At 40.6% G+C, this 57,671-nt stretch carries 45 protein-coding genes (1 of these 45 running past the window's edge); 37 read left to right on the top strand and 8 right to left on the bottom strand.

What is annotated here, in order from left to right; genetic code table 11:
* The 3 genes from ACYQ2C_RS13690 to moaC form a co-directional block, all read right to left on the bottom strand.
* Nucleotides 1–89, bottom strand: the 5' portion of a protein-coding gene (locus ACYQ2C_RS13690; RefSeq protein ID WP_460052704.1) for a molybdenum cofactor biosynthesis protein MoaE. The gene continues 364 nt to the left of window position 1, outside the view; 89 of the gene's 453 nt are visible here — the first part of the coding sequence; its start codon is at nucleotides 87–89; the stop codon falls past the left edge of the window.
* Between the two features lie 87 nt (nucleotides 90–176).
* Nucleotides 177–440 (bottom strand): molybdopterin converting factor subunit 1, encoded by a 264-nt coding sequence (moaD, locus tag ACYQ2C_RS13685; RefSeq protein WP_460052706.1) that lies wholly within the window; start codon nucleotides 438–440, stop codon nucleotides 177–179.
* 11 nt (nucleotides 441–451) lie between these two features.
* Nucleotides 452–931 (bottom strand): cyclic pyranopterin monophosphate synthase MoaC, encoded by a 480-nt coding sequence (gene moaC / locus ACYQ2C_RS13680; protein WP_460103516.1) that lies wholly within the window; start codon nucleotides 929–931, stop codon nucleotides 452–454.
* Nucleotides 932–1,418: 487 nt separating this feature from the next.
* On the opposite strand from moaC, the gene ACYQ2C_RS13675 reads away from it, so the two are divergent.
* Nucleotides 1,419–1,814, top strand: coding sequence for a hypothetical protein (locus ACYQ2C_RS13675; RefSeq protein WP_460052712.1), 396 nt, complete (start codon nucleotides 1,419–1,421; stop codon nucleotides 1,812–1,814).
* Between the two features lie 971 nt (nucleotides 1,815–2,785).
* Here ACYQ2C_RS13675 and ACYQ2C_RS13670 read toward each other — a convergent pair.
* Entirely contained in the window at nucleotides 2,786–4,174 is a 1,389-nt protein-coding gene (locus tag ACYQ2C_RS13670; RefSeq protein ID WP_460103512.1) for a leucyl aminopeptidase family protein, read from the bottom strand.
* Between the two features lie 1,477 nt (nucleotides 4,175–5,651).
* Nucleotides 5,652–6,470, bottom strand: coding sequence for a pyruvate, water dikinase regulatory protein (locus ACYQ2C_RS13665; RefSeq protein ID WP_460052717.1), 819 nt, complete (start codon nucleotides 6,468–6,470; stop codon nucleotides 5,652–5,654).
* A gap of 94 nt (nucleotides 6,471–6,564) precedes the next feature.
* Here ACYQ2C_RS13665 and ppsA point away from each other — a divergent pair, with 94 nt between their 5' ends.
* Nucleotides 6,565–8,934 carry a phosphoenolpyruvate synthase gene (gene ppsA / locus ACYQ2C_RS13660; protein ID WP_460052719.1) on the top strand — a complete coding sequence of 790 codons (2,370 nt, stop codon included), beginning with the start codon at nucleotides 6,565–6,567 and terminating at the stop codon, nucleotides 8,932–8,934.
* 136 nt (nucleotides 8,935–9,070) lie between these two features.
* Nucleotides 9,071–9,733: an alpha/beta fold hydrolase gene (locus ACYQ2C_RS13655; RefSeq protein ID WP_460103507.1), complete on the top strand. Its 663-nt coding sequence runs from the start codon at nucleotides 9,071–9,073 to the stop codon at nucleotides 9,731–9,733.
* A 255-nt stretch (nucleotides 9,734–9,988) separates the two neighbouring features.
* On the opposite strand, the gene ACYQ2C_RS13650 is transcribed toward ACYQ2C_RS13655, so the two are convergent.
* Nucleotides 9,989–12,196 (bottom strand): methyl-accepting chemotaxis protein, encoded by a 2,208-nt coding sequence (locus tag ACYQ2C_RS13650; protein WP_460050499.1) that lies wholly within the window; start codon nucleotides 12,194–12,196, stop codon nucleotides 9,989–9,991.
* Nucleotides 12,197–12,678: 482 nt separating this feature from the next.
* On the opposite strand from ACYQ2C_RS13650, the gene fliE reads away from it, so the two are divergent.
* From fliE to ACYQ2C_RS13495, 31 genes are all read left to right on the top strand, one after another.
* Entirely contained in the window at nucleotides 12,679–13,041 is a 363-nt protein-coding gene (fliE, locus tag ACYQ2C_RS13645) for a flagellar hook-basal body complex protein FliE (RefSeq protein ID WP_460050501.1), read from the top strand.
* A gap of 45 nt (nucleotides 13,042–13,086) precedes the next feature.
* On the top strand, nucleotides 13,087–14,745 hold the full coding sequence (gene fliF, locus ACYQ2C_RS13640; RefSeq protein ID WP_460050503.1) for a flagellar basal-body MS-ring/collar protein FliF: 1,659 nt from the start codon (nucleotides 13,087–13,089) through the stop codon (nucleotides 14,743–14,745).
* Nucleotides 14,738–15,757 carry a flagellar motor switch protein FliG gene (gene fliG, locus ACYQ2C_RS13635; protein ID WP_460050505.1) on the top strand — a complete coding sequence of 340 codons (1,020 nt, stop codon included), beginning with the start codon at nucleotides 14,738–14,740 and terminating at the stop codon, nucleotides 15,755–15,757. Before fliF ends, fliG begins: the two co-directional genes overlap by 8 nt.
* A gap of 15 nt (nucleotides 15,758–15,772) precedes the next feature.
* The gene (locus ACYQ2C_RS13630) at nucleotides 15,773–16,666 is read left to right on the top strand and encodes a FliH/SctL family protein (RefSeq protein WP_460050507.1); all 894 of its coding nucleotides are present in this window, start codon (nucleotides 15,773–15,775) and stop codon (nucleotides 16,664–16,666) included.
* Between the two features lie 33 nt (nucleotides 16,667–16,699).
* Nucleotides 16,700–18,031: a flagellar protein export ATPase FliI gene (fliI, locus tag ACYQ2C_RS13625; protein ID WP_460050508.1), complete on the top strand. Its 1,332-nt coding sequence runs from the start codon at nucleotides 16,700–16,702 to the stop codon at nucleotides 18,029–18,031.
* A 338-nt stretch (nucleotides 18,032–18,369) separates the two neighbouring features.
* Nucleotides 18,370–18,807: a flagellar export protein FliJ gene (locus ACYQ2C_RS13620; RefSeq protein ID WP_460050510.1), complete on the top strand. Its 438-nt coding sequence runs from the start codon at nucleotides 18,370–18,372 to the stop codon at nucleotides 18,805–18,807.
* 562 nt (nucleotides 18,808–19,369) lie between these two features.
* Complete coding sequence (locus tag ACYQ2C_RS13615; protein WP_460050512.1) at nucleotides 19,370–20,266, top strand: TIGR01777 family oxidoreductase; 897 nt, start codon at nucleotides 19,370–19,372, stop codon at nucleotides 20,264–20,266.
* A 22-nt stretch (nucleotides 20,267–20,288) separates the two neighbouring features.
* Complete coding sequence (locus tag ACYQ2C_RS13610; RefSeq protein ID WP_460050514.1) at nucleotides 20,289–20,684, top strand: Hpt domain-containing protein; 396 nt, start codon at nucleotides 20,289–20,291, stop codon at nucleotides 20,682–20,684.
* Nucleotides 20,685–21,121: 437 nt separating this feature from the next.
* The gene (locus ACYQ2C_RS13605; RefSeq protein WP_460103497.1) at nucleotides 21,122–22,402 is read left to right on the top strand and encodes a flagellar hook-length control protein FliK; all 1,281 of its coding nucleotides are present in this window, start codon (nucleotides 21,122–21,124) and stop codon (nucleotides 22,400–22,402) included.
* 495 nt (nucleotides 22,403–22,897) lie between these two features.
* Nucleotides 22,898–23,422, top strand: a complete 525-nt coding sequence (locus ACYQ2C_RS13600; RefSeq protein ID WP_460050518.1) for a flagellar basal body-associated FliL family protein — start codon at nucleotides 22,898–22,900, stop codon at nucleotides 23,420–23,422.
* Between the two features lie 16 nt (nucleotides 23,423–23,438).
* Nucleotides 23,439–24,485 (top strand): flagellar motor switch protein FliM, encoded by a 1,047-nt coding sequence (gene fliM, locus ACYQ2C_RS13595; RefSeq protein ID WP_460050520.1) that lies wholly within the window; start codon nucleotides 23,439–23,441, stop codon nucleotides 24,483–24,485.
* Nucleotides 24,478–24,915 carry a flagellar motor switch protein FliN gene (gene fliN / locus ACYQ2C_RS13590; RefSeq protein ID WP_460103492.1) on the top strand — a complete coding sequence of 146 codons (438 nt, stop codon included), beginning with the start codon at nucleotides 24,478–24,480 and terminating at the stop codon, nucleotides 24,913–24,915. The genes fliM and fliN overlap by 8 nt, the downstream gene beginning before the upstream one ends.
* Nucleotides 24,916–24,929: 14 nt before the next feature.
* Nucleotides 24,930–25,709 (top strand): flagellar biosynthetic protein FliO, encoded by a 780-nt coding sequence (gene fliO, locus ACYQ2C_RS13585; protein WP_460103489.1) that lies wholly within the window; start codon nucleotides 24,930–24,932, stop codon nucleotides 25,707–25,709.
* A 188-nt stretch (nucleotides 25,710–25,897) separates the two neighbouring features.
* Nucleotides 25,898–26,593 carry a flagellar type III secretion system pore protein FliP gene (gene fliP / locus ACYQ2C_RS13580; RefSeq protein WP_460103561.1) on the top strand — a complete coding sequence of 232 codons (696 nt, stop codon included), beginning with the start codon at nucleotides 25,898–25,900 and terminating at the stop codon, nucleotides 26,591–26,593.
* A gap of 30 nt (nucleotides 26,594–26,623) precedes the next feature.
* Nucleotides 26,624–26,893: a flagellar biosynthesis protein FliQ gene (gene fliQ / locus ACYQ2C_RS13575; protein ID WP_460050527.1), complete on the top strand. Its 270-nt coding sequence runs from the start codon at nucleotides 26,624–26,626 to the stop codon at nucleotides 26,891–26,893.
* A gap of 43 nt (nucleotides 26,894–26,936) precedes the next feature.
* Nucleotides 26,937–27,710: a flagellar biosynthetic protein FliR gene (gene fliR / locus ACYQ2C_RS13570; RefSeq protein WP_460050529.1), complete on the top strand. Its 774-nt coding sequence runs from the start codon at nucleotides 26,937–26,939 to the stop codon at nucleotides 27,708–27,710.
* A gap of 6 nt (nucleotides 27,711–27,716) precedes the next feature.
* Nucleotides 27,717–28,850 carry a flagellar biosynthesis protein FlhB gene (flhB, locus tag ACYQ2C_RS13565; RefSeq protein WP_460103484.1) on the top strand — a complete coding sequence of 378 codons (1,134 nt, stop codon included), beginning with the start codon at nucleotides 27,717–27,719 and terminating at the stop codon, nucleotides 28,848–28,850.
* 220 nt (nucleotides 28,851–29,070) lie between these two features.
* Nucleotides 29,071–31,299, top strand: coding sequence for a flagellar biosynthesis protein FlhA (flhA, locus tag ACYQ2C_RS13560; protein ID WP_460103481.1), 2,229 nt, complete (start codon nucleotides 29,071–29,073; stop codon nucleotides 31,297–31,299).
* 58 nt (nucleotides 31,300–31,357) lie between these two features.
* Nucleotides 31,358–33,184 carry a flagellar biosynthesis protein FlhF gene (gene flhF, locus ACYQ2C_RS13555; protein ID WP_460103478.1) on the top strand — a complete coding sequence of 609 codons (1,827 nt, stop codon included), beginning with the start codon at nucleotides 31,358–31,360 and terminating at the stop codon, nucleotides 33,182–33,184.
* Between the two features lie 247 nt (nucleotides 33,185–33,431).
* The gene (locus ACYQ2C_RS13550; RefSeq protein WP_460050537.1) at nucleotides 33,432–34,259 is read left to right on the top strand and encodes a MinD/ParA family protein; all 828 of its coding nucleotides are present in this window, start codon (nucleotides 33,432–33,434) and stop codon (nucleotides 34,257–34,259) included.
* Between the two features lie 2 nt (nucleotides 34,260–34,261).
* Entirely contained in the window at nucleotides 34,262–35,005 is a 744-nt protein-coding gene (locus ACYQ2C_RS13545; RefSeq protein ID WP_460050539.1) for an RNA polymerase sigma factor FliA, read from the top strand.
* A gap of 748 nt (nucleotides 35,006–35,753) precedes the next feature.
* Nucleotides 35,754–36,137 carry a chemotaxis response regulator CheY gene (cheY, locus tag ACYQ2C_RS13540; protein WP_460050541.1) on the top strand — a complete coding sequence of 128 codons (384 nt, stop codon included), beginning with the start codon at nucleotides 35,754–35,756 and terminating at the stop codon, nucleotides 36,135–36,137.
* Between the two features lie 21 nt (nucleotides 36,138–36,158).
* On the top strand, nucleotides 36,159–36,950 hold the full coding sequence (locus ACYQ2C_RS13535) for a protein phosphatase CheZ (protein ID WP_460050543.1): 792 nt from the start codon (nucleotides 36,159–36,161) through the stop codon (nucleotides 36,948–36,950).
* A 62-nt stretch (nucleotides 36,951–37,012) separates the two neighbouring features.
* A complete protein-coding gene (locus ACYQ2C_RS13530) occupies nucleotides 37,013–39,808 on the top strand; it encodes a chemotaxis protein CheA (protein ID WP_460103473.1) in 2,796 nt (931 codons plus the stop codon).
* Between the two features lie 425 nt (nucleotides 39,809–40,233).
* Nucleotides 40,234–41,328, top strand: coding sequence for a protein-glutamate methylesterase/protein-glutamine glutaminase (locus tag ACYQ2C_RS13525; protein WP_460103470.1), 1,095 nt, complete (start codon nucleotides 40,234–40,236; stop codon nucleotides 41,326–41,328).
* A 97-nt stretch (nucleotides 41,329–41,425) separates the two neighbouring features.
* Nucleotides 41,426–42,166: a flagellar motor protein gene (locus tag ACYQ2C_RS13520; RefSeq protein WP_460050549.1), complete on the top strand. Its 741-nt coding sequence runs from the start codon at nucleotides 41,426–41,428 to the stop codon at nucleotides 42,164–42,166.
* 183 nt (nucleotides 42,167–42,349) lie between these two features.
* The gene (locus ACYQ2C_RS13515) at nucleotides 42,350–43,552 is read left to right on the top strand and encodes a flagellar motor protein MotB (protein WP_460103467.1); all 1,203 of its coding nucleotides are present in this window, start codon (nucleotides 42,350–42,352) and stop codon (nucleotides 43,550–43,552) included.
* A 487-nt stretch (nucleotides 43,553–44,039) separates the two neighbouring features.
* Nucleotides 44,040–44,855: a ParA family protein gene (locus tag ACYQ2C_RS13510; RefSeq protein ID WP_460103464.1), complete on the top strand. Its 816-nt coding sequence runs from the start codon at nucleotides 44,040–44,042 to the stop codon at nucleotides 44,853–44,855.
* Nucleotides 44,848–46,611 (top strand): chemotaxis protein CheW, encoded by a 1,764-nt coding sequence (locus ACYQ2C_RS13505; protein ID WP_460103462.1) that lies wholly within the window; start codon nucleotides 44,848–44,850, stop codon nucleotides 46,609–46,611. Before ACYQ2C_RS13510 ends, ACYQ2C_RS13505 begins: the two co-directional genes overlap by 8 nt.
* A gap of 401 nt (nucleotides 46,612–47,012) precedes the next feature.
* A complete protein-coding gene (locus ACYQ2C_RS13500) occupies nucleotides 47,013–47,501 on the top strand; it encodes a chemotaxis protein CheW (RefSeq protein WP_460050556.1) in 489 nt (162 codons plus the stop codon).
* 137 nt (nucleotides 47,502–47,638) lie between these two features.
* Nucleotides 47,639–48,208 (top strand): DUF2802 domain-containing protein, encoded by a 570-nt coding sequence (locus ACYQ2C_RS13495; RefSeq protein WP_460103459.1) that lies wholly within the window; start codon nucleotides 47,639–47,641, stop codon nucleotides 48,206–48,208.
* Between the two features lie 84 nt (nucleotides 48,209–48,292).
* On the opposite strand, the gene ACYQ2C_RS13490 is transcribed toward ACYQ2C_RS13495, so the two are convergent.
* Complete coding sequence (locus ACYQ2C_RS13490) at nucleotides 48,293–49,606, bottom strand: OprD family outer membrane porin (protein WP_460050560.1); 1,314 nt, start codon at nucleotides 49,604–49,606, stop codon at nucleotides 48,293–48,295.
* Between the two features lie 613 nt (nucleotides 49,607–50,219).
* On the opposite strand from ACYQ2C_RS13490, the gene ACYQ2C_RS13485 reads away from it, so the two are divergent.
* From ACYQ2C_RS13485 to ACYQ2C_RS13475, 3 genes are all read left to right on the top strand, one after another.
* Nucleotides 50,220–52,022 carry a sensor histidine kinase gene (locus ACYQ2C_RS13485; protein ID WP_460103455.1) on the top strand — a complete coding sequence of 601 codons (1,803 nt, stop codon included), beginning with the start codon at nucleotides 50,220–50,222 and terminating at the stop codon, nucleotides 52,020–52,022.
* A 22-nt stretch (nucleotides 52,023–52,044) separates the two neighbouring features.
* A complete protein-coding gene (locus tag ACYQ2C_RS13480; protein ID WP_460103452.1) occupies nucleotides 52,045–53,400 on the top strand; it encodes a sigma-54-dependent transcriptional regulator in 1,356 nt (451 codons plus the stop codon).
* Nucleotides 53,401–53,786: 386 nt separating this feature from the next.
* On the top strand, nucleotides 53,787–55,289 hold the full coding sequence (locus ACYQ2C_RS13475) for an SLC13 family permease (RefSeq protein ID WP_460103449.1): 1,503 nt from the start codon (nucleotides 53,787–53,789) through the stop codon (nucleotides 55,287–55,289).
* Nucleotides 55,290–55,398: 109 nt separating this feature from the next.
* On the opposite strand, the gene ACYQ2C_RS13470 is transcribed toward ACYQ2C_RS13475, so the two are convergent.
* Nucleotides 55,399–57,132, bottom strand: coding sequence for a vanadium-dependent haloperoxidase (locus tag ACYQ2C_RS13470; RefSeq protein WP_460103446.1), 1,734 nt, complete (start codon nucleotides 57,130–57,132; stop codon nucleotides 55,399–55,401).
* Nucleotides 57,133–57,671 lie beyond the last annotated feature (539 nt).

Raw genomic sequence — 57,671 nt, 5'->3', positions numbered from 1 at the left:
ACAGCTCCTGGCGGTGTGTTTGCTGATCGTAAACCGTTATATAATTCGGAGTGATCAAAGTCAGCTTCTTGAATGTGTATATTAATCATGTCAATTTAGTGGTAGTTGGGTAAGTTAGAGAGTTTATCTCAGTAGAATGTCAAAACATTAAATTTTTTAAAGTAGCTTTTGATATCTTACCCGCCGGTTACCGGTGGGAAAAAAGCAACTTCATCACCATCTTTTATTGTTGTTTCGCGTCCAACAATTTCTTGATTGACAGCTATAAACACCTGTTGGTGTTCAAAAGTTGATTGCCAAGACGGATTTTTATTGAATAAATAGTCCAGTAGCTTGCGGATGGTTATAGAACTTTGATTATCAAGATCGTTTATTTCTAAGTTGAGTCCTGAGCAATTTAATTGGTCTTTAAGCCGAGCGAAGAATAAAATTTTAATCATCAAAGAAATTCTCAGTTAGCAGCATTCCAGCTTCCAGATTTACCGCCGTGTTTTTCAAGTAATTTGGTATCGTTAATGGTCATAGATTTATCAACAGCTTTGCACATATCGTAAACGGTAAGCGCGGCAATGCTGGCAGCGGTCAATGCTTCCATTTCTACGCCAGTTTGTCCGTTTATTTTACACGTGGCAGTGATCTTTATTTGGTATGTTTCTCGTAAAATTTCTGTGTGAATTTCGGTAGAGGAAATCATAAGAGGGTGGCATAACGGAATAAGCTCGGATGTCTTTTTTGCTGCTTGAATACCGGCAATTCTTGCAACGGCTAATACATCCCCTTTTTTTAAACTGTTAGTTTCGATGAGGTTTATAACCTCTTCAGTTGTATTCACGATGCTTTGTGCAATTGCAGTGCGTTTTGAATTTTGTTTTTCACTCACATCAACCATGTGAGCTTCGCCTTGATTATTTAAATGCGTCAATTTGGACATAAGTGTTATCAAACTGTTTACTATATTTATCTTGTGAATCGAAATTTACGTTTGTCTGCTGGCAATTTGACCGTTTGCAGATATATTTTCTTATATAAACGAAAAATTTATCAAGTTAGGGCCATTTAATTGAGATTAAACTCTTCCTTCTTGATGTTATTTGGTTATAATAAAGCAAGTATGCGCTTGAATACTACTCTGCCTTCATCTTTTGTCATCAATCTTTTGGCTATGAATTCAATAATTGCGTATATTTCTCGTTTACGAGTTCTACAGTTTCGGTCTTTCTAGATCAAGCGGTTGGTTTTTCAGGCGATTCTACGCTTTAACCTTTCATTGGTTACCAATCGACGATTATTTTTCCTTGTTGCGTGTTTTATTTAAATGCAATTTAAGTGAATGTATTTTCACGAATTATCAATTCGAATGGGTGGGAATATTCCCGCTAAATAAAATAAATTGATTAAAAATAGTGTAAGAGAAATCAATGCTAAAACATATTGCTGTACGTTTGCGTAAGTTTCATCACGGTCAGTTGGCTTTTGATTTAAATAATTCTACTGTCATCAATGCGGCAATTGAAAAACGTGATCCAGCTTTAAAAAACTTGGTTGAAGGATTAATCAATCGCGGTCTAGAATACACAGTTGATGGCTGCGATTTGTATTGGTTTCAAATCGACGATGATCATCCAATTAGCCACTACGCACCACTTAACGAAGTTGAAGTAGTGTTTGAAAGTGACTGGTTTGAGCAAAAGAAAGAAAGCTTTCGCCATATGAGTGGTCTGCGTTATTTTGACGCGAGTGCAGGCTTGGCTGAAGAGTTTAAAATTAAAGATCAGTCTCGAAAAATTGGCTACCAGCTAGATTCTGCCGCTTAATATCTTTTAAAACTAACTCAAAATACACGGCGCTTATTTTAATCCCTGGAGTTAAATCATAACTCTGGGGATTTCTGCTATTGACTTAATTTTTTAAGTTATGTAGCAATAATTGTAATTTGGCTTGCTGATATTTTTTGTTTCAGTTGCATTACTAAAAATTTACACGCTTTTACATCACTTTTTGTAATCTTCCATTCAATCTTTGGCTCTACTTTTTTTGTTGATAGTTATCATATTTGATAATTTATTTTTCTTTTTTGCAAAATTCTATTTATGGTCTGTATTTTATTAAAAATTCAATAAAAACATAGGGTTGTATGTATTTTGAGGTGTGAATTTTTATTAACACTAACGATTTTGATTGAACAACCTCTAAAATAAAAACACTATTTTTATTACGTTTAAATAATTCTGCTTGGATAAATACATGAATTTAAGAAGTTTTGGTTAAATAGTTTTTAGCGAATTTTAACTTTGAAGGTTTCTCTACAGTTAATAAATAAGATAAACTAAATGAATAAATAATGAATAAATAGTGTCCTACATTTGTGATTATCAATTTAACTTATTGAAATGTAAGAACAAATTTATAGGAAACTCTGATTAACCTAGAGTTTCTCGCGACACAAGGATGTGTCGCCAATTTCAAGAGTGGTAAGTGATTGAAATTGTGAAGAAATTGGAAATCGCATTTTCAATTTCTGTCCTCTGATTAAATCATGGATGAGTTAATCAGAGGTTCCTATAGTTTTGTTGAGAGTAATTCAGCGAGTTTATAGTAGTTGGGTTGTTAACTGTTAAGTAATCTTATAAAGAGTAGTGTTTAAAATCCGACAGTGATTTTAAAATTGTGTTTTAGACACGTCTAGAAACGAACATTTTTTTATTGATACGTTAAAAACTATCAACACTAGAAAGGAGCCTTGTATCGACTCCTTTTGGTATTGAATACTTTCTTAACCGCTACATTATGGTTGAAAACGAGCTTTGAGGTATTCGAAAACTGCTCTTATACCCATTGCTTCGCCGCCGGTGGGTCTTCCCGGTAATTTGCGGTTGTTCCACGCCATTACATCAAAGTGAACCCAGTCTATATTCTCGTCAACAAACTCTTGAAGGAATAGCGCCGCCGTAATTGCGCCGCCAAACGGCGAGGTTGCGCAATTAGTAATATCTGCCACTTCACTGTTGAGTAATGCCTTGTAGGGTTTGTGCAGTGGCAATTCCCAAACTGGGTCGCCACAGTTTTCACCGGCTTCTTTTATGCCATTAGCAACATTGCTGGAAGTTGAAAACATGCCGGGCAGTTCTGTCCCCAGTGCTACACGACAGGCACCTGTTAAAGTCGCAAAATCAATAATGAGTTCGGGTTGATCGTTATTAGCTTCTGCGAGTGCGTCACACAGGACCAGTCTGCCCTCGGCGTCGGTATTATCGATTTCTACGGTAATGCCTTTGCGCGTAGTAATTACATCGCCCGGTCGAAATGCGTTACCGGAAACCGCATTTTCGACCGCAGGTACCATAACTCGCAGGTGAATCGGTAATTTCGCCGCCATGATAAGATTGGCTAATCCTAAAACGTGAGCGGCACCACCCATGTCTTTTTTCATAAAACGCATGGCTGATGACGGTTTAATATCCAAACCGCCACTGTCGAAACACACACCTTTACCAATCAAGGTAACCTTAGGATTGTTAACACTGCCCCAGTGTAAATCAATTAGCTGAGATGGGTGGGAGCTGGCTCTGCCAACGGTATAAATCGTTGGGTAGTTTTCATCCAGAAGATCTTCCCCAACAATTTGTCGGCAGGCGCCGCCGTATTCGGTGGCCAACGCATTTGAGGTTGCCGCTAAGTGCTCGGGCATCATGCTATCGGCTGGCGTATTAATCAGATCTCGGGTGATAAATACCGATTGCGCATAAGTTTTCGCTACAGATACGACATCGGCGTCGTCAATATTTAAGGTAACAGCTTTACTGGTTTTATCTTTGGATTTGAATTTTGAAAACTGGTAACCACCCAGTAAAAAACCAAAGGCGACTTTTTCAAGTACCGATTTCGAGTCGCTAAGCGCGTTAAACTCGCCCTCAGGCAGAAGATTATACAACTCCCCGGCGCAGAATTGATCATCGGTATCGGTGCTGAATAAGGCCTTATCTAACTCACCATTGGCGTTAGGAATTACTACTAAGCCGTCGCCTTTATAACCCGTCGATTTTATCCAATTCTTTGTGAAGCTATTTTGTTCTTCGAGCCACGATGGATAGTTCTTTTTATGGACGACGAAAAGCGGTGTTCCGTTTGCTGAGGCGTTTAATACAGGCAGTTTTGTTGGGTGCAGATTTGTCATGCTTGAGTGCCACTTGAGAATTGATTTCAATAAATTAAGCGAATTTACTAAGCATTGGGGTAATGCGATTAGAAATCAACCTCTATTTTGTATCACAATCCCTGTTTTACTACCTGGCAGCAGTAATTAGTGACCAGCAATAGTTGTTGATAACAACAGTCGTTGATAACAACAGTCGTTAATAAAACAATAGTAGTTAATAAGTAGTCGCTCTAATCATATTGGTCTTACGTTATATGATTAGTGGCTTCGAGCATTGTTCTGTTAACCTGATGGAAAAATCCGTTGGGAACGAGCAACACAATCTCAACCCCAATCCCAATCCTTTCAATGATCTGTTTGCAAATATCACATCAACTCAACGTCAACTGTTTAAAAAATTTCCCAAAATTAGAATTGTTAAAAGTTGGTAAACATTTTGAGTGTTAAAGCTCCAGTCGCAAAAATTAGCTTGGGCAGTGTTTGAAATATAATCAAAGAAATGCGGTGTTACACCTTAAAACGGGCGCATTTTACGTATATGAAGTCAGATAATCTTCCGCTGTACTAAGTGATTTTTGGTTGTGCGTATTGGTAACAATAAATATTTATGGTGGTTATTTATTTAAAATAAAATTGTAAAAAAATAAATGATTGTGTGTTTTTTACAAAATTTTATAAATCTACGCATACATAAAAGAAGGCGCCGTTTTGCGACAGCAAACTGGTTGTTGCTAGCTACGTTAAATACAAACTATGGTGGTTACGAACTTGGTAACAGAAAAACAAAAATTTGTAACAAAAAATTGAGACCTGTTAAATTTTTGTGCTTATCAACGTTGTAATGGTGATTCTAACGATTCAGGTTTTTCGTATGTTAGGCGGGTTTTTCGTATGTTAGTAAGTTTAACGCTAAAATCTTTGGATAATTCATTATTGGAAAGTTGATGTTAATTTGCGATAAATTTATTGGTGAGATTTCATTGTTTACGTTGATGTTTTAATAATTTTTATTGCTGAGATTGTTTTATTTTGTGCTCAAAATAGAGAGATAACAGGGTTCGACTACTAGGTTTATGAATAGAAAAACGGTAATGTAAATACAGTCAAATTAAACCTATAGGAACCTCCGATTAACTCTTTTGTGATTCAAGCTAGGGCAGAAATTGAAAATACGATTTCCAATTTTTATACAATTTCAAGCACTGGTTGTGATTGAAATTGATGGTGAACCATTGGTGTCGTTGAAAACTCCGTGTTAATCAGAGTTTTCTATTGAGAGTTTTCTATTGTCAGCTTGTAAGTTGATTTACGTTAAACAAACGGTTATTCCAAAATTAAGAATGCCAGCAACGTAGTTTTTATGTTTAAGACTGCTGACATTAAATTTATGTGAGCAAGTCAGATTTATCGATCAAAAAACCGCTTTAATCGAGCCAGTAGCTAAGCGCAAGCGGTTCTTTCAATATAAGTAGACGCAAGTTACAAAAACATATTGTTAAACGCGACGTTGTAGATTTTTTTCCATAATTATTCGGGTGGCGATTTCTTCAACCGAAATTGCAGTTGTGTCAATCCATGGAATACCAAGAGCGCGATACATGTATAACGCTTCTTTGACTTCCCATTCACACTGTTTTATGGACGAATAACGGGAATCGGCACGGCGCTGATGGCGAATGTTTGATAAGCGTTCGGGATCGATACTTAAGCCAAATAATTTATTTTTATGCTCACGCAGTATTTTTGGAAGTTCGTTTTTCCGTAAATCCTCTTCCGTAATAGGGTAGTTTGCTGCGAAAATGCCGTGCTGCATGGCTATATATAAACAAGTTGGTGTTTTAGCACTGCGCGAGACACCGATCAAAATAACATCGGCGGACGGGTAATATTTTGTTTTGGCGCCATCGTCATTATCTAAGGCGAAATTAACAGCGTCCATCCGAATCAAGCCTCGTTCGCCATAGGGGCTTTCATGACTTTGGCCGGCTTGATAGGACGAAACTGCTCCTAGTTCCTTTTCTAATGAAGGTAAAAAGGTGCCAATAATGTCCATTAAAAAGCCTTCGGACCCTGCAATTCGATCACGAATTTCTGGGTTCATGATAGTATCGAAGATCAGCGGTTTTTCGCCAGATTTGGCTGCGGCTTCGTTGATTTGTTGCACTGCTTGATCAGCTTTTTCTAAGCTATCGGTATAGGGCAGGTGCACTTTGTGAAATTTTGTTTCTTGAAACAACGGTAACAAGGCGTTGCCAAGAGTTTGAGAGGTGATTCCGGTGCTGTCTGAAATAAAGAAGGCGTATCGGGTACTCATGAGTAAATCTCTTGGTGAAGTCTGAAAAAGTTCGTTAATAGTAATTAAGTTGTTATTATTGCGCCTATTGGCAATATATACACGAGGAGATAACGTGATCGATCAGATAATTCCCTTCGAAAAGTTGGGTATGAACGACGTTGAAAAAGTCGGCGGTAAAAATGCTTCACTCGGTGAAATGATTAGTAACCTAACCGATTTGGGCGTTTCAGTACCAACCGGCTTTGCGACCACTGCGGAGGCTTTCCGAACATTTTTAAGCCAAAGCGGTATCGACGATCGCATTCACAAAGTTCTGGATGAACTCGATATTGAAGATGTTAACGCCTTAGCCGCAGCTGGCAAGCAAATCCGTCAATGGGTTGTTGAAACGCCGTTAACACCTGAGCTAGAACAAGCAATTCGTGCCGCCTACACCGAAATGTGTGGCGACATTGGTGACGTTGCTGTTGCCGTCCGCTCTTCAGCAACCGCAGAAGATTTACCAGATGCCTCATTCGCAGGCCAGCAAGAAACCTTCTTGAACATTAGAGGTATTGAAAACGTACTTCACTCTGTAAAAGAAGTATTTGCCTCGTTGTTTAACGACCGTGCGATTTCTTATCGAGTACACCAAGGTTTCGATCACAAAGAAGTTGCGCTATCGGCGGGTATTCAGCGCATGTGTCGCAGTGAGACCGGCGCCTCGGGTGTTATGTTCACTATTGATACCGAATCTGGCCACCGTGATATGGTGTTCATTACCTCTTCTTATGGTTTGGGTGAAATGGTTGTTCAGGGTGCGGTTAACCCAGACGAATTTTACGTACACAAACCAACGTTAGAGAAAGGCTTTAAAAGCGTTATTCGCCGTACTCTAGGTTCTAAAAAAGCGAAAATGGTTTATGGCGCCAAAGCGGAAGCAGGTAAGTCTGTTGAAGTTGTACCGGTACCAGAAGATCTACGCACTCAGTTTTCTATCTCTGATGAAGACATTCTAGAGCTTGCCAAGCAAGCGATGATCATCGAAAAACACTACGGTCGTCCAATGGATATCGAGTGGGGTAAAGATGGCGATGATCAGAAAATCTACATCCTTCAAGCGCGTCCAGAAACTGTTCGCAGCCAAATGAGCACCCAAAAAATGGAGCGCTACCGCATTAAAGAAACCAGCGAACTGTTGGCTTCTGGTCGTGCAATTGGCGACAAAATTGGTGCTGGTAAAGTACGCGTTGTATCTGGCCTTGAAGAAATGGATCAGGTTCAAGAAGGCGACGTATTGGTTACCGATATGACCGATCCGGATTGGGAACCGGTAATGAAGCGTTGTGCGGCTATCGTAACCAATCGTGGTGGCCGTACTTGTCACGCAGCAATTATTGCGCGTGAATTAGGTATTCCTGCCGTTGTTGGTTGTGAAGACGCAACCAGCAGCTTAACCAGCGGCACCGAAGTAACCGTTAGCTGTGCTGAGGGTGACACCGGTAATATCTGGGCAGGTTTATTAGAATTCGAAGTGATTTCTACCGATACCACCGACATGCCAGAGCTTGAAATGGATGTCATGATGAACGTTGCTAACCCAGATCGCGCCATGAGCTTTGCGATGTTGCCAAACAAAGGTGTTGGCTTGGCGCGTTTAGAGTTCATCATTAACCGTCAAATCGGCATTCACCCTAAAGCGTTATTAAATTACGATGCTCAAACCGATGAATTGAAGAAAACCATCGATGCAATGACCTCTGGTTATCCATCGCCGGTTGATTTCTACATCGAGAAAATCGTCGAAGGTGTGGCAACTATTGCCGCGTCTTTCTACCCCAACAAAGTTATCGTTCGTATGTCTGACTTTAAATCGAACGAATACGCAAACCTTGTTGGTGGCCGTCAGTACGAGCCAGAAGAAGAAAACCCAATGATCGGTTTCCGTGGTGCTTCACGCTACGTTGCAGAAAGCTTCCGCGATTGTTTCGAGCTTGAATGCAAAGCCATGAAAAAAGTTCGTAACGAACTCGGTCTTGAAAACGTATGGTTGATGATTCCATTCGTACGTACCTTGAGCGAAGCCCAAGCCGTTGAGCAAATTCTTGCTGATAACGGTTTGAAGCGCGGTGAAGACGGCTTAAAACTCATCATGATGTGTGAATTGCCTTCTAACGCCTTGTTAGCCGATCAATTCCTTGAGTACTTCGATGGTTTCTCAATCGGTTCAAACGACATGACTCAGCTAACCCTTGGTCTTGATCGTGATTCTGGCTTGATTGCACACTTGTTCGATGAACGTAACGAAGCCGTTAAGAAAATGCTTAAAATGGCTATTGATGCGTGTCGTGCACAGGGCAAATACGTAGGTATTTGTGGTCAAGGCCCATCAGACCATCCAGATCTTGCCAAATGGTTAATGGAACAAAAAATTACTTCTGTTTCTTTAACACCAGACACCGTTCAAGAAACTTGGATGTTCCTAGCCGAAAACAGCAAGTAATTGTTGTTTAATAAGCCTAAAAAAACCCGCCTTGTGCGGGTTTTTTAGTTTTTGGCGAGTCATTTAATAATTGAAGAACACTAATTCTAAGTGGTATGTTCATAATTATCAGTTAATCGATTAAAAACACAAACTTATGGAAAACTTAGAGTTACAGCGCGTTGTTATTTTATTGCATGGCTTAGGGCGAACCGCGCGTTGTTTTAAATTATTAGAAAAACATCTTAAGCAAGAAGGGTATCGGGTTATTAATCAGAGTTATCCTTCTCGTCATTATAAAATTGAAGATTTAGCAGAAATCGCAATTCCTAACGCGTTAAAAGAATGCCCAAAAGACGCACCAATCAGTTTTGTAACCCATTCACTGGGCGGTATTTTAGTCAGAGAATATTTGCGCAAACACACCATCGAGAATCTTGATAGGGTAGTGATGCTTGGCCCGCCAAATCATGGCAGCGAAATAGTCGATAAACTCGGTTGGTTACCGGGTTTTATCTTTATTAATGGGCCTGCTGGCCTACAGCTAGAAACTAAGCCTGATGGATATTTAGCGCAACTTGGCCCGGTAAATTTTAAACTGGGTATTGTTGCCGGAACTCTTAATAAAGGTTGGTATCTAGAAAAATTTTTGCCAGAACCTAACGACGGTAAAGTAACGGTTGCAAGCACACGAATTACAGGTGAAGCGGATCATATTTGTTTACCCATAAGTCACGGTTTTATGATGAACAAACCTATGGTTATTGAGCAGGTTCTAGCTTTTTTAAAAACCGGAAGTTTTAAGCACCAGAAAAGCTAAAGGAACCTCTGATTAAATCATGGATGAGTTAATCAGAGGTTCCTAAAGTAGTATTTTAGATTTTATGTGCAGATTGCCCAAGTAAAAAACCATTACTATTAAAAAGTTAACTGCGATTTAAATGGTTTTTACGACATAAGACATAAAAATATGTTGCTAATTCCAATCTTAATAAATAAAAGCACGTATAAACATTAAGTTGCCTTACCGGTGGAGGCTCATTAATTAAATTAAGAATGACTTACTCAGAGATTCCTACAGCTTAAAACGTTTGGTTAATTCCTGAAGTAAATTAGCTCTTTCGGCTAATTCTTCCGTTGCCGAAGAAATTTCATCAATTGCTTGGCTTGCTTCGGCGGATTTACTATGCACGGTATTTACACTTTGGCTGATATTTTCAGATACTGTAGATTGTTGTTCAGTTGCTGTGGCAATTTGCGAAATCATCGAATTTATGTGTTCAACCGATGAAACTACTTTGCGTAAACTTTCTACCGTATGCTGTGCTCGTTCCGATACGGCATTTGCTTGTGTCACACTACTGGATACCACTTGCCCGGTTTGAGACGAAACTTTTTGTAACGCCTCCACAATACTGGCAATGGTTTCTGTTTCTTCGCGAGTGTTTTTGGCAAGGCTTCGAACTTCATCGGCAACCACCGCAAATCCTCGTCCTTGTTCACCGGCTCGGGCTGCTTCTATGGCGGCATTTAACGCCAATAAATTGGTTTGTTCGGCAATGCCTCTAATGGTATTCACAACCACAGTAATATTGTTGACGCGTTCTGTGAGCTGGCTTGAAGTCGCTTGTGTTTGATTTAAAAAATTAGCCACTTCGCGCATATCGCGCGTGGTTTGAAAAACTTCATCAACACTGTGTTCTAATTCTTGTTTTGCATCACGAACAATAGTAACCGCCTTTTGTGTATTGTCCGAAACTTCAACCACAGTTTCATTCATTTTTCCAATAGCATCTGCTATTTGCGCGGTACCTTTATTTTGGGCATGAAAATTAGATGTTGTTGATACCGTAATTTGCGCGAGTTGATCGGATGCGGCTGCTTGCCCGGTTGCGGAATCTAATATTTTGCCCACTAACTCTCTTAAATGGTTACTCATGGTTGCCATAGAGCTGTATATACTGTTGGGTGCAGCATTTTTATCAAAGGCATAGGCTAGGTTACCTCGTGCAACCAAGTCTGCGATTTTTACCAATTCTTCGGGTTCGCCTCCCAAGGGTTTGGTAATTGATTTTGCTAAAAAATTAGAAGCAATAATAATTACCACAAGTGCTATTGCTAAAATAGCCACAGAAATGTTAGTCAGTAAATAGCTATGAGCAAAAGCTTCGGATTTATCTATTTCCGATAAAATAACCCAATTTAAGCCTGCAACGTTTAAGGGCGAGTAGGCCGATAATACCAGGTTACCGTTGTAGTCAATGATGATATCCAATCCGGTTTCGCCGTTGATTGCTCGCGTAACCGCATCGGTATTTACAGAGCCTAATGTTGGATTCGCGAACGACGCAATAACCGAATGGCTTTTAGGATCAAAATAAGAATCCGAACGCATGAGTCTGTCAGAACCCACCAGATAGCTTTCACCCGTCTCTCCCATACCTGGCCGTTCTTGCATAATGGCATTAAGTCTACTGAGCGGAAATTGAACAATTAATACTGCAACCATTTCGGATTGATTAAATATTGGTTGCGCAACAAATCCAGTCGGTGCGTTATAAGATGGTAAATAATGAGAAAAGTCTTGAATTACAGGATTTTGATCGCGTTTATTGTTCATTGCTAGACGAAAAGCGTCTCCAAGACCACTTTGCGCATAGGGACCTGATTTTAGCGAAGTTGCAAAGTCAATTTCTTTAAAGACCGTATAAACAATGTCGCCAGATTTTGGATGAACGATAAAAATATCGTAGTACTCCAATTCCGCACGTACTTCACTCAAACTAGGATGAAGGCGAGCATGAACCTGATCGTACACAGGATAAAGAGCACTTTTAGCTAAAAGATCTTTATGACCGAGTGGATTTGAATTTTGCGCTATATAAGCGTCTTGGAGCAGAATGCCTTTATCGTCAAGTTTACCAAGTAAATCGCTGACTTTTGGCAATATTTCTGAAGGGTTTTGACGTTTAAATTCTGGCAAAAAATTATCTTGATAGTTTTTTTCGAGACGTCGCCGAGCTTCGTCAATACTCCCGGCCTTGTTATCTAAATCGTTAATGAAACGATTGTAGGCCTCAATAATATGAGCCGATTCTTCTATAATAAATGGGTCTTTGGTCATTAAAGAAACTTGAGAAAATATCGAGTTTAAATATCGATTTACTGAAGATTTTTTCTCTTCACGCACAGCTTCTAAGTGTGCGAACGACGTTTCTTCAAGAGCTTGGCTACTTATCCATAAAGCAGTAAAGCCAATAACAAAACAGGGCACTATGCCCATTAAACAACTCCACAACATCAATCGTTTTTTAAGAATCATTATTTTACTCGTAATAAAACCAATCTATGTGCCGCTTTATAGGCGAATATTTATTATTAATTTTTTATTAGATTTCTATAGTCCATGCTGTCTATAGCCATTCAATTAAGTGTAGATTGATTATTTATATTCGTATTGGTTGCCATAAAGAAATCATGGCATATTCCATTACTGTATTTCTGGTTTGGTCGGCGGGCAAAAACGGATATTACCATTTTCGAGGTATTACATTTTTAATTTCTAACCGTTATTTAATTCTTTAACTCTGCCATTCGAGTTGTTGATGGCTTCAAATTAATAAGCCCTTCTAAGAGAGAAACATCGATCATTTGAATGGCCCAAATTGTGCTCTTTCTGTCAGTAGTGGTGAATTGACAGTTTATTGGCAGATTCACGTCAATGAATTGATCATTTTAGTGATACTTACGAGGAAGGTTTTTACTGTGAATGTTTCTAATCGACCTGATATTCAACAGTTGCTGGTTAACATGCGAGACATGCGCTCACAGGTGCAAGTCCCAGATATTAATCACGTAGCCTTAGACGTTAAAGACAGTGTCACTTCGGTTAATCAAGCACAGGCCCCTGCATTTAATGAGCTTTTTGCCCAAGCAATTGATTCTGTAAACAGTTTACAACATCAATCAGGAGCCTTATCAAACGCTTATGCAATGGGTGACGAGTCGGTAGACATTGCCGATGTAATGATCGCAAGCGAAAAGGCTAAAATCGGTTTTCAGGCAACCTTACAAGTTCGTAATAAGGTTGTTGAGGCTTATCAAGAAATTATGAATATGGCCATTTAAGCGGTGATGTGAGTATTTGAAATGGCAGAAACTACAAGCGCGTCAATGAACAGTTCGCCCGCATCTAATAATTTATTAGAAGGGTTCAATAATTTAAATTTAATTCGCCAAGCTGGTCTTATGGTCGGCTTGGCGGCAAGCGTCGCCATTGGTTTTGCGGTGGTATTGTGGACGCAAAAAGAAGATTTTCGCCCGCTGTATGGCAGTTTAGATCGCTTAGACTCTGCGGAAGTGGTGGAAATATTAGAATATAACGACATTCGCTTTAAGGTCGATCCCAACACCAGCGCCCTGTTGGTTGCGGCAGACGATGTACACAAAGCACGTTTAAAACTCGCCGAGGCGGGCATTCCCGGTGAAGCATCGGTTGGCTTTGAATTATTGGATCAAGAACAACCTTTGGGCACTAGCCAATTTATGGAAGGTGCTCGCTACAAACGCAGCCTAGAAGGTGAACTTGCGAAAACAATCACCAGCATTAACAGCGTTAGGGCTGCGCGTGTCCATTTAGCCATTCCTAAAGAATCGGTCTTTGTTCGCAACGCCAGAAAACCGACGGCGTCGGTCTTTTTGGAGCTATTTCCGGGCAGAGGATTAAAACACGAACAAGTAAAAGCCATTGCTAATTTAGTTGCTTCGAGCATTCCGGAATTACAATTAGATGACGTAACTGTTGTTGATCAAAAGGGTAATTTATTAACAACCGGTGAAGAAATGGCAGAACTGGTTGAGGCTGCTCGTCAACGGGAATACACCCGTGAGCTTGAAAACGATTTAATTGCCCGCGTTAATGGTATTTTAAATCCGTTGGTGGGTAGCGGAAATTATCGTGCAGAAATTAGCGCAGACGTTGATTTTACCGAAATTGAACAAGCCGATGAAATTTACAACCCAGACTTAGGTGCAGTACGCAGTGAACAAACACTTGATGAACAGCGTGTTGGCTCAGAAATTATTGCTGGAATTCCGGGGGCATTAAGTAATCAACCGCCGGGCGATGCCCAAGCGCCAGAGCAAGCAAATCCACAAGACCCAACCCAACAAACGCCACCCAGTAATACTCGTAAACAAGCAACGCGTAATTTTGAATTAGATCGGACCATAAGCTACACCCGACATCAATTAGGCAAGGTAAAGCGCTTAACAGTAGCCGTGGTTGTTGACGATAAAAATATTGTTAACGCAGAAACTGGAGAAGTGCAATCACAACCTTGGACTCAAGAAGAACTGGAAAGATTAACTATACTGGTACGCGATAGCATTGGTTTTTCGGCGGTACGAGGCGATAGCGTTAATGTAATTAACAGTCCCTTCTCCGGTATTCGCGACGAAGTGAGTTATGAACTTCCCATATGGGAGCAACCTTGGTTCCTGGGTATTGCGAAACAAGTCGTCGGGTTATTAATTATTCTTGCTTTATTATTAGGATTATTACGACCTGTATTAAAAAGTTTGGCCGGTTCTGGTCTAAAAGCCAAACAAGAAGAAGAGGCGAGAGAATTAGCTGCGCTCGAAGCCTCCGGTCTTGAAGCCTTTGACGCATTGTCTGATGAAACCGTGACTTTAACCGGTGGTGATGCTCTGGCATTACCCAGTCCCGATGAGAATTTTGAACAACAACTCAACGCAATTCGTGGAATTATTGCCGAAGATGCCGGACGTGTTGCCTTAGTAATTAAAGGTTGGATTAACGAAGATGGCTGATGCCAAAGTCCCAGCGGAAAGTAACCGAACCAAACTAGAACAGGCTGCCGTTTTATTGATGAGCTTAGGCGAGGCCGATGCCGCAGAAATTTTAAAACACCTGGGTCCTAAAGAAGTACAAAAACTTGGCACAGCAATGAGCCAACTAAGTAATGTTCAACAGGCAGAAGTTGAAGCAGTATTATCGAATTTTCTTACCGAAGTAAGAACCCTAACCGGACTTGGTATGGGTGCCGATGGTTATATTCGCAATATGTTGGTGACGGCTTTAGGCGAAGACAAAGCCAACGGTTTAATTGATCGGATTTTATTAGGTGGTAATACCACCGGTTTAGATACTTTAAAATGGATGGAAGCACGCTCCGTTGCCGATATTATTCGCAACGAGCATCCACAAATTCAAGCCATTGTTATAGCGTATTTAGACGCTGACCAATCCGCCGAAATCTTGTCGTATTTTAAAGAAAATGTGCGTATGGATATCATGATGCGTGTGGCGGCATTAGATACGGTACAACCCAGCGCCTTGCAAGAATTAAATAATATTCTCGAAAAACAATTTTCCGGTAGCGCCGGTTCGCAAACTAAAACCATGGGTGGCGTTAAAGTTGCCGCAGAAATTGTTAACAATCTTGACAGTAGCATGGCTAACGAACTACTTGAATCTATCACCGAGGTTGATGAAGACTTAGGTACACAAATTCAAGATTTAATGTTTGTCTTCGATAATCTTGTAGATGTCGATGACAAAGGTATTCAATCTTTGTTGCGAGAAGTGTCGTCGGATATTCTTATTATTGCTCTTAAAGGTGCAGATGATGTACTTAAAGAGAAAATATTCAATAACATGTCAAAACGCGCCGCAGAACTACTGCGTGACGATTTAGACGCTAAGGGTCCTGTTAAATTATCAGAAGTTGAAAATGCACAAAAAGAAATTTTAATCATTGCAAGACGCATGGCCGACGCGGGAGAAATTAATCTTGGCGCTGGCGGTGAGCAAATGTTGTAAGGATGAAAAATACCAGTGCCAAACAGTGATAAGTCCAAGGCCAGTAAAGAAGTTGTTTCACTTGAAACAAACAGTGCGGTATGGGATGCGTGGAATGCTCCTGAGTTTGATTCCGAAACACATCATGTAATTTATAACTTGCAAAAAGTTAAGCAAAGAATTAATAAAAAAGAATCTGCAAAAAAATCTTCATTATCAGAGAAAAAAGGTGGGCTTGCCCCTAACTCTGAAGTCAAAGCGCCCGGCGACGAAAAACTCGATAATTCCGAAGATTCTCTAATTTCTTCACAGGACGAATTGGTTGAAGATGGTGACGAAGTAGAAGAATCTGTTGAAGACGTTGACGACAACGAGTTGAAAATTCCCAGCGCTCAAGAGTTGGAGGAATTAAGACGCAGCGTAGAGTTGGATGCGTATCAAAAAGGATTTGAAAAAGGCGAAGCACACGGTTTAGAAAGTGGAAAAAAACAAATCGACGACCAATACCAACCAGACATTGAAAAAAGCTGTAATGCGCTAAAAACTCTTACCGAAAATCTCTCCCAATCTTTAAGTCAACAAGAAGACGCTATATTACAAACACTGCTAAATACGGTTGTTACACTGGTAACCAATATAACTCGCAAAGAACTTAGCATACCAAATACTGCACTTACCGATTTAATTGAGGAGTCGCTACAAATTATTGGCGACAGTAAACAAGCTAAAACAATATTAGTTAATCCGGGTGATTTAACGTTTATTGCCGAGCGGAGTGAGCATAAATCTTGGAATTTAGTCGCCGATGAAAAAATAACAGCGGGCGGCTGCCGTATAATAACCGAAGACAGTAGTGTGGATTCAACGGTGGAAACCCGTATTAACGATACCATCGAAAAATTTCTGAATAAAGAATTTGCCAGTCATTAAGTGGTTTTATGTTAAAAAGTGATGGTGTTTAAGATGGTATATTCAACGCTTTTAAATCAACTCCAATCGTTTCAACCCAAACACATCGCACCGAGAATACCCGTTGCGGTTGGTAAATTAATTCGCGTTGTTGGCACCACCATTGAAGCCGTTGGCATTAGTGCTAATCTCGGTCAACAATGTGAAATTATTGTTGATGAAAATCGTAAAATAGAAGCAGAAGTTGTAGGCTTTTCTGAAGGTAAAACATTTTTAATGCCCATAGACAGTCTCTCGGGATTAAAACCGGGTGCTAAAGTTGTGCCTTTACCTCACCGAATGGGAATCAAAATTGGCCCAGAAATACTAGGCAGAGTCATTAATGGACTCGGTCAGCCTTTAGACGGTAAACCCATGTGGCCGGTATCGGAATACGTTGATTTTGAGGCGAAATTAATTAATCCTCTATCGCGCGCAGTCATTAAAGATCCTTTAGACGTTGGTATAAAAGCCATTAATGCATTACTAACCATTGGTAGAGGTCAACGTATTGGTTTATTTGCTGGCAGTGGCGTTGGTAAAAGTGTTCTGCTTGGCATGATGACACGATTTACACAAGCCGATGTCGTTGTGGTTGGTTTAATCGGCGAACGCGGTCGTGAAGTAAAAGAATTTATTGAGAACAATTTGGGTGAAGTGGGTAAAGCACGTTCTGTGGTAGTTGCGTCTCCGGCAGATGATCCACCGTTAATGCGATTAAGAGCCACGCAATTAGCCACTCGGGTTGCCGAATATTATCGCGATCAAGGTAAAAATGTATTATTGCTTATGGATTCATTGACGCGCTACGCGCAAGCACAGCGTGAAATTGGTTTAGCAACGGGAGAACCTCCTGCTACCAAAGGCTATCCACCGTCGGTATTTTCGAAACTACCACAATTGGTTGAGCGGGCCGGTAATGCCGACGAAGGTGGAGGTTCTATTACCGCAATCTACACGGTTTTAACAGAAGGCGATGATTTACAAGACCCCATAGCGGATAGCGCCAGAGCAATTTTGGATGGACATATTGTGTTATCGCGATCTTTAGCCGAAGAAGGACAATATCCGGCGATTGATATCGAAGCATCCATTAGCCGAGTTATGCCAAACATTGTTACACAATCTCAATTAGCGGCGGCGCAAAAATTTAAGCATTTATTATCTGTGTATCGACAAAATAAAGATTTAATCAGCATTGGTGCATACACCCATGGCGCCGACGCAACCATTGATTTAGCCATTAAAATTCGACCACAACTAAGAGAATTTATTATTCAAACTGTTCAGACTAATATTACTTATGAACATTCAATGACAATGTTATCGCAGTTAATGGCGTCCTGACCTATTATTGGCACCTCTGATTAACTCATCCATGATTTAATTAGAGAACAGAAATTGACAATGCGATTTCCAATTTCTTCTCAATTTCAATCACTTACCGTTCTTGAAATTGGCGACAGGTCCTTGTGTGGCGAGAAATTCTGGTTAATCAGAGTTTCCTACTCTAAATTGTTCCGTTTTTTAAATGATTTATTTTTTAAGTTATCTACAGAAACTGATACTTAGATAAGCAGGCTTTCACTAGCTTATTATGAAATTAATCAAAGTTTTCATTAATGTATTCTTGATACATAATTCACAATAAACAAGTTTTTTGCACGCGTATTTAGTTGTTATTTATGTCAAAATTAGATCGATTTATTCTATTATTGAAAATGGCAGAACAGGCCGAAAATAAAGCGGCGCAACTTTATAACGAGCAAAAAAAACATCTTATGAGTCACTTAAACCAACAAAAGACCATAGAAGCTTATTATTTAAATTTTCGCAATCAATTAGATAATACCACTGGTGGCTCAATTCAGGATTTGGTCAACAAACGCGCTTATTTAAAACAGCTCACTGATTTACGGGATTCTCAGCAGGCAAACTTAACCATTATTGAACAACAGACCGTAAAGGCTGAGCGTCATTGGTCAAAACTTCATCATAAACGCCTTAAAATTGAAGAGCTGATTGAGTCTATCAAACAAGATCTAACTAAAGCCGATGATCTTAGAACGCAAAAATTGTTAGATGAGCTTTCTGGAATACGTTACCACGATAAAAACTCTTAATTTTGTACTATAGGAACCTCTAATTAACTCATCCATGATTTAATCAGAGGACAGAAATTGAAAATGCGATTTCCAATTTCCTCACCATTTCAATCACTTACCGTTCTTGAAATTGGCGACACATCCTTGTGTCGCGAGAAACTCTAGGTTAATCAGAGTTTCCTATAAGAACCTCCGATTAACGCATCCATAATTTAATCAAAGAAAAGAAATTGAACGTACAATTTCCAAATTCTTTCCAATCTATTTACAATTTCAATCACTTACCGTTCTTGAAATTGGCGACGCATCCTTGCTTGTGTTGCTAGAAACTCTCGGTTATTCAGAGTTTCCTATAGAAAATTCCGATTAACCGAGCGTTTTCTATTATCTCACGCGTGAACCATTTTTAATTCCCAAAACCATCAAACTAAATGTCGTTTTTTTACGTATATCTTCCTGTTGCGCATATTTTTTTACGAAGTTCTCAATTTTTTAACTGTTAATGCCTATTTTAATAAGATATAAATGAAGAGTTTGATATTCTCGGCACAATTATAATGAGTGGTAGATAACTGACAGTATGAATATATTAATCACTGGTGGCACCGGCTTTATTGGCCGACATTTTATACAGCAATACACTCAATACCAATACACAGTACTTATCCATAATCGTCCACCTAAACATTTGCCTGACAATGTTCAAACCATTACCGATCTTAGCAAGTTAACTGACCTAAATAATTTTGATGCGGTAATAAACCTAGCCGGAGCGCCCATTGTTGGCAAACGTTGGACTGAAGAGTACAAGCAAAAAATTCGTACCAGTCGATTAAATACCACACAACAGCTTTGTACTTTATTTACCGTTACTACGAATAAACCTAAGGTTTTTCTGTCTGGGTCAGCAATCGGCATATACGGCGATACCGGCGTTGGTAAAATAGACGAAAGCAACGAGTTGAGTATTCGCGAAGACGATTTTGCGCAACAGTTGTGCCTTGATTGGGAAAAAATCGCTCGTACCATTACCGATACACGTTTGATTTTATTACGTACCGGTATTGTACTGGGTCGCGATGGCGGTGCCTTACAACAAATGCTACCGGCATTTAAGTTAGGTTTGGGCGGACCTCTTGGTGATGGTCAACAATACATGTCTTGGATTCATGTATCCGACATGGTTAAAGCGATAGACTTCTTGCTCAATTCGAGTCAGAGCGAAGGTCCATTCAATATGGTTGCTCCAAATCCGGTGACAAATTCAGAGTTTTCACAATCTCTGGCGGTTACCCTAAAGCGTCCGGGGTTTTTACGAGTTCCTAAAATTGTAATGAAATTTACCCTTGGTGAAGCTCATCAGCTATTATTTGACAGTCAGAACATTTTACCAGCCCGATTACAACAACAGGGCTTTAAATTTGATTACCCTTATATAAAAACTGCGCTTCAGGCGCTGGTGGGTAAAAAGTCATGAGCTTTGGGTTATAACATTTGCTATGAATGCTTTGCAATTTTTTGATCAATATACACTAGCCAGTCTTCGCGAAATTATGGAGGAAGATTTTCCGGCACTTTTACAAACCTATCGTGACGATGTTCTTGATAAATTCCAAACTATCGAATCATCAAAAGCAGCTGGCGAAACCTTATTATTGAAAAAAACCGTGCACAGCTTAAAAGGTAGTAGCGGCAATGTTGGTGTTATGCGCCTTATTGATATATGCCAGCATATTGAAGAACTGTGTGTACGTCGTCTTGAATCTGTTGATGCCGATGCACATTCGTTGCGTCAGTTAGAAGATAGGGTAACGTTTTATTTGAGTGCGTTATTAGAATTGAAAGAACCACTGCTTAAAGAAATAGATCTCTTGCTTGCAAACAATCCCATTTAATGTTGAATAATCTCCCAATATATTTAGGGAACTCTGATTAATCTTGTCATGTTTTAATCAGACCATTGCAATTAAAAATGCAATTTCTGATTCCTTTGCAATTTTAAACACTCACAGTGGTTGAAATTGATCACATCTCTGTTTCGCTGAAAAGTTTAGATTTCGCGGAACTCACTCTGATTTTTTCTAAATTCAAAGATCTCTGTAATTCTACTGATTACATCGGCTTGTTGTGTGCGTCTCAATAAATAGGCTTCTTGCCATAATAGTTATCTATCTGCAATTAACAAAACGCATAAATTTTTGCTGGCTGATCATTTTTAATCACTGAGTATGAGTTTGGCTCTTCATTTGCTTAGTATCCTCCATGAATTTACTTATCACTTGCGTATTAAATTTAGAGGCAAACAATTGCCTCTCTTAACATAGGTGGCCGTATGACATCTGGAATCAATGCTCTGGTCGTTAAATCCGATAAATTTGAGGTATCTGCCAATAGTAATTCTCGATCAGAGCTCCGTTCAAATGACGATAAATCGTTTGAGCAGGTTTTTGACGAAACAAATCGAAATAACGACACCAAAAAATTATCTTCTAATAATAAGGATTCCACCGACGAAAGAATTTCCAGCAAAAACAACAGTGCTGATCGAGATACGGCAACGTCTGAAAATACCGAAAATAATTCGCGCGCAGACGGCTTTCAAAACACGAGAGATGCTAGCTCTGAGCTAAGCGAGGAGAATTCATTGGAGCCAACATCGTCAACTTTGGCAACGTCGCAATCGCCACTGGTAGAAGCATTTATTTCAGATTTACACCTAGATGGTGAACTTGAGGGCCAATCGCCATTATTAATAGCGACATCCAGCACAGGCGGTTTAGGCCAATTAACAACCGGTGCGGAATTGCTTGAGCAGTCTGGGTTTGGTGGATTGTCGGCATATTCAAACTTATTGCAATCGGAAAGCTTGATATCTAAAAATAGTCTAAATGCCTCAAATGGTTTGAATAAATCTGCATTGTTGAACGTAAGTCAAGGTGACTATGAATTAAATGGCCTAGCGCTAGATTCAGATTTAAATGCAGATGTATTGGATAATAATGCGCAAAACAGCAAGTTTTCTGCAAAATTTGATAGTCTGCTTAATATTGCGGGTTTGAATAACTCTACGGAAATCGATACGCTTAATCCAATTGACAATAAAGTAAGCCAATATATTAATGGTCAGATCAGTGGTATATTAAATCCGTCAGATGCGCTTAGATCAACACCCACGACAACCAGTTTATTTGTTGGGCATGGCATAACTTCTCCCGCTTGGGGAGCGGATGTTGCCGAAAAAGTTTTATGGTTGGCGAGCCAAGGATTATCAGAGGCCGAAATTCAACTGGATCCACCGGAGCTAGGCCCATTACAAGCTAGAATTGTTGTACATAACGATCAAGCTCAAGTCAGTTTTAACAGTCACTCTTCGCAAGTACGCGATGCATTGGATCAAACGGCTAACCGCTTGAGAGAACTTTTTTCCCAGGAAGGTTTAAACTTAGTGGATGTTAATATTTCTGGTCAGTCTAATCAGGAGCAACGTCAAGAGAGTAATAACCAGGCAGAAAATGACAATCTAGTGAATTCTGGCGGTATTGAAGAAAATACGGAAGTCACCCACGTAACACCCGTGAATACTCATACCCGTTTGGTAGATAGCTACGCTTAATTTGCGTTTTAATCACTTTTGAATAAGCTCTGATTAAATTATGGAAGAATTAATCAGAGCTTTCTTACGACTGCTTAATAGAACGATTTCTTTTTAAGTCATTAACTATTGGCTTTGTAACTAAATAGTTTTTTCTTGCGATTTTGGTGTTGTTGGCTAAACATATTTTGCTCTAACCGCCATTAAAAATACTGTATTCAAAACCTAAATTCATTTAAAACGCTCGGCGACACAAGAATGTGTCGTCTGTTCTGAGTAGGGTAAGTGTTTGAGCGTGCGAAAAATTTCAAATCGCGCTTTCAATTGTTTTTTTTCTTTTCTCTGCATTATTCACGAACAAATTCATCAGACGTTTCCATTTAACAATTCTTGAAAATCCTCAAACCTGTGCTACACCAGTGAAGGCGCGATTATTCAGCATCGTGTTATTCAGGCATAGCCTTTGCTGATTCTAAATCTACAGCATTAACTACAAAAAAATGACGAGATCTTGACATGGCTGACGAAGAACAGGCAGCAGAAGAATCCAGCGGCGGTGGAAAAAAGAAACTCATTCTATTAATTGTTGGCGCTTTAATTTTAATTTCGGTTTCGGTTGGCGGAACCGTCGCAGTATTGACTATATTCAAGGAAGATCCTCCGGCTGTTGAAGAGGCTGATGATGCCGCCATGGAAGAAAAATCCATGGAGGAAACGAAAATGCCAGCGGTATATTTTCCATTAAATCCATCATTATTAATGACCTATAACGTTCGTGGTCGCCAGCGTTACGCACAAATTGATATTACATTAATGACACGGTCAGACACGGTGGTAACCGAAATTGAATTACACAGCTCGCGGGTAAGAAACGACCTAATCTTGGCGTTCTCGGGCATGGAATACGAAGAAATTCAAACCCCAGAAGGCAAAGAGTTAATGCGACAAACAGCTCTTACGGTTGTTCAAACGATCATGAATGAAGAGATCGGCGAGCCGGGAGTAGAGCAAATACTATTTACTAATTTTGTCATGCAATAACTGAGGTCTGTAAACCTTGCAAGACTTACTATCACAAGACGAAATCGATGCTTTATTACACGGTGTCGACGATGGCGATATCGAGGTCGAAAACGACAACGAACCCGGTAAAGCTAGAGGTTATGACCTAACCAGCCAAGATCGAATCGTTCGCGGGCGAATGCCAACGCTCGAAATGATTAACGAACGATTTGCGCGCTATACCCGAATTAGCATGTTTAATTTATTGCGCCGCACAGCCGATGTCTCAGTCGGTGGCGTACAGATTATAAAATTCGGCGAATACGTACACACCTTGTATGTGCCAACCAGTTTAAATATGGTGAAATTTCGGCCTTTAAGAGGTACAGCGCTGATTATTTTAGATGCAAAACTGGTTTTTAAATTAGTGGACAATTTTTTTGGTGGCGATGGTCGGCACGCAAAAATCGAAGGCCGTGAATTTACGCCCACCGAATTACGTGTTGTACAAATGGTATTGCAACAAGCCTTTACCGATCTCACCGAAGCTTGGAAAGCGGTTATGCCGTTGGAATTTGAATTTATAAATTCCGAGGTTAACCCTTCAATGGCCAATATTGTTAGCCCCAGTGAGGTCGTGGTTGTCAGTACCTTTCACGTGGAATTAGACGGTGGTGGTGGAGAACTGCAAATTACCATTCCTTACTCCACCATCGAACCCATACGCGAAATGCTCGATGCAGGCTTGCAAAGCGATAGTGATGAACGAGACGATCGTTGGATAGTTGCATTGCGAGAAGATGTATTAGAAGCGGATGTGCAACTGGAGTGCGAAATTGCCAACGCCAAAATACGACTAGGAGATATTGTCAAACTCAAAGTTGGCGATGTTATTCCCATAGAAATGCCGCCTCATCATGTTGTTACCGCCAACAGAGTTCCCATGTTTCGATCAAAACTGGGTCAATGTGACGGCAACATGGCTTTGCAAATTCTCGGCTTTATTGATCGATCCATAATACAAGAGAAATCGAAATTAAATCATCCAGGATTATTCGCAGGAAAAGACCCAAAAGAAACTGAGGTAAATCAACATGGCTGATGAAGACAACAACGAAAACGAAGATGGTCTCGACCAGGACGCAATGGCAGATGAATGGGCCGCTGCTATGGCCGAGCAAGAAATTGTTGATGGCCAAGGTGAGGGCGATGCCGACGCCGAAAAAATGGCTCTCGATGAATTTCAGCCACCACCAAATCCGGCTTTAAAAAATCCAGACCTAGACGTCATTCTCGATATTCCGGTAACCATTTCTATGCAAGTTGGCAGTACTTCAATCAGCATCCGAAATCTACTGCAACTCAATCAGGGGTCTGTCATTGAGCTCGATCGCCTAGCCGGTGAGCCGTTGGATGTATTGGTTAATGGTACCTTAATTGCGCACGGCGAAGTGGTGGTCGTGAACGAAAAATTCGGTATTCGTATGACAGATGTCATTAGCGCGTCTGAAAGAATTAAACGCTTAAAATAACAAAGGTATTCATCATGAATGTCGTTATTTTGTTAAAACATTATTTTGAAAAAAACCGCTTTACAGATTTTTTTGTTAAAATGGTAGCCTTAAAGTCGGTCTTGATATTGTTGTTTTTGTTTGTGCAACCTGTGATCAACGCTCATGCCGAAATTCAAACCGTATCAAAAGAATCTCAAGAAATTGTCGCAGTCGGTAATAGTGTACCTAAAATATCTAGCCAGCCAATCTCAGCAATACCCACAAAAACATGGGTGGCTCAGGTTCTTATGGGGTTGTTATTGGTTGTAGTGCTTATTTTTTTACTGGCTAAGTTCGCCAAAAAATACAATTTAGCGGGTATTTCAAAACATAATGAATCAATAAAGCTACTCAGCCATTTGTCTGTTGGAATTAAAGAGCGTATAGCCGTTGTGGAAGTCGACAACAAACAACTGCTGCTCGGCATTACTCCACACAGTATCAATACCTTGCATGTTTTCGAACTGAATAAACTTGCTAGAGAAGAATCTTTAGATTCGGGTAACATAAAAAAAATAATCGTTCCTAATTTGTCGAACACCGCGACCCCAAATAAACCCGGCGACGATTTGTTCAGTGCAAAAAATATTCTCCGGTGCGCCATGTCATGGGTTGCAAAAAATAAGTCGCCGTTGGTTAAGGGCCCTATGAGCGAGAAAGAGACAAAAACAGTTCTTAAACCCACCGTTGAGCCCACAGATACCCAGTCGTTTAGCTTTAATAATATCTATGCCTTTGAGCTCAATAAAAATAAAGATTCTAATAAAGATTAGAGCCGCAATTAATGATGAATTTAATAATTGGGGGGCTAGGTCGATGTTTTATTTTAATGATATTCGTTTGCACGATATCATTATTAAACATTGAATCAGTGTATGCTCAGGCAGAGCCTGCGGCCAACCCAGAAACCAGCGATAGCTCCAGAGAAGCATCAAATTCATCAACAGAAAAAGAAAATCTTATTCCAATTAACGGCATACCGGGTTTACCTGCTTTAACCGTTACCACTCAACCCGACGGAACCCAAGAATATACGGTCACATTGCAAATTTTAGCAATAATGACTGCATTTACCTTTATCCCTGCAATCTTAATGATGATGACCTCATTTACGCGCATCATTATTGTTTTTGCAATTTTAAGACAAGCACTGGGTTTACAACAATCACCGTCGAATCAAATATTGATTGGTTTATCACTATTTATGACATTTTTTATCATGTCTCCGGTATTTGAAGAAATTCATATCAATGCCATTCAACCTTACATCAACGAAGAAATCGGTTCTCGTCAAGCGGTAACGAACATTGCGGAGCCCATGCATAAATTTATGATGTCGCAAACTAGAGAGTCGGACATCAAATTATTTTTAGATATTGGCGGCTACGAATCGGTTGCTTCACCGGAAGAGATTCCTTTCACTGTGTTGGTTCCCGCTTTTGTAACCAGTGAGTTAAAAACTGCGTTCCAAATTGGCTTTATTATATTTATACCATTCTTGGTTATTGATTTGGTGGTCGCTTCTGTATTAATGGCCATGGGTATGATGATGTTGTCGCCATTAATTATCTCGTTACCCTTTAAAATTATGCTGTTTGTATTAGTTGATGGTTGGGCATTAATTATTGGTAGTTTGGCGGCCAGTTTTGGTCTTTGACCAAGTTTCTAGATACTCAATGAGGTGATTATGACTCCTGAAGTTGTTATGGATTTATTCGCGAATGCTTTTTTACTAACTGTGTTAATGATTACGGTAATTGTTGGCCCGAGTTTGATTGTTGGGTTGATCGTTAGTGTTTTTCAAGCGGCAACGCAAATTAACGAACAAACATTAAGTTTTTTACCTAGATTGGTGGTAACACTATTAACCATTATGTTTGCCGGTGCTTGGTTATTAACAAAAATAATGGATTTATTTGTACGGTTAATTACCGATGTACCTAATTTAATTGGTTAACGATACATGCGCATTAATAGGTTGTTCATCACCCAAAAGTACAATGTTTAGCTTAAGTGACCAACAGATATCTGCTTGGTTAGCCCAATATCTTTGGGTAATGATTCGCATATCCGCTTTCTTATTGGCTGTTCCTATATTTGGAGCCCGCACCCTTCCAGCCCGAGCACGTATAGCACTTGCCATACCTATAACGCTTGTCGTAAGCCCGCTAGTTAATAATATACCCGACGTAGAACTGCTTTCTGTGCAGGGATTTTTAGTTGCTATAGAACAAGCCATTATTGGATTTTTATTGGGATTTATCTTCCAGCTATTTATTCAAATGTTTGTAGTAGCCGGGCAAATAATTGCTATGAACATGGGTTTGGGTTTTGCCTCACTGAATGATCCGGCCAACGGTGTGGTGGTTACGGTTTTGTCGCAATATTATCTAACCTTGGCGACATTGTTGTTTTTAGCGGTGAACGGTCACTTGGTATTGTTAGAATTAATCAGTAAAAGTTTTATGTTTTGGTCGTTTACCAGTTTTCAGTTAAATGCTGGTTATTTCAAAGAGGTTGTTGGTCTGGGAAGTTGGATGTTTGCAGGCGCTATGGTGTTAGCTTTACCGGTTACCACGGCGATTTTATTGGTTAATATTGCTTTTGGTGTAATGTCACGTGCGGCGCCACAGATGAACATTTTTGCCGTAGGTTTTCCAATTACCTTGGTATTTGGTCTGTTTATCATTTGGTTTGGTTTAAGTAATTTTTTACCACAGTTTCAGCAGTCGTTAACCGAGCTGATTCTATTCGCCGAAAATCTGTTAGGGTGAGTTATCGTGGCAGAAGACGATAGTCAAGAAAAGTCGCAGGAACCAACCGCAAAACGCTTAGAAAAAGCTCGCGATCAAGGTCAGGTTCCCAGATCCAAAGAATTAGCTACCAGCGCCATTTTAATTGGTGCTACCGCGGCCTTATATTTCTTTGGCAGTTATCTTAGTGTGCGGATTAACGGCATTTTTATTCGTGGTTTTACCTTTGGACGCGAAAGCAGTTTTGACACTAATTATATGTTTGTTGCGCTTTCTTCGGCAGTAAAAGAAGGTTTGTTTTCATTAATTCCCATTTTTATTATTTTGTTGATTATCGCATTTGCTGCTCCTCTGGGTTTGGGTGGATGGTTGTTTAGCTCCAAATCGTTAATGCCAAAAGGCAGCCGAATGAACCCGCTGTCTGGCTTAAAACGCATGTTCTCCGTAAAAGCATTGGTAGAATTGGTAAAATCCTTGGGCAAAGTGGGTTTGGTGGTCGCAATTGCAATCATCGTGTTATATCAACGCCGCAATGATATTGTTCACTTGTCTGATCTACCCTTCAATGTTGCAATTCACGATTCTATTTTTATTTTAATTATTTCGGCCCTGTTGCTATCTTGCTCGACACTTATCATCGCAGCCATCGATATTCCATTTCAATTATGGGAAAACAATAAAAACCTAAAAATGTCGATGCAAGAAGTTAGAGACGAAATGAAAGATTCTGAAGGTCGCCCGGAAGTTAAAGGAAGAATTCGGCGTCTGCAAAGAGATCTGGCGAATAATAGAATGATGCAAGAGGTTCCTACCGCGGATGTCATACTTACCAATCCAACGCATTTTTCGGTAGCGCTTAAGTACGATCCTGCCACCATGAAAACACCGCTAGTCGTTGCTAAAGGTGGAGATTTTATTGCGCTTAAAATCAGAGAAATAGCCAACGCTCATTCGGTTGAAATTTTACAAGCTCCAGCATTAACGCGCGCCATTTTTTACACCACAGAAGTCGATAAAGAAATACCCGCGGGTTTGTATTTGGCTGTCGCACAGGTATTAGCGTATATTTTTCAATTGCGGCAGTATCGCCGCGGTAAGGCCAAGCGGCCCAAAGCTCCCAAAAAGTATCCCATACCCAAAGAATACACGTTCGATAAATAACCTTTTACCATCACCATACTAATGCCTTTTTATACCACTAAAAATTGCGGACTAAATCGTATTTACGTTCTGCCTTTTTTAAAGGTTACACCGCTTGTCTATCTGACCTGTTGTTCAAAATAACTGCGTTAATATTGTCATCACAATTTTGCACTTGGTATTTTAATTGCGCATTGCTGTTGTTATTTTAAAACCGTCAATATTTTGATTGTCAGAATCTATGCAGCTACCCAGTTTTTTAAGCGTTAATCGTCCGAAAATTACCAGAAGTTCTATTAATCGAGCTTATGTTAACGGCCGTTCAATAATTAACGGTAATTTAGGCGTACCTATTTTACTGTTAATGATGCTTGGCATGATGACTTTGCCATTACCATCATTTTTATTGGATGTCTTCTTCTCGTTTAATATTGCCTTGTCGATTGTGGTTCTTTTGGTCAGCGTTTACAGCTTACGTCCACTAGAGTTCGCAGTTTTTCCAACCATATTATTAATAGCAACTTTATTAAGGCTTGGGTTAAACGTCGCCTCAACCCGTGTTGTTTTACTCAATGGTCACGAGGGCGGCGATGCGGCCGGTAAAGTGATTCAGGCATTCGGTGAAGTGGTTATTGGTGGTAATTACGCGGTTGGTTTGGTTGTTTTCATTATTTTAATGATTATTAACTTTGTGGTGGTAACCAAAGGTGCTGGCCGAATTTCGGAGGTCAGCGCACGCTTTACCTTAGATGCAATGCCTGGTAAACAAATGGCAATCGACGCCGACTTAAACGCCGGTTTAATTGATCAAGAAGAAGCAAAAACTCGACGCGAAGAAGTTTCCAACGAGGCAGACTTTTACGGTGCTATGGACGGTGCTAGTAAGTTTGTGCGTGGTGACGCCGTGGCCGGTATTTTAATTCTGCTTATAAATATTATCGGTGGCTTGGGCATAGGCATGGCCCAACACGGTTTAACCTTTACCGACGCGCTGGAAAAATACATCTTATTAACCATAGGTGATGGTTTAGTCGCTCAAATTCCGTCGCTATTGTTATCAACCGCCGCCGCCATTATGGTTACGCGTGTTAACAGTTCAGAGGATGTGCGCTCGCAGGTATTGAGTCAGATGTTTGACTCTCCCAAAGCCTTGGCCGTTTCAGCAGGTGTGTTATTTTTAATGGGTGTTATTCCCGGTATGCCTCATGTGCCATTTATTGGGCTTGCTATTGTTTGTGGCGTGTTAGCGTATTTTATTTATAAAAAAGACAAGCAGACACTTGAAGTTGCCGACGGTAGTTATAATCCTTCTTCGGCTGCACCCGGTAATCGTCCTTCACTTCCCAATCAAGAAGGCGGCGAAATAATTGACGCTCGACCAGAAAATACAGAGTTAAGCTGGGACGATGTGCAGCCGGTGGATTTAATTGGTTTAGAAGTCGGCTATCGTTTAATTCCGCTGGTGAATAAACCTCAGGGTGGAGAGCTTTTAAAACGCATAAAAGGCATTCGAAAAAAGCTGTCTCAGGAAAAAGGCTTTTTAATTCCAAGTGTTCATATCAAAGATAATCTCGATCTCTCGCCGAGCAGTTACCGGATCTTGTTAATGGGTGTTTGTTTGGGTGAGGCCGAAATTTTTTCAGATCGTGACCTGGCTATTAACCCCGGTCAAACCATTGGTGAAATTGACGGCATTGCCACCAAAGATCCGGCTTTTGGTTTGCCAGCAGTATGGATTGATCTGACCAAAAAAGACGAAGCTCAGACCTTAGGTTACACCGTTGTTGACGCTAGTACTGTTGTTGCAACGCATTTAAATCAGATTTTACTGAAACACACCCATGAATTAATTGGTCACGAAGACGTTCAAAAACTGCTAGACCAACTCGCCAAAACATCGCCCAAACTCGTATCAGAATTGGTACCCGATAAACTCTCGCTAAATGCCGTTTTAAAGGTGTGTCAAAATTTATTGCGAGAAGGCGTTGCCATAAAAGATTTTCGTTCCATCTGCGAAGCCTTGTTGGCTGCCAGTGAAAAAACTACCGACAGTGAACAATTGACCTCGGCTGCACGTGTGGCCTTGTGTCGTCAAATTATTTATGCACTGGTTAAAAGTGATGAAGCATTGCCGGTAATTACCCTTCAACCGGAGCTGGAACAGCTTTTGCTCAAAGCTAATCAACAGGCACAAAAAACTGGCGCTGATGAAACAGGTTTTATCGAGCCAGCGTTAATAGAAGCAATGCAGAGATCAATTCGCGAGAATCTACAACGGCAGGAAATTGCCAATAAACCGGCAATTATTCTCGTGGCAGGTGTTCTCAGAAGTTTACTTTTAAAACTCTGTCGATCTTTAGCGGTAGATGCAACAGTTTTAGCCTATGCAGAAATTCCAGAAAATAAATCCATAACGGTTTCGGGAACCATAATCGGAATATCTGGCAATAACGGTAATTCACAGCATTAACATAGACGCTAGATTTTTAGCAATTGTTCGATGTTTTCACTATAAATAGGCGGTATCTATGCAAGTTAAACGGTTTAAAGCGGCTGATATGCGAAGGGCGCTTGAAATGGTGCGCGCTGAACTGGGTGAAGATGCTGTTATTTTATCGAACACTAAACAAGGCAAATATGTTGAAATACTTGCGACCGCTGATGATTGCACGCAATGGTTAGACGTTAAGGACAATGCCGGGTCCCATCAGAGTGTTTTTTCTAAATACGAAGGTTTAGCCGATACTGGAGAATTTACCTTTTTAACCGAATCAGAAGGTTATGTAACCTCCGGTAAAAAACCTGAGTCAGGGCGAAAAATGACCGGTGCAGATAACATTGCAAACAAGGCAGAAGAAAATGTCTCTTATTTATCTCGCCAATTAGATGCTCAGAAAAAACAACAAGCACAACGTTATTCTTCTAATCCCGTACAGAAACGTTCTAGCTATAAAAGTTCCGCCGCTGTTGTTAATTTATCACGCAACACAAAACATCGTAGTGAAGCCGATGAAATTATCGACGAATTATTTTCAAAAGGTACGCCGTCGATGGCAGATGTTGTCTCTTTTTTGGAAAAAGCCAAATCTAATCGTCAAGAAAACGCTAACCGTCAAGAAAATACTAATCCGCAAGGCAATATCAGTAATCAAGAAACGGTTAATAGAAACCGGGCAACGATTAACAATAGTCACGATGCGGTTAAATCTCGTCAAAACCCTAGTTCTGCTGAGGTACAAAATTCCCTAAACAATTCGGTCATTCATCGAGACGAAAAAAGTGCAGATGTGAATTCGCCGTCTAATCAGAATCTACAGCGAGCAATACAGCAGTTATCGCAGCAGAATGAAAACAGTTTAACTAAGCCAAGCAGATCGCCGGAGTCCGTTCGTACGGCAACGGTTATTGATAACTCGGGTGATATTAAAAACTTGCAATCTGAACTTAATGATATGCGTGAGCTTCTGGAGTTGCAGCTTAAACAGAGTAACGGGAGATCGTTAAAAAGCTATCAAATGATTTTGGAAAAACGTTTTTCTAAGATGGGTTTTGGTGAAGAATTTATTACCCAGCTGTTAAACCATGTTGTTATGAAAGCTGGTGAAACGGGCCGCGATGTTTGGCTTAAAGCGCTAAAATATTTAAAATCAAATTTACCGTTAAGCACTATTGATATTGTTAAACAAGGCGGTCGCTATGCTTTTATTGGCCCTACCGGAGCCGGTAAAACCACCACCATCGCTAAACTCGCAACCCAACATATTTTGGAACACGGCCGCCACGGTATCGCTATTATTTCTACAGATAATGAACGTTTGGGTTCGCAAAGCCAGTTAAAGAGTTTATCGCATATATTGCAAATTCCTCTGCATGTTGTCACTACGGGCCGGCAGTTGAACGAAGCATTGTTTTCGCTAACCTATTGCGATTTGATTCTAATTGATTCCCCAGGAATTAATATTCGTGACTTGGACAATAATCTTTGGTTTAACGAATTTAAAAACCATGATTTTGTTACCAAAATATTTGTCATGACCACAAATTCGCAAAAGGCTTTTCAAAAAAACATATTAAGTGTTGCTAACGATCTTGATGCGCAAGCGTTGGTGCTGACCAAATTAGATGAGTGTTGCAGTTTGGGTGATAGTTTAGATTGTGTCATAGAATCAAAATTACCCATTGCTTATTTGACAAATGGACAAAATGTGCCAAAAGACATTGAGTTCCCTGTTCACAAAAAACTTATCGCCAAAGCATTAGAAGCAATTGCACCGGCGAAAAAATCCGCTCAATTAGCCCCTGCTAATTTTGGGATTACTGAAGACGTAAATAATTACGAAAAAGTCCAAGCCTAACTGTGTTTATCGGCGCTCAAGAGCGTGTGCTTAGTTAAGTCTGTGCTAAATTTAAAAATACTGCTTGTTGTTTTACACAGTTTAATGGGTTTTCTGCTTCGGTATTTATTTGTAGATAGTTTGTGTTGGTATTGGTGGTACATCTTTTTATGCCACCGGGAGACCCTAGGTTGATCGGTGTTTGCTGTAGATAGATTAGATTTCATTTATATTTAGCAATAATTATATTGAGTTATTTGGAGTTTGTATGAGCTACTCTCGTCCTGTTCAAGTCATAGCCGTAACTGGTGGAAAGGGTGGTGTGGGTAAAACCAACCTTTCAGTGAATTTGAGCATTGCCTTGGCCGAAATGCAAAGACGAGTGGTATTGCTCGATGCTGATTTAGGATTGGCTAATGTAGATGTGCTGTTGGGTTTGCGAGCTAAGCACAACATAGCGGATGTATTAAATGGCGTATGTGATCTGCAAGATATTTTGTTGACTGGTCCTGGCGGAATAAAAATTGTTCCGGCCTCATCCGGTGTTCAAAACATGACGCAATTAAGCGCCCAGCAACATGCCGCATTAATTAATGCATTTAATACGCTTGATCAGCAATTGGATATTCTGGTTATCGATACCGCAGCGGGAATTTCAGATACGGTTGTCAGCTTTGTAAATGCGTCCAACGAAGTCATTGTTGTCGTGTGTGATGAGCCTTCATCCATTACCGATGCCTACGCGTTAATTAAGCTACTTAACAGTGAATATCAACAATCGCGTTTTCGGGTGGTTGCTAATATGACGCGTACCGTTAACGAAGGGCAAAACCTGTTTAATAAATTACAAACCGTATGCGATCGCTTTTTAGATGTCACATTACAGTATCTCGGCCATATTCCTTTTGATGAAAGCGTACGTAAAGCCGTACAAAAACAAACGCCATTAATGACCGCTCTGCCACGCAGTCGTGCTTCCCAGGCAATTAAAGGTATTGCTCAAAAAGTCATAAGTTGGCCGCTGCCAAGTGGCCCAAGAGGGCACTTGGAGTTTTTCGTTGAACGGCTTTTGCATACTGCACATGTGGAGGTTTAACTATGGCTGCTGTGGACGGATTAGCAATGTATGATCAAGCGCAACTTCAACCGGCGATCGACATAGAACAGTATGCGAGTTTGGTAAAACGTATTGCCCATCACATGATGATGAGAATGCCGGCGAGTGTGCAAGTTGAAGATTTAATTCAAGCTGGAATGATTGGCTTAATTGAAGCATCGCAAAAATACGATGCCAGTAAGGGGGCGAGTTTTGAAACCTACGCGGGAATTCGCATTCGTGGCGCCATTGTGGATGAAATGCGCAGAGGTGATTGGGCGCCGCGTTCGGTGCATCGTAATGCCAGACGCGTTCAAGACGCCATTGCGCAAATTGAAGCACGCACAGGCCGCGATGCGACTGATAAAGAAGTGGCCGACGAATTGGAAGTGAGCTTAGAAGAATATCACGCGATTTTGCAAGATAGCACCAGTACACGCTTGTTCAGTTATGAAGAGGCCGTAGGCGAAGACGACAGCCGTATTGAGCACGACAGTGCCAGCGATGGTAATCTCAGTCCATTTGTAGGCCTGCAAAAAGATAATCTGCGTAAATGCTTGGCCGAGGCGATTAAATCGCTGCCAGAGCGCGAACAGCTGGTTTTAGCGCTATATTACGATGAAGAACTGAATCTTAAAGAAATTGGGCAGATATTAGGCGTAAGTGAATCGCGAGTCAGTCAAATTCACAGTCAGGCTGCACTGCGTTTACGTGGTCGTCTTCAAGATTGGGTAATTTCGGAGTGATAATTACGAATTCATAAAAATAAGTAACGATTTATTCGGTTAAATTAAATCGCTGACAAAAGATAGTGACCCGTTTGTGCCTTTCATGGTTCTCTGCGAATCTCTTTTATTCAATGGCAATTCTGAATAACGACAGACCCCTCTAATTTTTTGCCAAATTTACCGTGACTTTTTTTCTTGAACAAAATCCCATTCAAATTAAATATTTTGTAGCTTTCCCAATCTTTTGAATAATTAAGATAATTTTTTTGCTTTATTCTAAAAAAAAGTCGTTTAAAGCCGAAACTATCCTATAGAAACAGTTTTAAAGAACGAGCGTGACATTTATAGCTAGGAATATTTAGGAATCTCTGATTAACCCGGTCGTAATTTTTACTGAAGAACGAAATTGAAAATGTAATGTGTAATTTCTATATCATTTCAATTGCTTATCGTGTCGCGGTTATCAATGCAACTGGTGCGGTGACTAGGCCGAGGTTAATCAGAGCTTCTTTATTCTAATTTGTTTTAACAACCGGGTTTTTATTGAAAAGAGATTTATTTAGTAAAAATTCAGATTGAGTGTTATTACGCTTTTTTTGTACAAGATTTAGGTATTTGATTTCATTAAACCCTACAGATTATGTCCGCGGTTGATCAATACCCGAATATTGGTAATCGCTATCCTTAAAAAACTGGATACCGCACAAACTGCTACTAGACTTTGTATTGAATCGGTTTCCCTCGACCAGGGCCTATGGAGGTTACATTGGATAAAAATATGAAAATCCTCATAGTCGATGATTTTTCTACTATGCGGCGGATCATTAAAAATCTATTGCGTGATTTAGGGTTCACTAATACGCAAGAAGCTGATGATGGCCAAACGGCGTTGCCGATGCTTAAAAACGGCGATTTCGATTTTTTGGTGACGGACTGGAATATGCCGGGAATGACCGGTATTGAGTTGCTCAGGCAAGTCAGAGCAGATGAACGTCTTAGCAGTTTACCGGTGTTGATGGTGACCGCCGAAGCAAAGCGGGAACAAATTATTGAAGCGGCCCAAAGCGGTGTGAATGGTTATGTTGTAAAACCGTTTACGGCTCAAGCTCTAAAGGAAAAAATCGAAAAGATTTTTGATCGCGTCGGTTAACTCATTTCCACAGGTTTAGTTATGGATTCTAATCAATTCTCGAAAGACCCGAATCGAGCAGTCGAAGATCTTCGTGAAGCTGCGCAAATGTTGCTTGAGAAATTACAGAACGAAGATTATCACGATGCAAGCGAAGTGATATCGAAATTAAATCAACAACGCGACAGCTTAATTTTTAACAGTGTCGGTAAATTAACTCGTGCTTTGCATAACGCTATTGTTAATTTTAACGTTGATGCAAATTCGGATAATGACTCCACGTTGTCGGATAAATCTCATATCAGCGATGCATCAGACCGGCTTAACTACGTTCTTAAATTAACTCAAGACGCCGCCGATAAAACGATGGATCGCGTTGAAGCTTCAGCGCCTATTGCTGCCGAAATCATTACTGAGTCGGCGCAATTGCGAGAAGAGTGGAAACGCTTTAAGCGTCGTGAAATGGGCCCAGATGAATTTCGGCAATTGTACTATCGCATGGACGAATTTCTTGCGCGTATTGGTACAGGCGCAGAGCAATTGGGTTTAAATTTACAAGATATTATTTTGGAACAGGGCTACCAAGATTTAACCGGCCAAGTTCTGAAAAAAGTAATTGGTCTTATTTCTGATGTTGAAGGCGAACTGGTTCAGCTAGTTCGTATTGCCGGACAAGTAGAAGATGTTGCTGGGTTTCGATCAAAAGCAGATAAAGAAGCTGCCGAGAAGAAATCGGCAAACGGCGAAGGCCCGCAAATTCAGGCAAAACATCGTCCAGATGTTATGGCCAGTCAAGATGAAGTTGACGATTTATTATCAAGTTTAGGCTTTTAATAGATTTGATATTTTAAGAATAAAAACGACTGAATAAATCGTTTTGGCGAGAGGAGCAGTGAATGGGGTTCGGCGATGATGAAGAGATTTTGCAAGACTTCTTAGTAGAAGCTGGCGAAATCCTCGAGACGCTTTCCGAGCAACTGGTAGAGCTTGAGCAACGTCCAGATGATCGTGATTTATTAAACGCGATATTCCGTGGTTTTCATACGGTCAAAGGCGGTGCTGGCTTCCTGCAAATTGCGCCAATGGTTGAATGCTGCCATGTAACGGAAAATTTATTCGATATTTTACGCAATGGTAAACGCGAAGTAACTTCCGAATTGATGGACGTGGTGCTGCAAGCGCTGGATGCTGTTAATTCACAATTTGATCAGGTTCAAAATCGTGTTGAACCATCACCCGCAGATGAGTCTTTAATTGAATCACTCGAAAGATTAGTCGCCTGCGAGGATTTACTCGAAGCTTCCGATGAAGAAGTTGTTGATGAAGAAGTTGTCGAAGAAGAATCCGTTGACGAAGAAGCCTACGAAGAAGACGTCGTTGCAGATGAAGTTGTAGATGAAGACGTATCAGAGCAAGATATTTCAGAAGACGAACCTCAAGACTCCGAGTTCAATGCACAAGCCGATATTGATGAAGTAGAACTCGATGCACAAGACTCGCAGCCCTCAGCGAGTAGTGACGATTTTTCTGACAGTGCAATAGCTAACTTGTTGGATGCAATCGCCGACGAAGATGAAGACGGGGCAGCTAAACCCGCCGTAAAATCTACCACTGCTAAGAATTCTCCGGTTGTAAAGAAAACTGAATCCGACGAAATCACCGACGATGAGTTTGAAGCGCTTCTTGATCAGTTGCACGGCGAAGGTAAAGGTCCAAGTGTTGGCGAATCTAAAAAAGCTGCACCAGAAAAATCAGAAGCTGCGCCTGCCGATGACAAATCCGGTGAAAAGGCCAAGTCTAAAAAATCCGCGGGTGGAAACTCTGATTTAATTACCGAAGACGAATTTGAAAAACTCTTAGATCAAATTCACGGTCAAGGCAAAGGCCCGGGTGGTCAAGATAAATCTAATTCATCGGCTAAGGCAGCTCCTGCGGCTGAGGCAGAAAAGGTCGAAAACGCCAATCCAAAAGAAGAAAAAACCGAAGATGTAAAAGCAGAAGAGGTAAAAGCGCCTGCGCCCAAAGCTGCAAAACCAAAATCCGAATCTCCAAAAGCTAAAGCGAAAGCCAACGACGATACCATTACCGAAGATGAGTTTGAGGCGTTATTAGATCAATTGCACGGTGCTGGCAAAGGACCAGGCGCTGGTAGTTCAGATACCAAGGTCGCTAGTACTAAGGCCGCCTCATCACCGCCGAAAAATACAACTGCACCAAAAACAACAGAATCGAAAGAGACTGTATCTGAGAAATCAGACGTTAAAGCAGAAAAGTCAGAGCCGAAAAAAGAACCCGTAAAAACCGCCGCAAAAGCACCTGCTGCACCGAAAAAACCAGCAACTACCAAAGCCTCCGAGCCAGATAAGAGTGCCGCTATTAAGGCGGTTCCTGGTACCGGAAAACCCAGCACCGCCGCTGCAAAACCTGAGCTTGTTGCCGTTCCCGGTGGTGCTAAAGCGAGTGCAGCTAAACCGGCATCGCCACCGGCGGCCGCACCCAAAGAAGCGGCTGCGCCGGCTGCCGAAACCACGGTGCGTGTTGATACGCAACGTCTCGACGATATTATGAATATGGTCGGCGAGTTGGTATTGGTGCGCAATCGGTTGGTTCGCTTGGGTGATGAAAAAGGCGATGAGGTATTATCAAAAGCCGTTTCTAATTTAGATGTTGTTACCGCCGATTTACAAACCGCGGTCATGAAAACCCGAATGCAGCCCATTAAGAAAGTGTTTGGGCGTTTCCCACGGGTTGTGCGCGATCTTGCACGCAGTTTAGGAAAAGAAATTAGTCTTGAGCTTGTCGGTGAAGAAACCGATCTCGATAAAAACCTGGTAGAAGCTTTGGCTGATCCCTTGGTGCATTTGGTTCGAAACTCGGTGGATCATGGTATTGAATTACCGGATGTGCGCGAGCAAAAAGGTAAACCACGCGTTGGCCGAGTTGTATTGTCTGCCCAGCAAGAGGGTGACCATATTTTATTAGCCATCACCGATGATGGCGGTGGTATGGACCCGAATAAACTTAAATCCATTGCTGTGGCCAAGGGTGTATTGGATGAAGACGCGGCAGCGCGTTTATCCGATCAAGAGGCTTTTGCGTTAATTTTTGCTCCCGGTTTTTCGACCAAACAAGAAATATCTGATGTATCCGGCCGTGGTGTTGGTATGGATGTGGTGAAAACCAAAATCACCCAACTCAATGGCACCATAGAAATTGATTCGGTCGTTGACGAAGGTACTAAACTTTATATTAAAGTGCCTTTAACCTTGGCCATTATGCCAACGCTGATGATTATGTTGGACGATCAAACATTCGCATTACCCTTAGTTAATGTTGATGAAATCTTCCATATGGATTTAAGTCGCACCAACATTGTTGATGGCCAAGAATGTGTCACCATTCGCGAAAAAGCGATACCGTTATTTCACTTAAAACGTTGGTTAATTCGTAGCGCAGCTTACGCGACACCACCAAAAGAAGGCCACATTGTCATTGTTTCGGTGGGTACTCAGCGAGTCGGTTTTGTTGTTGATCAGTTAATTGGTCAAGAAGAAGTAGTAATTAAACCGCTTGGCAAAATGTTGCATGGCACACCGGGTATGGCTGGTGCGACAATTACCGGTGATGGAAGAATCGCATTAATTTTAGATGTTCCAAGTATGTTGAAACGCTACGCTGGTAATGCTGCTTAGTTTCAAGAGACTTTGATTAATCCAGAGTTTCTTGCGACGCAAGGATGCATCTTAATTTTCTAGAATGGCTAATTTAAAGGAAACTCTGATGAACCTAAAGTTTCCAGCGACACAAGGATGTGTCGCCAATTTCAAGAATGGTAAGTGATTGAAATTGTGAAGAAATTGGAAATCGCATTTTCAATTTCTGTCCTCTGATTAAATCAGGGATGAGTTAATCAGAGATTCCTAAAGTTGTGAAGACATTGGTAGGGGTATTTTCAATATTTTCCCTCTGATTAAATTATGGGTGAGCTGATCAGAAATTCCATAGTCTTGTATTCGCTCATTGGTTGTAATGTTACGAAATTGTGTGTGAATAATAACGGTGTCGTGAGAAGGTGCATCCCAATTACGCTGATAGAGCTCATCAGGTGTCTAGGTATATGGCTATTAATGTTTTAATTGTCGATGACTCTTTATTTTTTCAAAATAGACTTGCCGCCATTATTGAGGAGCATCCTCAATTAAAAGTTATTGGTATCGCGGGTAATGGCAAACAAGCCCTTGCTTTGACGCTTGAAAAAAAGCCCGACGTTATCACCATGGACTACGAAATGCCATTAATGGACGGATTAAAGGCCGTTCGTAAAATTATGGCACAGCGTCCAACTCCGATTTTAATGCTATCTGCGTTAACCTACGAAGGTGCAAAATTAACTCTAGATGCCCTCGATGCTGGGGCGGTTGATTTTATGCCGAAAAGCTTTTCGGAAATTTCGAAAAACCCGCAAGAATTAAAACGCAAATTACATCAACGCTTATTATTAATTGCTCGACGACGAAATATTATACCGGCTACTCGTCCCGAGTCGGCAACCAAGGTTGCATTAGAAAACCATTATGAGCGTAATTGCGAAGTTATCGTACCACCCAGAACATTTCCCCATTGCTCGCAAAAACTTAACGGTAAAATAAAACTCATTGCAATGGGAGCGTCTACGGGTGGCCCGGTGGCGTTATCGGAAATATTAAAATGCTTGCCGGAGAATTTTTCACTGCCAATATTATTAATTCAGCATATGCCAGAGAATTTTACGCGTGCTTTTGCCGAGCGTTTAAACAGTACTTGTCGCATTCGCGTAGTTCTTGCTGAAGATGGGATGGTGTTGCGGCCAGGCACAGCCTATCTTGCTCCGGGCGGTCAACAGATGATGATAAACCCTAGAGATCGAACCCGAATTAATGTATTTCCGGGTGACGACCGATTAAATTATAAACCATCAGTTGATATTACCTTAGCCTCAGCTGCAAATACCTGGGGCTCAAGTTTTATGGCAATGATTTTAACGGGAATGGGGTCAGATGGCTGCGAAGGCAGTCGGATTGTGAAGGAAAAAGGTGGTGTTATTTGGTCGCAAGATCAGCGCAGCAGTGTGATTTATGGAATGCCAATGGCTGTGGCTCGCGCCAATCTTACTGACAAAGTGGTATCGTTAAACGAAATTCCAGAGCAATTACAAAAAGCGTTTAATTATTAACGCGTCCTACCTTAAAAATCCTCATTAGCTGATCCCGTTAATAACGGTAGATTGCCTAACTCGTCACCTGCAATCAAAAAATTACGGGTAAACTATCTTGGACAAACTCAGTTTCATCGGCGTTATTATCGGTTTTACGGCACTGATTGGCGGTAACTTTTTAGAAGGCGGTAGCTGGAAATCACTGATCAATGAATCGGCGGCATTAATTGTTATTGGTGGAACCCTTGGCGCTGCGATTTTACAGACACCTTGGCAAAGCCTAAAACGGGCGCTGTCGGTATTTGTCTGGGTATTTAAACCGCCGCAATATTATTTTCACGACGAAGTAAAAAAAATTGTCTATTGGGCAGCCACTGCACGTAAAGAGGGATTGTTAGGATTAGAGACCATAGCCGATCACGAAAAAGACATGTTCTCAAAAAAAGGTCTAATGCTATTGGCCGATGGTGCTCAATCTGAATCGATTCGTCAGGTGCTCGAAAACGATCTCATTCAAAAAGAACAACTCGATCTGCAAGCGGTGCAATTTTATGAAAGTATGGGTGGTTACTCGCCTACCATTGGTATTATTGGCGCCGTGATTGGTTTAATTCATGTTATGCAAAATTTAGCTGATCCGGAGTTATTAGGGCCTGGCATTGCCGTTGCTTTCGTAGCAACCATCTACGGTGTAGCCTTTGCTAATTTATTACTATTGCCGATTGCAAATAAGCTAAAGCAGTGTGTAGGTCATGAATCGCGCTTTAAAGAATTGATGATCGACGGTTTAATTGCAATTTCTGAAGGTGAGAACCCCAAATTTATTGAAATAAAACTCAATGGCTATATTAAATAATCGTATAGAAAACTCCAAATACACTGGAGTTTCTAGTGGTACGAGAATGTGTTTGTAGTTTTAAGAGTGACGGTGATTGATGTTTTGAAAAAATTGGAGATCGTATATTCAATTTTTGCTCTCTGATTAAATCAAGGATGGGTTACTCAGAGGTTTTTATAGTCTTAATCTGTATGGCGTCTCATGATTAAATCGCGTGCTAAAACCGAATTAAGTGTTAATCACGAGCGCTGGCTGGTTTCCTATGCCGATTTTATTACGCTACTCTTTGCCTTCTTTGTGGTGATGTATTCTATTTCTCAGGTTAATCAAGATAAATATCAACAGCTCAATCAGGTTTTACAGGCAATATTCAATCAGCCTGAAAAATCACTGAATCCTATTCAAGTCGGTGATCCGAGTGTATCCACGTCTGCGGCTCCCGTTAATTCAGAATACAACTCCTCGATTAGCTCCGATGCTCAAGATGATCCAGCGGTGCTTTCTAAATCGAATGTATTCACTAATGACGCCGACAAAAGTTATTGGGATGCTCTTGAGCAAAAACTTGAGGCGGAGATATTTGCGCAATTAGACAACGATTTAAAAAAAGCTTTGCGCGATTATTTAAATAGCGGCAACGTGAGTGTGCAAAATGGCAAGTTTTGGTATGACATAACCCTTAAAACACACGACTATTTTTTACCTTCTAGCGCAGAACCTAATTACGCTGCCGAAACTTTGCTCGACGAAATAGCCAAAGTGTTGGCTGTTTATAAAAATCCGATCTCTGTTGAAGGGCATACCGATAATTTAGCTATTAACTCCGATTTCTATCCCAGTCACTGGGAATTGTCTTCTGCACGGGCTGCTTCAGCCATTGAAATTATGGTTCAATCAGGAATCGATCAACAGCGTTTAACCGCCGTGGGCCACAGTTTCCAGCGTCCTGTTGTCGATTTTAGTAGTGAACAATCTTCCGTTGAAAATCCGAGAATTGTTATCAGAATCTCGAAGCGGATTATCGAAGAAGTTATCAATAGTGACAGAGAATTTAAACGTTATTATCAGCAAAGACAGCAAATTTTAACCGACAAAAATCTAAGTGCTAGAGAAAAGAATAATCGCTTAATCGAATTGGCCAAGCCGGTGGGAGATACGTCTTTGCAAACAATTCGCGACTCCATTGATATTCAGCACAAAACTGACGAAGGTATTAACAACAGCAATATTAACAACAGCGATATTAACAAAAATAATACTAACGTATTTCGTGCTAACTCTAGTTCTAACACGTCGTCTGAGGAGATTAACTCCGTGAACGATCTGAATATTATTCAATTGAACGATGGTAATATTCTAATCACCAATGAAGAGCCATCTAGCGAGATTACGCCACAACGCTAATCAGTCAAATTTAGTCCTAGAGGTCTTTTTCGAGAACGGTAGGAACCTCTGATAAACTCATCCCTGACTTAATCAGAGGACAGAAATTGACAATGCGATTTCCAATTTCTGCACAATTTCAATCACTTACCGCTCTTGAAATTGGCGACACATACTTGTGTCGCGAGAAACGTCGGTTAATCAGAGTTTCCCATAATAAATTCTGAGTTTCTGGCGATAGGAGTAATATTTTGATAATTTAATAACTCTCAGCTAACCGGAGAGTTATTAAATTAGCATTTTATGATGTTATTAATTTGGCTGAGTTTCTGCCGATAAAGAGTGTGAGTTCCGTTTTTGCTCGATGATTTTGTTTGTTTTATAAAATTTTTAGGAAAGAACAGCACTTAGTTAGGTATTTAACTTGCTTTATTCTGCGCAACTGCACCGAATAAAATTAAGGTGGCAATAGTTTGACGCTAAACAGATTAATAATATCGAGGTCGAGATGCTTGTTTGGAGTGTTGCAAATCAAAAGGGTGGTGTCGGTAAAACGACCACAACTATTGCGCTGGGTGGGCTAGCTGCACAAGCTGGGCTAAAAGTACTTATGTTGGACATTGATCCGCACGGCTCACTCACCAGTTATTGGGGTTTAAACGCTGATTACTGTACAGAATCTACCTATAACCTCTTTGAGCACCATAAAACCCTAGATAAAAATACGATTAATAAACTTATACATAAAACCAATCTCGAAAATTTATTTTTTATTCCTGCATCAACGGCTCTCGCAACCCTTGAGCGTCAAGCGATTGGTAAAGACGGTTTAGGTTTGGTTATTTCGAAAACCGTTAAAATTCTCGAACAAGGCTTCGATTTAATACTGATTGATAGCCCACCCATTTTGGGTGTGCTCATGATTAACGCACTGGCCGCCTGTGAACGATTAGTTATTCCCGTACAAACCGAGCATTTAGCCATTAAAGGTTTGGAAAGAATGGTGCATACCCTAGGTATGCTCAGCAAGTCGCGTAAAACGCCGTTGGAATACACCATTGTACCAACCATGTTTGATCGACGAACTCAAGCTTCTACCACCAGTTTAAGGCTGATTAAAAACCAATATCCCGATCATGCCTGGGCTGGCAAAATTTCGGTGGATACTCGTTTGCGTGATGCCAGCAAAGCAGGTGTAGCACCACACGTGTTTGATCCAAATGGCCGAGCGGTTTCAGCCTATCGCTCGCTATTAAAGTTTTTGTTAAAAGTACCTGACTCGCAACAGGACTCGACCGAGTATTTGGAGCAAAACGTTGGTTGAACCCCAAGAATTTGAGGGCTCGGAAAAAGCCTTAGACTCTTATTTTTCTCAACTGCTAGACAACGAAACAGCGGTTCAAGAAACGCATGACTGTGATTCAGACGCTAATAATAATGATCGAGAGTTACAGTCAGAAAAGCCGGAGTTATCAGTACATCAGAAGTCGCACTCTTCAGACCAAAATTCTTCAGAGCAGAATTCTTTAAAGCATGGTTCTTTAAAACAGAGCCCTTTAAAACAGAGCCCTTTAAAACAGGGTTCTTTAGAAGAAGGTTGCTCAGATAAAAATTCTTTAGATGCTTGTGCCAATACAACGCAGAATAAATCGTTCGAAAAAAATGATTCACAATTTTTTACGGCTCTTTTTTCTCAAATAATCGTCAACAGACTTCAAAGAAAAATACGATCGTTACAAAATTTTGATTTTGAATGTACTAGGCATTGCGCGCAGTTAGTAGAGCGTTTGGGTGAATTAGATAAAGATTTAAAATTTTATTACCGTAATCGTGAGCGTTCGCAGAGTGAAGAATCTTTTGATGCTACCACTGGCTCTGTTACTACTACTGGCTCTGTTACTACTACTGTTTGTCGTGATCCAGAACAGAAAGCTGAGTTAACCTTGCATTCCGACTTTTTCGTTGAGTTATCGCCTCATTCTAGTGTTAACAATTCCTCTTTAGTGGACGCTGGTGCTGCTCACGGTACTGATACTCACAACACATCTGATCACAACTCTTATACCAATAATTATTTAATAGAAACACCTAATAAAGAGCTTACAACGTCTTCGCTAAATTACGACTCTCAAACTGTTCCTAACGCTAACGAAGATTTCACTACTGAGCTTGAGTCTAGGAATAATACCCAAGAAAAATCACAATTGTTGGTTACAGATTCCAAATTATTACCCATCGATTACGCCGAACGTAATCAGAATTTACAAAGGTTATTAACCCAGTCTTTTTTGCAAACGCCAGTAAATACCGAAGCTTCAACATTAACGCAAACGTTACTACAGCAGAATGTTGCGACAGAAACAGAACAAGTAGTCGCTACAAAAGTAGAACCTGTTGTTGATGTTAACGTTGAGCAAAAAGTTGCTTTAAAAACAGCAACTCAAGAAAAGCTTGATCTTAAAACACAGGATAAAACCACATTGGCGGTTCGACAAGCCGAGATAATGCTTGCCAAATTGGGCGTAAATCTTAAAGAAACAACCAGTATTGCCGATCAATTAGGTATTAAGACCAAGACACGACCAGATATACGAGAATATTTTGAATGGGCCGAAAATGGGCGGCCTAAATGGGCTCAAAAGAAGTTCGATATTTTCTTATTTGAAGTCAATGGCGTAACTATGGCAGTGCCCTTGGTAACCCTCGGACAAATTTATAAAATAGGTAACAATTTAACGCCTATTTTTGGTCAAGCAAATTGGATGATGGGAATCATGCAAACCCAGACGGGTAGGGTGAAAACTATTGATACCTCATTGTTGTTAATGCCCGAGCGTTATAATTCAAGCTGTAAATCTCGATATCGATTTGTCATTACAATTGATCAAATTCCCTGGGGATTTGCCGTTGATAAAGTGGATCAACCTTTTCGTTTAGATCCGGCCTCGGTCAATTGGCGTTCGTTGCACGAACAACGACCTTGGTTCGCCGGTATGATTAAAGAAAAAATGTGCACTCTTATAGATATTCCAAATTTAGGTAAAAGGGTCTTAGATTCGGAGCGGAAATCCGTTCATTAATTATGTATGGCTAATATTGCAATAAGAATCTCTGATTAACTCATTCATGAATTCATCAGAGAACAGAACTTGAAAGCGCGACTTTCAATGTCTTCACCATTTCAATGACTTACCGTTCGTGAAATTGGTGATACGTACTGATGTCACCAGAAGCTCTGAGATAGTCAGAGTTTTCTATAGCAAAATGATAGATTTAATTATTTCAATATAAATGAGTAGAAATATAAGTTAACAGGAATATACGTTAACAAGAATCGATAAGTCGTTAGTCAATAAGAGCCTTATATACTCACTAGCTATTTTTAACCGCTTTAATGGTCGATAATTTAAATATCTACTATATTCAATGAATCAGAAATTTGAATGTGTTTGAACCTTAATAGGTATCAGGAAAATAAATCATGGCAAGTAATACCAACACAAAAGCGAAAGTTAACGAAGATCCAATTTTGCAATGGGTAACCTTCCGACTCGCTGGTGAAACCTATGGTGTTAATGTGATGCAGGTGCAAGAGGTGCTGCGTTATTCTGAAATCGCTGCTGTACCGGGCGCGCCTGGATACGTGATTGGAATTATAAATTTACGGGGCAATGTGGTGACGGTTATTGATACCCGTAATCGATTTAATTTAGAGCCCGGCGAAATTACCGATAACACCCGTATTGTCATCATAGAAGCAGATCAGCATGTCATTGGTATTCTGGTCGATAGCGTTGCCGAGGTTGTTTACCTACGACAATCCGAAATTGAAACTGCCCCTAATGTTGGCAATGAAGAAAGTGCTAAATTTATCCAAGGCGTTTGCCATAAAAACGATGAGCTTCTAATATTAATAGAATTGAATAAACTACTCACAGATCAAGAGTGGGCTGAACTTGAGGAAGTTTAATATTATGCGCTCAGGTTTTATGCCGCTGTAATATTAATTACAAATACCAATTAAGCCGCTCTTAGCTTATTCAATGATTGTTGTGTTAATCATTCTTTGAAAAAAGCATACGTTAAATCGTAAAGAGCGGCTCTTCTATGATTAATTCCTTTCTTATTATTCTTTCTCTGGTGTTGGGCATTGGCGCTGTTCTCTGTTTCAGTTTGTTGTTCGTTGTTTTTAGGCGTCTTCGAACGGTTTCACAACAGCATAAAGAACTCGCCAGTTTTGTAAAAAGAGAAATAACGGTCATCAACCAAGCTCAAGTTTCTATGGGTAAGGTGCTCGTTCATCTTGAGCAACACAGTAAGACCTTACAGCAGAAAGTAGCGCAACTTGAGGCAAGTCCTAATTTTTCACACAATGATTCGCCGAACCCTGAGCGGTACACCTCTGCTTCGGCAGTTCAAGAACCTAGGCCTGAGAGCAAATCAAAACCCGATAATAAGCCACAGCGCAATTTCTTTAATGAGGAGTTCGACGCACGGTATTTGAATTTTTCTGACGAATTTAGTTTTCAGCAACGCTTGCAATCGGGTTCTTATAACGAAGCCTTACACTTGTTAAAACAGGGTGTGAGTGCAGAAGAGGTAGCCGAACGTTGTGGATTATCGCGCTCCGAAGCCAATTTAATGCAGTTGGTTAATAGCGAATCGTCGGCGAATTAAAAAATCCCCCTAATTCGAGGGTACGAAATAGGGGTGTCAAGATGACAGCAGGATTAGATTTGCAAGATCTATAGAAAAGGAGAATTAAAACTTGTAGGTGTAATCCACAAAAATACGATTGTCGAAATCGTCGCCTTTTACACCATCTACGTTACCGGTCTTTTTGCCACGGTAATCGTGAATACGCCATTGAAAAGCCAAGCCCTTTAACCAATTGGGATTGTATTTAATAAAAATTTCTCGGTAATTTTCACTGCCTTCACCCAAAGATTTATCAACACTATTTTCAATGTCTTCGCCTTTGGAATAATTAAATGCAGTGCTTAAACCCGGAACCCATTTATGCCAGTCGTACTCAACACCTACAAGGTAAGCGGTTTCATTGCTGTTTGAAAAGTCTGGAAAAATAATTGAACGCGTTGGGAATGGGTTAGTACCATGGTCGCCGGAGTGGTTGTCTTCAATCCAAGTTTCGTCAAATTTACTGACCGCAGTGGTAAACTTCCAGTCGTGGTAATCCCAAATACCTTGAACATAGGCACCAAAGCCATTGTTGTTACTTGGTGAGCCTACTGCCGCTGCATCTTCATCATCAAGTTCGCCAGCTTCTGCACCTACCACAAATAAACTACCATCGTCGTCAGAAGTAAATACACCGGCTTTCGCGGTAAAACGTTGATCTTCACCTAGGGGCCAGTAGTAACTTGCACGTAAACCGGTTTTTTGTAAAAAATTAGCGGATTTTAAAATTTCCGCGTCAACCGTTAACGCGTCTTTTTTATAGGTCAGGCCGTTAATCCAAATATGATCAATCTCTGCGCCTAAATCGGTGGTGAATTTTTCAGAATCTTTATCGTGGCGGCGCGACCATTTGTTGTACCACTGGCTGTAAAGTGTGACATCGCCCAATTTATACGCAGCAGAAATACCTTGGTAGGTGTCTGGAATTGCACGCTGTCCAGAGCTGCTTTTTAATAAAGATTTAATGGGTTGATAACCCACTTTAGCGCTGAAATTTTTAAACGGTGTTAGCTCAACATACGCCTCACCAAACTTAGTGAAACGTTCTTCTTGATCGCCTGCGGGATTTACCGGTAATAAATCATTAGCCGCGGCTCCGCTCGTATAAACTTCTTCTACGTGATAAATAGACGTTACCAAGCGAATGCTGTCTGCAATTTTCCCGGTTTCGTATTTAAAACGTAAACCTAATACAGACTGCTCACGATCGGTTTGAGGAGCTTCTTTAAATTCGCGAGTGATGGTGGCAAAACGTGATTGCAGGCTCAAGTTTGCGTCTTTCACAAACGCATCTTGTAATTCACTGGCATTCGCTAAGGGTGTCGTTGCAGCAGTTGTCACGGCCAAAAATAATAAACTTTGGTGATGTCTTCTCATGGTCCAATTGCCTGTTATTGTTATGTTCGTATTTCACATGCTATTTCGATGTGGCGTACAATCGTTCATAATTAAATCAATTAGATGTAACGCTGGCGACACTGAGCGAGAAGCATACCAATGTGAAATTTTGGCTAAAGTTACGGAAATGTGTAGATTCGCCAAAGACTAGAGAATGAAAAATGGGTGGAAATCCACCGGTTTCGATAAAAGTGGGTGAATTTGGTATCTTTTAATCTTTGTTGTATTACCAAGTAAAAAGATATATTGATGATCGGCGATTACAGATGTGTTAGAACCTATAGGAACCTCTGATTAACTCATCCTTGATTTAATCAGAGGGAAGAAATTGAAAATGTGATTTCCAATTTCTTCACAATTTCAATCACTTACAGTTCTTGAAATTGGCGACACATCCTTGTGTCGCGAGAAACTCTAGGTTAATCAGAGTTTCCTATACAGACAAACGCCGATTTAATGCGTGTTTGTAGCTATTAGATAAGTCATAAAAAACATGCTGCGATGCAATAACGATAACATAGTGAGATTATGACGAAATTAGAAATTATATTTTCAATTTTTTGCTTTCGCGATATGGCGATAATAGACGTAAATGACAGTGTTTAATTTAATTTCCTATCAACGATTACGAAATCTTAGCGCCGTAACCTATGTGATGGGTTTTACCATTGTGTGTTTTTTTGGCTATTTTATAAGCGGAAAACAGCTTGATGAACAACTTCAACGTGAACGGGCTTTGGTTGAAGATACTTTAAGTTCATCGCTAACCTATTATCAGTTTGTTCCTTCTTTACTCAAACAGTCGGGATCAGTTTTATCGGTATTAATTAATCCTACCGAGGCAAATATTTCAGCAATCAACTTAGAATTTGAACGACTCAATAATGAGTTGGGGAGTGATGTTATCTATTTGCTCGACGATCAGGGAGTTACGGTCGCATCGAGTAATCATAAGCAGCCAGACAGTTTTGTTAGTGACGATTATTCTTTTCGTCCCTATTATCGTGAAGCTATAAATACCGGCGCCGGGCATTATTTGGCATTGGGTATACGTTCGGGTAAACGCGGATATTTTTTCTCTTCTTCGGTAACGCATAATGGAAAATCGATTGGGGTTATAGTCATTAAAATTTCGCTGAATCACATTGAGGAAATTTGGCAAAAATCGGGCATCGAATTTTTAGTGTTCGATCGCGATGGCATAGTCTTTTTCAGTTCTCGATCGGATTGGTTGTATAAATCGCTGCTTGACCACAGCGTTGAGAAATTACGCGCATTAAATGACACGCAACGTTACGGTCCGAACGAGCTAAAGGTGGTGGCAAAAACAACCTCTAACGATTTGAACACTGTTAACGAAATATTTTTAGGTTCCGGCGAGGTAAAAAAACATTGGCAAATTAATCAAACATTTATGCCAAACTGGGACTTAAATGTGGCCACGTTGGTACCCTTTGCCAATCGATATTTATCCATTGTGTGGTATTTATTTACTTATACGGTTTTATTTTTATTGTTACATATGTATTGGTTGTATTTGGATAAAAAGCGGGAATTGCGCGTTCATTTGCAAGATATGAATCGACGACTTGAAAACCAAGTGAATGAGCTGACGCAAGATTTACAGGTGCGCAACCAACAGCTGCAAGAATCTGCCATAGAACAAGAACACGCCCATAAAGCGCTGCAACAGGCCCAAGCAGAATTGGTGCAAACCGCTAAATTAGCCGTGTTAGGGGAGTTTTCCGCAGGTTTACATCACGAATTAACGCAACCGTTACAGGCGTTACGCAGTTACGCCAACAACAGTTTACGAATGATGGAACTGAAAAAAACCCGGCTTTTGGAAGAAACTTTGCGCGATATTGTTTCAGTAACCGATTCAATGGTAAAAATTGTTCAGCAGTTTCGAATCTTTGCCAGACGCTCACAGCCCGAATCGCGACCTTGTGGTCTATCAGAAATTATCTCTGCGGCATTAAGTATTGTGCGACCAGAACTTGAAAAAAAATCCGTTAAATTAATCAACCAAACTACCGATAGCTTGGTATTTTGCGAACCTGTTCTAATTGAGCAGGTTATTGTTAATCTAGTCAGCAATGCAGTACATGCCTTAAACGCTACCGAAAGCCCAAAAATTTCTTTAAGTAATTACGAATCAGACGGATACCTGTGGCTTGAGGTCTGCGATAATGGTCCGGGAGTAGATGCTAATATTTTAGAAAATCTGTTTGAGCCATTTTTTACTACCCGTGATAGCGGTCTGGGTTTAGGATTGGCAATTGCCAAAAGAATTGTTGAAAGTCAAGGCGGCAGCATAAAAGCTGACTTAATAGAGCAGGGTGGTTTAAGGTTGGTCATATCTTTGCCTATACATACCAAACAAAATCACTGATCACGCGAGTAATTTTACCGGAATGAATTTTTTTTCAAAAAAAGTTTTGTTGGTTGACGACGAACCACAGGTGTTAAAAGCATTATCTCAAACCCTTGAGCTTGAAGATTACGAAGTGCAAACCGCGGCTAATGGCAAGTTAGCCTTGGATTTGGTCGAGCCTGGGTTTGATGGTGTTGTTATCACCGATATCGATATGCCGTTAATGGACGGCCTACAGCTGTTGTCGGAAATATCGAAAATCGACAGCAATATTCCCGTTATTGTTTTAACCGGCAAGGGTAATGTTGCCATTGCCGTTGAAGCCATGCATTTAGGGGCTTACGATTTTTTGGAAAAACCTTTTTCCAGCGACGCCATGTTAACGCGACTTGATAGAGCGTTAGAAAAACGTCGTTTAACCCTAGAAAACCTAGAATTAAAGCGTGAATTAGAAACGCAACCTTCGGCAGGCATTCGAATTGTTGGCAATACGCCTGTCATGAAACGCCTGCGCGGTTTGCTTCATGACATTAAAGATTTGCCTGCCGATGTATTAATTGAGGGTGAAACGGGTTGTGGTAAAGAGTTAATTTCGCGCTATTTGCATTATCAAAGTGTTCGTCATGAAAAACCCTTTGTAGCCATTAATTGCGGGGCTTTACCGGAATCGATCATCGAGAGTGAATTATTCGGTCACGAAGCCGGTGCCTTTACCGATGCAAAAGGTAAACGCATTGGTAAATTTGAATACGCCAACGGTGGTACCGTTTTACTCGATGAAATCGAGAGTATGCCGCTGTCGTTGCAAATTAAATTACTGCGCGTATTAGAAGAGCGAGCTATTCAACCACTGGGCAGTAATAAACTCATTCCTGTTGATGTGCGGGTTGTAGGCGCAACAAAAACGGATTTAAAAGAATTAAGTGATAAAGGCGAATTTAGGGCCGATTTATATTATCGACTTAATGTGTTGCAGGTGCGTATTCCGCCGTTGCGCGATCGAATCGAAGATGTGTCGTTATTGTTTGAACATTTCACTCAGGTGGCGGGCAATAACTACAAGGTTGAGGTACCTTTACTGTCTGCCGAAAAACGTCAGTGGTTATTGCGCCACGACTGGCCGGGCGGTGTGCGCGAATTGCGTAATCTTGCAAATTGTTTTGTTTTATTGGGAGAGGCTAGAGCATTCGACGAATCCAGCCCGGAACGACCGCGAGCACCGTTAACGCTCGCCGAGCAAGTAAGTCGGTTTGAAGAAAGTATTATTCGCGATGAGTTAACGCGTTGTGAAGGCCGTTTAAAAGTTGTGCAAGATAATTTGGGTGTTGCCCGAAAAACCTTGTACGAAAAAATGCGCAAATACAATCTCGATAAAAGCCAATTTAAAGACGCCTAGACTAAAGTAGTGTTGCTTTTGTGCGGTAAATAGGCATTTCCAAACCTCGTTTTTATATTGATGATTACCACAATGTTAGGTTGGTAATCATCCCACCCATTGGTTAATTTAAATGGGTGGTTTTATCCCCTCTGCTTTTTTTTAAATTCCTTGTTTGATTTTTCAATTAAATATAAAAGTTATTAGAATTCAACAGGTTATATTAGAAAAAAGCATTGGCATTGCTCTTGCCATATAGAAACCGCAGGCGAATCGCACAAGATTTTCCCACAATTAACCCAAAAGTCTCGGCGACAGAATTTTTAAGCCGTTCTGATAATAAAAACGTGCTCGTCTATAAAAGCAATAATGCATTTAGAGCACATAAATGAAAGAGAGTCGATGTTATGACAGCACAAGCTGAATCAAATACCTCGTCGGAGAGCGTTACAACACCAACTACCCCCATGTCAAAGTTGCGATTATTCAGTATTGTCGCCGGGCCTTTGGTATGTTTAATCTTAACGTTTATTCCTGCACCAGAAGGTTTATCTCCGGGCGCTTGGAAATTGGTTGCGCTCACTACTTGGATGGTAATCTGGTGGATGACCGAGGCCGCCCCTGTTCCTGTAACGGCGTTATTGCCCATAGTATTTATGCCGATATTAGGAATTGGCGATCAAAAAACCGTCGCAGCCAGCTACAGCAATCCATTAATTTATTTATTTTTGGGCGGGTTTTTAATTGCCGCCGCCATGCAGCGTTGGGGACTTCATAAGCGCATTGCATTGACGGTGGTAAAATTTGCGGGTACTTCGGGCAGCAGCATTATTGCAGGTTTTATGTTGTCCACCGCATTTTTATCGATGTGGATCTCCAACACAGCAACAACCTTAATGATGTTTACCGTAGGTATTTCATTAATTGATTTCATTGCTTCAAAAGGCAAAGACCCTGCGCAGGTACGTCGCTTTGGTATCGCCTTAATGTTAGGCATCGCTTACAGCGCGTCAATTGGTGGAGTTGCAACGCTTATTGGTACACCGCCAAACACCTTGCTTGCGAGCTTTTTGCAAGATAGTTACGGCGTAAGTATCGATTTTGCAACTTGGATGATGATGGGTGTTCCTGTTGCCGTAATTTTATTACCGATTGTTTGGTTTATTTTGTGTAAATTGGTTTTCCCTGTTGGTCATCTCGATTTAGAAGGTGCCGATCAACTGGTGGTTAACGAATTAAACGCAATGGGCAAAATCGGTCGTGGTGAATTAATCGTCTTAATTGTGTTTGGTTTTACCGTGGTTGCTTGGATCTTCCGTAAATTTATCATTAGCCTTACTGGGCTGAATATAAGCGACACATCAATTGCATTATTTGCGGCAAGTATTTTGTTTGTGATTCCTGCATCTATTGAACGCAATCAATTCACGGTTGACTGGGATGCCGCCAAAGGTGTGCCTTGGGGCGTGTTGTTATTGTTCGGTGGTGGTTTAGCACTGGCGGCAGCGTTTAAGAGCACCGGCCTTGCAATGTCTATTGGTGAATTTGTGGGTTCACTCGATTCGTTAGAAATTTCGATGATTATTTTGGTAACCATTATCACTATCGTATTCCTAACCGAAATTACCTCTAACACCGCAACCACGGCAACCTTCTTACCGATTCTTGGTGCGGTTTCTGTCGGCCTAGGATACAGCCCATTAGCATTGGCAATTCCTGCTGCGTTGGCAGCATCAATGGCATTTATGATGCCGGTTGCTACTCCGCCAAATGCTATTGTTTTCTCCTACGAAGGTTTGCGTATTAAAGACATGATGAAAGCAGGTCTTTGGATAAACCTAGTCAGTATCTTCATTATTTATATTGCGATTATTACTCTTGCACCCACCATCTTCGGAATCGACCTGTAATTCCATCGATTCAAAAAATACAAGCACCTTGTTCCGGCTGTTCATCAGCCGGTTTTTTTATTCTAAAAACCCCGTTTAGCGGGGTTTCCTTTTTTTAAAGATTAATACATTAATCCAAATAAATAGGGTTGTATTCAGTGTTATCGTCATTAAACACTCCATCTTTTTTGATGGTGATTTTATGACCTTTAAAGGTTGTTAAACTAAATCCTGGAAAATCTTCATTCACTGTTGTGGCTTCTTGCTGTAATAACGCAATTGCTACTTGTTCGCCAGCGTACAAACCTTGAATGCCATCTTGACGATAATGAACACCTGCACCGTCACGACCGAGTGCAATATTATTGGCCAATTTGTTAATTTCACCGCCAAACGTAACACCTTCAGAAAACTGACTGGAAACATCATTTAGCGTTAAACCGTCGGCAGATTGCATGATTCGAGGGAACAGAAAATCTTCATTAAACAAGGCTTTTAATACGGTTGCACACGCACCTGAATAGCAGGCATGGCCAGCTGGGAATGAAGGGTGGGTTGGTGAACCTTCGGGGAAAGCTTGAGGGCAGAAATAAGTGCCGTTTTGGTTGAACAGTATTGAAAGCACATTTGAATTTAAAATGTCGTCGTGCAATTCGTAATTGGCTTGCCCAGTAACATGAAAATGCACACGACCTGCGTAAGCTTCTGGTCTTAAAAAGCGATTCACTCTCCATTTATGGAACCATGCGGTTGCTAAACCTAAATTGCCAGCACGAGCGACCAAATCCAAAATAAATGGAGCACCAAAGGTTGTAAAGCCTTGTTGATTAAAAATTGTATTACCGTAGGGAAATCCAGAGTCAAGGGCATCTTGACCAAACTGCATCATAATTAAAGCCGCTTGAATATAGGCCGAGAAGGTAATATCACGATGCACGTATTCAGCCATCGAGCGAGCGTTATAAATGAATTTTTTCTGAGTTTCAAACGTTGCGGTTTCGTTCACGCGGCCACGTTGTACCGCGAGCCAATTGCCTTCGGTTAACATAAAGTCAACATTGGCCGTGCCTACTTCATAGCGTTGCTCCACATCCACAGAACCGTAGCTAAAGGGTAGCAACAATAATTGGCTAACGTACGGACCTTTTAAATCACCAGCAGTTTCACCACGGAATAAATTACCCACGGTAACGGGTTTTTGACTAGGCCGTGCGGTGAAACTATTCAAATCATTAACCGCGCTTTGAACAATAGGCCGATTCCCATAATCCATAAACGGCACATCACGTAATACGGCTTGCCAGTACACCTCACCCATTTCAACCGCAATTTCAGGGCTTCTAAAGGCGTGAGCCGAATTAATTCGAGTGGCGTGACTATCACGACCGGCTAAAATGTATTTAAATGCTGCCTGCGGCGACGTTAAGGGTCTTGCATCCGTTGCTAACACAATTGCGTTAAAGTCTTCTTGCGCACCGGTTTGCATGGCTAACTGCAATTTTTTAAACTCGCCCGGATTTACTTCCCCTAAAGAATTACACGGCAACGACTTGCTGTAACTGGCGTAATAACGCTGATCTTTGTATCGCGCTTCGTCATCGTTATCTAACTGTGGACCTAAACTTAAAGTGAAATTAGATTCTCTTTCTGCGGCATTAACGCGAATAGCTAACGCATCCATACGACGGCTGCCAGATTCTGTAGATGCGTCAAAATCGTCCACATAAAAATCATCTGCATGAGCTGAACTAACACCGCCAATAGTGCCCGCGACTCCAGCGGCGGCAACCGCGGAAGTACTTATTTTTAAAAAATCACGACGAGAAGTAGAATTGCTGTTTATATTCGATAATTCTTCTGACATCAGAAAGCTCCATGTTATTTACATCGAAAATTACAAAAAAATAAAAAGGAATTTAGTCACCCAACGAAAAATTTGGCCGTAGATTAACTGTGGTTAAATAATAATCTGCTATGGTGTCTCTGATTAACCTATTTCATAATTTAATCAGAGGGAAAGAATTAACGCTGCGACTTCCAATTGTTTTCACAAATTCAATCATTTGCCGTTCTTGAAATTGACGGTACATCCTTGTGTACTTAGAAACTCTAGACTAATTAGAATTTCCTATACTCACGCATCTCCCTTCTATTTTTAAGCGATTTTAATTAACCTTATTTAATTGCAGGCTCAAATAAATTCCGTGTTGGTAAAAGAAGAAACGAGTTAAATGAAGGTGCGTTGACAAGTAATGTTAAAAAAATAATATCGAGTCAAAAATGATGTGCGCGTCACAATTGAGTGGCTTAGACAGAATTGTAATTGTATAGGAAACTCTGATTAACCTAGAGTTTCTCGCGACACAAGGATGTGTCGCCAATTTCAAGAACGGTAAGTGATTG

The organism is Sessilibacter sp. MAH3, assembly GCF_054658275.1.
The sequence above is the reverse complement of the archived record's forward strand: the minus strand, read 5'-3'. Positions and strand labels throughout refer to the sequence as shown.

What these genes read in the sequence shown, in the direction of transcription:
- flhF (WP_460103478.1), top strand. Translation starts at nt 31,358, where the DNA reads ATGCAAGTTAAACGGTTTAAAGCGGCTGATATGCGAAGGGCGCTTGAA.
- ACYQ2C_RS13530 (WP_460103473.1), top strand. Translation starts at nt 37,013, where the DNA reads ATGGGGTTCGGCGATGATGAAGAGATTTTGCAAGACTTCTTAGTAGAA.
- ACYQ2C_RS13670 (WP_460103512.1), bottom strand. Translation starts at nt 4,174, where the DNA reads ATGACAAATCTGCACCCAACAAAACTGCCTGTATTAAACGCCTCAGCA.
- ACYQ2C_RS13500 (WP_460050556.1), top strand. Translation starts at nt 47,013, where the DNA reads ATGGCAAGTAATACCAACACAAAAGCGAAAGTTAACGAAGATCCAATT.
- fliO (WP_460103489.1), top strand. Translation starts at nt 24,930, where the DNA reads ATGAATGTCGTTATTTTGTTAAAACATTATTTTGAAAAAAACCGCTTT.
- ACYQ2C_RS13675 (WP_460052712.1), top strand. Translation starts at nt 1,419, where the DNA reads ATGCTAAAACATATTGCTGTACGTTTGCGTAAGTTTCATCACGGTCAG.
- ACYQ2C_RS13525 (WP_460103470.1), top strand. Translation starts at nt 40,234, where the DNA reads ATGGCTATTAATGTTTTAATTGTCGATGACTCTTTATTTTTTCAAAAT.
- fliI (WP_460050508.1), top strand. Translation starts at nt 16,700, where the DNA reads ATGGTATATTCAACGCTTTTAAATCAACTCCAATCGTTTCAACCCAAA.
- ACYQ2C_RS13490 (WP_460050560.1), bottom strand. Translation starts at nt 49,606, where the DNA reads ATGAGAAGACATCACCAAAGTTTATTATTTTTGGCCGTGACAACTGCT.
- ACYQ2C_RS13470 (WP_460103446.1), bottom strand. Translation starts at nt 57,132, where the DNA reads ATGTCAGAAGAATTATCGAATATAAACAGCAATTCTACTTCTCGTCGT.
- ACYQ2C_RS13535 (WP_460050543.1), top strand. Translation starts at nt 36,159, where the DNA reads ATGGATTCTAATCAATTCTCGAAAGACCCGAATCGAGCAGTCGAAGAT.
- fliQ (WP_460050527.1), top strand. Translation starts at nt 26,624, where the DNA reads ATGACTCCTGAAGTTGTTATGGATTTATTCGCGAATGCTTTTTTACTA.
- ACYQ2C_RS13600 (WP_460050518.1), top strand. Translation starts at nt 22,898, where the DNA reads ATGGCTGACGAAGAACAGGCAGCAGAAGAATCCAGCGGCGGTGGAAAA.
- flhA (WP_460103481.1), top strand. Translation starts at nt 29,071, where the DNA reads ATGCAGCTACCCAGTTTTTTAAGCGTTAATCGTCCGAAAATTACCAGA.
- fliR (WP_460050529.1), top strand. Translation starts at nt 26,937, where the DNA reads ATGTTTAGCTTAAGTGACCAACAGATATCTGCTTGGTTAGCCCAATAT.
- ACYQ2C_RS13655 (WP_460103507.1), top strand. Translation starts at nt 9,071, where the DNA reads ATGGAAAACTTAGAGTTACAGCGCGTTGTTATTTTATTGCATGGCTTA.
- ACYQ2C_RS13495 (WP_460103459.1), top strand. Translation starts at nt 47,639, where the DNA reads ATGATTAATTCCTTTCTTATTATTCTTTCTCTGGTGTTGGGCATTGGC.
- ACYQ2C_RS13480 (WP_460103452.1), top strand. Translation starts at nt 52,045, where the DNA reads ATGAATTTTTTTTCAAAAAAAGTTTTGTTGGTTGACGACGAACCACAG.
- ACYQ2C_RS13615 (WP_460050512.1), top strand. Translation starts at nt 19,370, where the DNA reads ATGAATATATTAATCACTGGTGGCACCGGCTTTATTGGCCGACATTTT.
- ACYQ2C_RS13610 (WP_460050514.1), top strand. Translation starts at nt 20,289, where the DNA reads ATGAATGCTTTGCAATTTTTTGATCAATATACACTAGCCAGTCTTCGC.
- ACYQ2C_RS13650 (WP_460050499.1), bottom strand. Translation starts at nt 12,196, where the DNA reads ATGGGCATAGTGCCCTGTTTTGTTATTGGCTTTACTGCTTTATGGATA.
- fliN (WP_460103492.1), top strand. Translation starts at nt 24,478, where the DNA reads ATGGCTGATGAAGACAACAACGAAAACGAAGATGGTCTCGACCAGGAC.
- moaD (WP_460052706.1), bottom strand. Translation starts at nt 440, where the DNA reads ATGATTAAAATTTTATTCTTCGCTCGGCTTAAAGACCAATTAAATTGC.
- ACYQ2C_RS13475 (WP_460103449.1), top strand. Translation starts at nt 53,787, where the DNA reads ATGACAGCACAAGCTGAATCAAATACCTCGTCGGAGAGCGTTACAACA.
- ACYQ2C_RS13485 (WP_460103455.1), top strand. Translation starts at nt 50,220, where the DNA reads ATGACAGTGTTTAATTTAATTTCCTATCAACGATTACGAAATCTTAGC.
- ACYQ2C_RS13605 (WP_460103497.1), top strand. Translation starts at nt 21,122, where the DNA reads ATGACATCTGGAATCAATGCTCTGGTCGTTAAATCCGATAAATTTGAG.
- ACYQ2C_RS13515 (WP_460103467.1), top strand. Translation starts at nt 42,350, where the DNA reads ATGATTAAATCGCGTGCTAAAACCGAATTAAGTGTTAATCACGAGCGC.
- ACYQ2C_RS13620 (WP_460050510.1), top strand. Translation starts at nt 18,370, where the DNA reads ATGTCAAAATTAGATCGATTTATTCTATTATTGAAAATGGCAGAACAG.
- ACYQ2C_RS13665 (WP_460052717.1), bottom strand. Translation starts at nt 6,470, where the DNA reads ATGAGTACCCGATACGCCTTCTTTATTTCAGACAGCACCGGAATCACC.
- ACYQ2C_RS13510 (WP_460103464.1), top strand. Translation starts at nt 44,040, where the DNA reads ATGCTTGTTTGGAGTGTTGCAAATCAAAAGGGTGGTGTCGGTAAAACG.
- fliG (WP_460050505.1), top strand. Translation starts at nt 14,738, where the DNA reads ATGGCTGATGCCAAAGTCCCAGCGGAAAGTAACCGAACCAAACTAGAA.
- ACYQ2C_RS13545 (WP_460050539.1), top strand. Translation starts at nt 34,262, where the DNA reads ATGGCTGCTGTGGACGGATTAGCAATGTATGATCAAGCGCAACTTCAA.
- fliF (WP_460050503.1), top strand. Translation starts at nt 13,087, where the DNA reads ATGAACAGTTCGCCCGCATCTAATAATTTATTAGAAGGGTTCAATAAT.
- moaC (WP_460103516.1), bottom strand. Translation starts at nt 931, where the DNA reads ATGTCCAAATTGACGCATTTAAATAATCAAGGCGAAGCTCACATGGTT.
- ACYQ2C_RS13550 (WP_460050537.1), top strand. Translation starts at nt 33,432, where the DNA reads ATGAGCTACTCTCGTCCTGTTCAAGTCATAGCCGTAACTGGTGGAAAG.